At 59.7% G+C, this 54,782-nt stretch carries 55 protein-coding genes and 2 tRNA genes (2 of these 57 only partly in view); 33 read left to right on the top strand and 24 right to left on the bottom strand.

Going from position 1 to position 54,782, the window contains the following annotated elements:
- Nucleotides 1-687, top strand: partial view of an ABC transporter ATP-binding protein gene (locus ACX3YD_RS23270; protein WP_047526470.1) — the 3' portion only. The gene continues 15 nt to the left of window position 1, outside the view; the window shows 687 of its 702 coding nt (coding positions 16-702); its start codon lies off the left edge, out of view; its stop codon occupies nucleotides 685-687.
- A gap of 187 nt (nucleotides 688-874) precedes the next feature.
- On the opposite strand, the gene ACX3YD_RS23265 is transcribed toward ACX3YD_RS23270, so the two are convergent.
- Nucleotides 875-1,783 carry a LysR family transcriptional regulator gene (locus ACX3YD_RS23265; protein WP_458961142.1) on the bottom strand — a complete coding sequence of 303 codons (909 nt, stop codon included), beginning with the start codon at nucleotides 1,781-1,783 and terminating at the stop codon, nucleotides 875-877.
- A 105-nt stretch (nucleotides 1,784-1,888) separates the two neighbouring features.
- On the opposite strand from ACX3YD_RS23265, the gene ACX3YD_RS23260 reads away from it, so the two are divergent.
- The 3 genes from ACX3YD_RS23260 (at nucleotide 1,889) to ACX3YD_RS23250 (ending at nucleotide 4,922) form a co-directional block, all read left to right on the top strand.
- Nucleotides 1,889-2,488, top strand: a complete 600-nt coding sequence (locus ACX3YD_RS23260; RefSeq protein WP_047526466.1) for a short chain dehydrogenase — start codon at nucleotides 1,889-1,891, stop codon at nucleotides 2,486-2,488.
- A 59-nt stretch (nucleotides 2,489-2,547) separates the two neighbouring features.
- Nucleotides 2,548-3,213, top strand: coding sequence for a COG3650 family protein (locus ACX3YD_RS23255; protein WP_458961141.1), 666 nt, complete (start codon nucleotides 2,548-2,550; stop codon nucleotides 3,211-3,213).
- A gap of 95 nt (nucleotides 3,214-3,308) precedes the next feature.
- Nucleotides 3,309-4,922 (top strand): NAD(P)/FAD-dependent oxidoreductase, encoded by a 1,614-nt coding sequence (locus ACX3YD_RS23250; RefSeq protein WP_458961140.1) that lies wholly within the window; start codon nucleotides 3,309-3,311, stop codon nucleotides 4,920-4,922.
- Between the two features lie 55 nt (nucleotides 4,923-4,977).
- Here ACX3YD_RS23250 and ACX3YD_RS23245 read toward each other — a convergent pair whose 3' ends face one another.
- A complete protein-coding gene (locus tag ACX3YD_RS23245) occupies nucleotides 4,978-6,072 on the bottom strand; it encodes a PLP-dependent cysteine synthase family protein (protein WP_047526461.1) in 1,095 nt (364 codons plus the stop codon).
- 250 nt (nucleotides 6,073-6,322) lie between these two features.
- Between ACX3YD_RS23245 and nhaA the strand changes: the two genes are divergently transcribed.
- A complete protein-coding gene (nhaA, locus tag ACX3YD_RS23240; RefSeq protein ID WP_458961139.1) occupies nucleotides 6,323-7,510 on the top strand; it encodes a Na+/H+ antiporter NhaA in 1,188 nt (395 codons plus the stop codon).
- 144 nt (nucleotides 7,511-7,654) lie between these two features.
- On the opposite strand, the gene ACX3YD_RS23235 is transcribed toward nhaA, so the two are convergent.
- Nucleotides 7,655-8,119 carry an outer membrane lipoprotein gene (locus tag ACX3YD_RS23235; RefSeq protein WP_047526458.1) on the bottom strand — a complete coding sequence of 155 codons (465 nt, stop codon included), beginning with the start codon at nucleotides 8,117-8,119 and terminating at the stop codon, nucleotides 7,655-7,657.
- 167 nt (nucleotides 8,120-8,286) lie between these two features.
- Here ACX3YD_RS23235 and ACX3YD_RS23230 point away from each other — a divergent pair, with 167 nt between their 5' ends.
- On the top strand, nucleotides 8,287-8,523 hold the full coding sequence (locus ACX3YD_RS23230) for a hypothetical protein (protein ID WP_047526457.1): 237 nt from the start codon (nucleotides 8,287-8,289) through the stop codon (nucleotides 8,521-8,523).
- A gap of 4 nt (nucleotides 8,524-8,527) precedes the next feature.
- Here ACX3YD_RS23230 and pdxH read toward each other — a convergent pair whose 3' ends face one another.
- From pdxH to dinG, 5 genes are all read right to left on the bottom strand, one after another.
- The gene (pdxH, locus tag ACX3YD_RS23225; protein ID WP_047526456.1) at nucleotides 8,528-9,175 is read right to left on the bottom strand and encodes a pyridoxamine 5'-phosphate oxidase; all 648 of its coding nucleotides are present in this window, start codon (nucleotides 9,173-9,175) and stop codon (nucleotides 8,528-8,530) included.
- A 24-nt stretch (nucleotides 9,176-9,199) separates the two neighbouring features.
- Nucleotides 9,200-10,291, bottom strand: a complete 1,092-nt coding sequence (locus ACX3YD_RS23220; protein WP_458961138.1) for an OmpA family protein — start codon at nucleotides 10,289-10,291, stop codon at nucleotides 9,200-9,202.
- 113 nt (nucleotides 10,292-10,404) lie between these two features.
- Nucleotides 10,405-11,550: a serine hydrolase domain-containing protein gene (locus ACX3YD_RS23215; protein WP_458961137.1), complete on the bottom strand. Its 1,146-nt coding sequence runs from the start codon at nucleotides 11,548-11,550 to the stop codon at nucleotides 10,405-10,407.
- Nucleotides 11,551-11,732: 182 nt separating this feature from the next.
- Nucleotides 11,733-14,246 (bottom strand): beta-galactosidase, encoded by a 2,514-nt coding sequence (locus ACX3YD_RS23210; RefSeq protein ID WP_458961136.1) that lies wholly within the window; start codon nucleotides 14,244-14,246, stop codon nucleotides 11,733-11,735.
- A gap of 95 nt (nucleotides 14,247-14,341) precedes the next feature.
- Nucleotides 14,342-16,486: an ATP-dependent DNA helicase DinG gene (dinG, locus tag ACX3YD_RS23205; RefSeq protein ID WP_047526450.1), complete on the bottom strand. Its 2,145-nt coding sequence runs from the start codon at nucleotides 16,484-16,486 to the stop codon at nucleotides 14,342-14,344.
- A gap of 99 nt (nucleotides 16,487-16,585) precedes the next feature.
- Here dinG and ACX3YD_RS23200 point away from each other — a divergent pair, with 99 nt between their 5' ends.
- The gene (locus tag ACX3YD_RS23200; RefSeq protein ID WP_103403561.1) at nucleotides 16,586-17,050 is read left to right on the top strand and encodes a CopD family protein; all 465 of its coding nucleotides are present in this window, start codon (nucleotides 16,586-16,588) and stop codon (nucleotides 17,048-17,050) included.
- A gap of 103 nt (nucleotides 17,051-17,153) precedes the next feature.
- On the opposite strand, the gene ACX3YD_RS23195 is transcribed toward ACX3YD_RS23200, so the two are convergent.
- From ACX3YD_RS23195 to ACX3YD_RS23180, 4 genes are all read right to left on the bottom strand, one after another.
- Nucleotides 17,154-17,912: a collagen-like triple helix repeat-containing protein gene (locus ACX3YD_RS23195; RefSeq protein ID WP_047526448.1), complete on the bottom strand. Its 759-nt coding sequence runs from the start codon at nucleotides 17,910-17,912 to the stop codon at nucleotides 17,154-17,156.
- Nucleotides 17,905-18,183 (bottom strand): DUF1145 domain-containing protein, encoded by a 279-nt coding sequence (locus ACX3YD_RS23190; protein ID WP_458961135.1) that lies wholly within the window; start codon nucleotides 18,181-18,183, stop codon nucleotides 17,905-17,907. Before ACX3YD_RS23190 ends, ACX3YD_RS23195 begins: the two co-directional genes overlap by 8 nt.
- A 148-nt stretch (nucleotides 18,184-18,331) precedes the next feature.
- Nucleotides 18,332-19,051, bottom strand: coding sequence for an OmpA family protein (locus ACX3YD_RS23185; RefSeq protein WP_458961134.1), 720 nt, complete (start codon nucleotides 19,049-19,051; stop codon nucleotides 18,332-18,334).
- A gap of 90 nt (nucleotides 19,052-19,141) precedes the next feature.
- Nucleotides 19,142-19,837, bottom strand: a complete 696-nt coding sequence (locus ACX3YD_RS23180; protein WP_103403564.1) for an OmpA family protein — start codon at nucleotides 19,835-19,837, stop codon at nucleotides 19,142-19,144.
- Between the two features lie 190 nt (nucleotides 19,838-20,027).
- Between ACX3YD_RS23180 and ACX3YD_RS23175 the strand changes: the two genes are divergently transcribed.
- From ACX3YD_RS23175 to ACX3YD_RS23160, 4 genes are read left to right on the top strand one after another with little or no spacing between them, the layout of a single operon-like run.
- Complete coding sequence (locus ACX3YD_RS23175; RefSeq protein WP_090467494.1) at nucleotides 20,028-20,525, top strand: DUF6231 family protein; 498 nt, start codon at nucleotides 20,028-20,030, stop codon at nucleotides 20,523-20,525.
- A 4-nt stretch (nucleotides 20,526-20,529) separates the two neighbouring features.
- Nucleotides 20,530-21,006, top strand: a complete 477-nt coding sequence (locus tag ACX3YD_RS23170; protein ID WP_458961133.1) for a YchJ family protein — start codon at nucleotides 20,530-20,532, stop codon at nucleotides 21,004-21,006.
- A 43-nt stretch (nucleotides 21,007-21,049) separates the two neighbouring features.
- The gene (locus ACX3YD_RS23165; protein WP_103403566.1) at nucleotides 21,050-21,535 is read left to right on the top strand and encodes an LEA/WHy family protein; all 486 of its coding nucleotides are present in this window, start codon (nucleotides 21,050-21,052) and stop codon (nucleotides 21,533-21,535) included.
- Nucleotides 21,536-21,540: 5 nt separating this feature from the next.
- Nucleotides 21,541-21,741, top strand: coding sequence for an SEC-C metal-binding domain-containing protein (locus ACX3YD_RS23160; RefSeq protein WP_034146774.1), 201 nt, complete (start codon nucleotides 21,541-21,543; stop codon nucleotides 21,739-21,741).
- Nucleotides 21,742-21,843: 102 nt separating this feature from the next.
- On the opposite strand, the gene ACX3YD_RS23155 is transcribed toward ACX3YD_RS23160, so the two are convergent.
- The gene (locus ACX3YD_RS23155) at nucleotides 21,844-22,401 is read right to left on the bottom strand and encodes a cysteine hydrolase family protein (RefSeq protein ID WP_103403567.1); all 558 of its coding nucleotides are present in this window, start codon (nucleotides 22,399-22,401) and stop codon (nucleotides 21,844-21,846) included.
- A 21-nt stretch (nucleotides 22,402-22,422) separates the two neighbouring features.
- Nucleotides 22,423-22,593: a hypothetical protein gene (locus ACX3YD_RS23150; protein WP_161793915.1), complete on the bottom strand. Its 171-nt coding sequence runs from the start codon at nucleotides 22,591-22,593 to the stop codon at nucleotides 22,423-22,425.
- Here ACX3YD_RS23150 and ACX3YD_RS23145 point away from each other — a divergent pair.
- From ACX3YD_RS23145 to ACX3YD_RS23120, 6 genes are all read left to right on the top strand, one after another.
- Nucleotides 22,592-25,042 (top strand): penicillin acylase family protein, encoded by a 2,451-nt coding sequence (locus ACX3YD_RS23145; protein WP_458961132.1) that lies wholly within the window; start codon nucleotides 22,592-22,594, stop codon nucleotides 25,040-25,042. The genes ACX3YD_RS23150 and ACX3YD_RS23145 overlap by 2 nt on opposite strands.
- A 351-nt stretch (nucleotides 25,043-25,393) precedes the next feature.
- Nucleotides 25,394-26,176, top strand: a complete 783-nt coding sequence (locus ACX3YD_RS23140; protein ID WP_047526433.1) for a transporter substrate-binding domain-containing protein — start codon at nucleotides 25,394-25,396, stop codon at nucleotides 26,174-26,176.
- Nucleotides 26,177-26,232: 56 nt separating this feature from the next.
- On the top strand, nucleotides 26,233-26,961 hold the full coding sequence (locus ACX3YD_RS23135; protein WP_090467485.1) for an ABC transporter permease: 729 nt from the start codon (nucleotides 26,233-26,235) through the stop codon (nucleotides 26,959-26,961).
- Nucleotides 26,958-27,668 carry an ABC transporter permease gene (locus ACX3YD_RS23130; protein ID WP_047526431.1) on the top strand — a complete coding sequence of 237 codons (711 nt, stop codon included), beginning with the start codon at nucleotides 26,958-26,960 and terminating at the stop codon, nucleotides 27,666-27,668. Before ACX3YD_RS23135 ends, ACX3YD_RS23130 begins: the two co-directional genes overlap by 4 nt.
- A 12-nt stretch (nucleotides 27,669-27,680) precedes the next feature.
- Nucleotides 27,681-28,799 (top strand): succinylglutamate desuccinylase/aspartoacylase family protein, encoded by a 1,119-nt coding sequence (locus tag ACX3YD_RS23125; RefSeq protein ID WP_090467483.1) that lies wholly within the window; start codon nucleotides 27,681-27,683, stop codon nucleotides 28,797-28,799.
- A gap of 13 nt (nucleotides 28,800-28,812) precedes the next feature.
- Nucleotides 28,813-29,577 carry an ABC transporter ATP-binding protein gene (locus ACX3YD_RS23120; RefSeq protein ID WP_047526429.1) on the top strand — a complete coding sequence of 255 codons (765 nt, stop codon included), beginning with the start codon at nucleotides 28,813-28,815 and terminating at the stop codon, nucleotides 29,575-29,577.
- Between the two features lie 51 nt (nucleotides 29,578-29,628).
- On the opposite strand, the gene ACX3YD_RS23115 is transcribed toward ACX3YD_RS23120, so the two are convergent.
- From ACX3YD_RS23115 to dcd, 3 genes are all read right to left on the bottom strand, one after another.
- The gene (locus tag ACX3YD_RS23115) at nucleotides 29,629-30,009 is read right to left on the bottom strand and encodes a hypothetical protein (protein WP_103403570.1); all 381 of its coding nucleotides are present in this window, start codon (nucleotides 30,007-30,009) and stop codon (nucleotides 29,629-29,631) included.
- Nucleotides 30,010-30,346: 337 nt separating this feature from the next.
- Nucleotides 30,347-30,556, bottom strand: coding sequence for a hypothetical protein (locus ACX3YD_RS23110; RefSeq protein WP_017336784.1), 210 nt, complete (start codon nucleotides 30,554-30,556; stop codon nucleotides 30,347-30,349).
- Between the two features lie 107 nt (nucleotides 30,557-30,663).
- The gene (dcd, locus tag ACX3YD_RS23105) at nucleotides 30,664-31,230 is read right to left on the bottom strand and encodes a dCTP deaminase (protein ID WP_007904652.1); all 567 of its coding nucleotides are present in this window, start codon (nucleotides 31,228-31,230) and stop codon (nucleotides 30,664-30,666) included.
- A gap of 354 nt (nucleotides 31,231-31,584) precedes the next feature.
- Between dcd and ACX3YD_RS23100 the strand changes: the two genes are divergently transcribed.
- The gene (locus tag ACX3YD_RS23100; RefSeq protein ID WP_002554837.1) at nucleotides 31,585-31,794 is read left to right on the top strand and encodes a cold-shock protein; all 210 of its coding nucleotides are present in this window, start codon (nucleotides 31,585-31,587) and stop codon (nucleotides 31,792-31,794) included.
- A gap of 108 nt (nucleotides 31,795-31,902) precedes the next feature.
- Here the strand turns inward: ACX3YD_RS23100 and ACX3YD_RS23095 are convergent, their stop codons facing one another.
- Nucleotides 31,903-32,910, bottom strand: a complete 1,008-nt coding sequence (locus ACX3YD_RS23095) for a DUF481 domain-containing protein (RefSeq protein WP_458961131.1) — start codon at nucleotides 32,908-32,910, stop codon at nucleotides 31,903-31,905.
- Between the two features lie 163 nt (nucleotides 32,911-33,073).
- On the opposite strand from ACX3YD_RS23095, the gene ACX3YD_RS23090 reads away from it, so the two are divergent.
- The 4 genes from ACX3YD_RS23090 to ACX3YD_RS23075 all read left to right on the top strand — a co-directional run bounded on the left by ACX3YD_RS23090 (nucleotide 33,074) and on the right by ACX3YD_RS23075 (nucleotide 37,859).
- On the top strand, nucleotides 33,074-33,427 hold the full coding sequence (locus ACX3YD_RS23090) for an MGMT family protein (RefSeq protein ID WP_458961130.1): 354 nt from the start codon (nucleotides 33,074-33,076) through the stop codon (nucleotides 33,425-33,427).
- A 44-nt stretch (nucleotides 33,428-33,471) separates the two neighbouring features.
- Complete coding sequence (locus ACX3YD_RS23085; RefSeq protein ID WP_458961129.1) at nucleotides 33,472-35,031, top strand: AmpG family muropeptide MFS transporter; 1,560 nt, start codon at nucleotides 33,472-33,474, stop codon at nucleotides 35,029-35,031.
- 141 nt (nucleotides 35,032-35,172) lie between these two features.
- Nucleotides 35,173-36,888, top strand: coding sequence for a proline--tRNA ligase (locus tag ACX3YD_RS23080; RefSeq protein WP_103403574.1), 1,716 nt, complete (start codon nucleotides 35,173-35,175; stop codon nucleotides 36,886-36,888).
- Between the two features lie 17 nt (nucleotides 36,889-36,905).
- The gene (locus ACX3YD_RS23075; protein ID WP_090467476.1) at nucleotides 36,906-37,859 is read left to right on the top strand and encodes a hypothetical protein; all 954 of its coding nucleotides are present in this window, start codon (nucleotides 36,906-36,908) and stop codon (nucleotides 37,857-37,859) included.
- A 62-nt stretch (nucleotides 37,860-37,921) separates the two neighbouring features.
- Here ACX3YD_RS23075 and dinB read toward each other — a convergent pair whose 3' ends face one another.
- A complete protein-coding gene (gene dinB, locus ACX3YD_RS23070; RefSeq protein ID WP_090467474.1) occupies nucleotides 37,922-38,983 on the bottom strand; it encodes a DNA polymerase IV in 1,062 nt (353 codons plus the stop codon).
- Nucleotides 38,984-39,284: 301 nt separating this feature from the next.
- Between dinB and ACX3YD_RS23065 the strand changes: the two genes are divergently transcribed.
- From ACX3YD_RS23065 to ACX3YD_RS23050, 4 genes are all read left to right on the top strand, one after another.
- Nucleotides 39,285-39,361, top strand: a tRNA-Met gene (locus ACX3YD_RS23065).
- Between the two features lie 229 nt (nucleotides 39,362-39,590).
- Nucleotides 39,591-39,667 (top strand) — tRNA-Met (locus tag ACX3YD_RS23060).
- A gap of 278 nt (nucleotides 39,668-39,945) precedes the next feature.
- Nucleotides 39,946-42,588, top strand: coding sequence for a bifunctional lysylphosphatidylglycerol flippase/synthetase MprF (gene mprF / locus ACX3YD_RS23055; RefSeq protein ID WP_458961128.1), 2,643 nt, complete (start codon nucleotides 39,946-39,948; stop codon nucleotides 42,586-42,588).
- Nucleotides 42,588-43,886 (top strand): virulence factor family protein, encoded by a 1,299-nt coding sequence (locus ACX3YD_RS23050; protein ID WP_103403576.1) that lies wholly within the window; start codon nucleotides 42,588-42,590, stop codon nucleotides 43,884-43,886. The genes mprF and ACX3YD_RS23050 overlap by 1 nt, the downstream gene beginning before the upstream one ends.
- A 176-nt stretch (nucleotides 43,887-44,062) precedes the next feature.
- Here the strand turns inward: ACX3YD_RS23050 and ACX3YD_RS23045 are convergent, their stop codons facing one another.
- Nucleotides 44,063-45,964, bottom strand: coding sequence for a potassium transporter Kup (locus tag ACX3YD_RS23045; RefSeq protein ID WP_458961127.1), 1,902 nt, complete (start codon nucleotides 45,962-45,964; stop codon nucleotides 44,063-44,065).
- A 291-nt stretch (nucleotides 45,965-46,255) separates the two neighbouring features.
- Here ACX3YD_RS23045 and rimO point away from each other — a divergent pair, with 291 nt between their 5' ends.
- The 6 genes from rimO (at nucleotide 46,256) to tsaA (ending at nucleotide 51,373) form a co-directional block, all read left to right on the top strand.
- Nucleotides 46,256-47,593 carry a 30S ribosomal protein S12 methylthiotransferase RimO gene (gene rimO / locus ACX3YD_RS23040; protein ID WP_247254860.1) on the top strand — a complete coding sequence of 446 codons (1,338 nt, stop codon included), beginning with the start codon at nucleotides 46,256-46,258 and terminating at the stop codon, nucleotides 47,591-47,593.
- A 124-nt stretch (nucleotides 47,594-47,717) separates the two neighbouring features.
- The gene (locus tag ACX3YD_RS23035; protein ID WP_458961126.1) at nucleotides 47,718-48,191 is read left to right on the top strand and encodes a GNAT family N-acetyltransferase; all 474 of its coding nucleotides are present in this window, start codon (nucleotides 47,718-47,720) and stop codon (nucleotides 48,189-48,191) included.
- 115 nt (nucleotides 48,192-48,306) lie between these two features.
- Nucleotides 48,307-49,017: an rRNA pseudouridine synthase gene (locus tag ACX3YD_RS23030; protein ID WP_090467468.1), complete on the top strand. Its 711-nt coding sequence runs from the start codon at nucleotides 48,307-48,309 to the stop codon at nucleotides 49,015-49,017.
- Nucleotides 49,018-49,092: 75 nt separating this feature from the next.
- Nucleotides 49,093-49,560: a YehS family protein gene (locus tag ACX3YD_RS23025; RefSeq protein ID WP_047526374.1), complete on the top strand. Its 468-nt coding sequence runs from the start codon at nucleotides 49,093-49,095 to the stop codon at nucleotides 49,558-49,560.
- 157 nt (nucleotides 49,561-49,717) lie between these two features.
- Nucleotides 49,718-50,488 (top strand): SDR family oxidoreductase, encoded by a 771-nt coding sequence (locus ACX3YD_RS23020; protein ID WP_103403580.1) that lies wholly within the window; start codon nucleotides 49,718-49,720, stop codon nucleotides 50,486-50,488.
- Between the two features lie 186 nt (nucleotides 50,489-50,674).
- Nucleotides 50,675-51,373 (top strand): tRNA (N6-threonylcarbamoyladenosine(37)-N6)-methyltransferase TrmO, encoded by a 699-nt coding sequence (gene tsaA / locus ACX3YD_RS23015; protein ID WP_458961125.1) that lies wholly within the window; start codon nucleotides 50,675-50,677, stop codon nucleotides 51,371-51,373.
- A 101-nt stretch (nucleotides 51,374-51,474) separates the two neighbouring features.
- Here tsaA and fpr read toward each other — a convergent pair whose 3' ends face one another.
- Nucleotides 51,475-52,254 (bottom strand): ferredoxin-NADP reductase, encoded by a 780-nt coding sequence (gene fpr / locus ACX3YD_RS23010; protein ID WP_458961124.1) that lies wholly within the window; start codon nucleotides 52,252-52,254, stop codon nucleotides 51,475-51,477.
- Nucleotides 52,255-52,393: 139 nt separating this feature from the next.
- Between fpr and ACX3YD_RS23005 the strand changes: the two genes are divergently transcribed.
- The gene (locus ACX3YD_RS23005; protein WP_033047456.1) at nucleotides 52,394-53,320 is read left to right on the top strand and encodes a LysR family transcriptional regulator; all 927 of its coding nucleotides are present in this window, start codon (nucleotides 52,394-52,396) and stop codon (nucleotides 53,318-53,320) included.
- On the opposite strand, the gene ACX3YD_RS23000 is transcribed toward ACX3YD_RS23005, so the two are convergent.
- The 3 genes from ACX3YD_RS23000 to ACX3YD_RS22990 all read right to left on the bottom strand — a co-directional run.
- Nucleotides 53,317-53,679, bottom strand: a complete 363-nt coding sequence (locus ACX3YD_RS23000; RefSeq protein WP_008153979.1) for a diacylglycerol kinase — start codon at nucleotides 53,677-53,679, stop codon at nucleotides 53,317-53,319. The two genes, ACX3YD_RS23005 and ACX3YD_RS23000, sit on opposite strands and share 4 nt — an antisense overlap.
- A 76-nt stretch (nucleotides 53,680-53,755) precedes the next feature.
- Nucleotides 53,756-54,406, bottom strand: coding sequence for a response regulator transcription factor ErdR (gene erdR / locus ACX3YD_RS22995; RefSeq protein WP_103403582.1), 651 nt, complete (start codon nucleotides 54,404-54,406; stop codon nucleotides 53,756-53,758).
- A 207-nt stretch (nucleotides 54,407-54,613) separates the two neighbouring features.
- Nucleotides 54,614-54,782 carry the 3' end of a tRNA-uridine aminocarboxypropyltransferase gene (locus ACX3YD_RS22990; RefSeq protein WP_047526364.1) on the bottom strand. 575 nt of this gene lie beyond the right edge of the window, so only the last 169 of its 744 coding nucleotides appear in the window; its start codon lies beyond the right edge, outside the window; its stop codon occupies nucleotides 54,614-54,616.

Below are 54,782 nucleotides of genomic sequence, written 5' to 3'. Positions count from 1 at the left end.
AACGTTTCCACCTTCTATGGCAAGATCCAGGCCCTGCACAGCGTCAACGTGGAAATCCGTCAGGGCGAAATCGTCACGCTGATCGGCGCCAACGGCGCAGGCAAATCCACCCTGCTGATGACCCTCTGCGGCTCGCCGCAAGCCCACAGCGGCAGCATCCGTTACTTGGGTGAAGAGCTCGTGGGGCAAACCTCGGCGCAGATCATGCGCAAGAGCATCGCCGTGGTGCCGGAAGGTCGCCGGGTGTTCTCGCGCCTGACCGTGGAAGAGAACCTCTCCATGGGTGGTTTCTTTACCGCGAAGGGCGATTACCAGGAACAAATGGACAAGGTCCTCGGACTTTTCCCACGCCTGAAAGAGCGCTTTAGCCAACGCGGCGGCACCATGTCCGGCGGCGAACAGCAAATGCTTGCCATCGGCCGTGCGCTGATGAGCAAACCCAAGCTGCTGCTGCTCGACGAGCCATCGTTGGGCCTGGCACCGATCATCATCCAGCAGATCTTCGACATCATCGAACAGTTGCGCAAGGACGGTGTGACGGTGTTCCTGGTAGAGCAAAACGCCAACCAGGCGCTGAAAATCGCTGACCGTGCCTACGTGCTGGAAAACGGCCGGGTCGTGATGCAAGGCACCGGTGAAGCCTTGCTGACCGACCCGAAAGTGCGCGAAGCGTACCTCGGCGGCTAAGCGATTGCGGTAACCAGAAAACGGCCTTTGCGGGCCGTTTTTTTATGCCTGCCAACCTCTAAAACCATGAAGATCCACTGTAGGAGCGAGCTTGCTCGCGAAGAACCTGAGAGCGCAGCGCTCATCGAAACATTCCTTGTCATGGTTGACGACCATCGTCGGAATACCGCCCGAAACAAGCTCGCGCCTACAGTCGATCCAACGCCTCCCCACTGCGTTTGAACCAGCCAATCAGATAATCAGACAACACTTGCGTACGCTTGGGCAGCCCACCCTGATACGGATGCACCAGGTACATCGGCATGCTCCGGGTCTGGTAATCGCGCAGGAGCCAGCGCAAACGTCCGTCAGCCAATTCCGCCGGCAGCAAGTAGGACGGCAAACGCGCGATACCCGCCCCGGCCAGGGCGGCCTTCTTCAACAAGTTGTAATGGTTGCTGGCAAACGGCCCGGACACACGTACCCGCAACAATTCGTGTTGCTGGTGATACAGCCATTCTTCGCGACCGCTGTAGTGGCTGTTGAGCAGGCAACGATGATCGGCCAATGCCTGAGGCGCCAGCGGCTCGCCATATTGTTCGAGATACGCAGGGCTGGCGCAGGTCATCTCGTGCCACGCCAACAGCGGGCGTGCCACCAGACGCTGATCGTTAGCCACCTCCGAGCGAACCGCGAGGTCATAGCCATCACGAGATAAATCGCGATAGTTATTGCTCAGGTCCAACTCGATCTGCACTTCTGGGTACTGGCTGGAGAACTCCAGCAACAGGCCATCGAAGAAGGTTTCCCCGAGGGAAACCGGAACCGTCATCCGCACCGGCCCGGCCATGTCGTCCTTCAGTCGCGCCAATGCCTGACGCGCCCGCTCGACCTGCACCACCAGCGCCTGCGCCTGCGGCAGCAAGGCAGCGCCCGCAGCCGTCAGGCTCAAACGCCGAGTGGTGCGCTGCAGCAAGACCACGGAAAACTGCGCTTCCAGCTGACTGATACGCTTGGACAATTGCCCCTTGCTGCAACCCAATTGTTGCGCCGCCAAGGTAAAGCTCCCCGCCTCGACCAGTACCGCGAACGCCGCGAGATCATCCATTTCACTCATGGATTGTTTCCATTTGAAAACCAAAGGTTGCCTATTAGCGCGCTTATCAACGTAAAAAACCACTCTAAACTGAGGTCTCATACAACCCAATCGAGGATCAGCACCATGAAAATTCTTTTGATCGGCGCAGGCGGCACCATCGGTTCAGCAGTCGACAAGGAACTGTCTCAACGCCATGAGATCGTTCGTATCGGCCGCAAGAGCGGTGATTTTCAGGTGGACATCAGCGACAGCGCGTCGATTCGCAAACTGTTCGAGCAGACCGGAAAATTCGACGCGCTGATCTGCGCCGCCGGTAACGTGACCTTCGCACCACTGGCCGATATGACGGAAGAGAGTTTCGCCCTCGGCCTCAAAGACAAACTGATGGGTCAGGTCAATCTGCTGTTGATCGGTCGCGAGTACGCCAATGACGGCGCCTCATTCACCTTCACCACTGGCGTGCTCAGCCACGACCCGATACGTAGCGGCGCGTCGGCAGCGCTGGTCAACGGTGCACTGGACAGTTTCGTCCGCGCCGCCGCCATCGAACTGCCACGCGGCCTGCGAGTGAATTCGATCAGCCCGAACGTGCTCGTCGAAGCCATGGGCAAATACGCGCCGTACTTCCGTGGCTTCAAACCGGTTCCTGCGGCGGATGTCGCACTGGCCTACGCGAAAAGCGTGGAAGGCCTGCAGACAGGCCAGACCATTCACGTGGGCTAAAGCCTTGTGATGAACGGTCAGGCTGAGTAACGTGGCGGCACTTGTCAGGAGACCCCAAGATGCGTGTTGCCCGTTCCCTCGTCCTCGTTGCCTTGCTTCCGCTGTTCGCCGCGTGTCAGTTACTCGATGGCTCGCGTGAAAGCGCCTCCCATGTCGGCCAGACCCGCCTGCAGGGCCAGTTGAGCGCAGCTGATGGCAAGCTGTTGTTCCAGCCTTGCGGCGAGCAGCGTCGTTATTTGGTCAACGACACGGGCGGCACCAGTGTCCTGCAACAGGCTGCCAGCCTGGCCGACGCCCAGGGCAAGCTGTTTGCCGATGTGCGCGGGCGAATCGTTCCCGGCAGCGGCGACGGTCAGTTCGACCTGGAAACGCTGTACCGCGTCGAGCGTTCGGGCAACGCCTGTGACGACCCCAACTTCAAACGGCTGATCCTGCGCGCGGCCGGCCATTCTCCGGAGTGGAGCGTCAACGTCAGCGGCAAGGGCATGGTCATCGGCCGTGCAGGCCAGCCTCCCCTCGCCGTCCCCTACGTAGAAGAACAACTGGGCGATGGCCGCTTCAACCTCAGCACCGAAGCCAACAATCAGCACATCGAACTGTGGGTCGCGCCACAACGCTGCGTCGACGCCAGCACCGGCAGTATTCAGCACATGAGTGCCGAGTTGCGCATCGACGGGCAGGTTCAGCGTGGTTGCGGGTATTTCGGCGGATCGCGCAACGACTGATCGTTTTTGCCTCACGGGACCGGGCGTTTGAGGCTTATAATCGCCCGCTTCAAACGCCCTGGCGCAGTTGTGCGCCCCGCGAACCGGATCCCGTCATGTTACGAATCACCGAACTCAAGTTGCCGATCGACCATCCCGATGAAGACCTGCGCCCTGCCATTGTGCAGCGCCTGGGCATCGCCAGCGATGACCTGCTCGACTTCACCTTGTTCAAGCGCAGCTACGATGCGCGCAAGAAATCTTCCGAGCTGTGCTTCATCTACACCATCGACCTCACATTGCGCGATGAGGCCTCGGTTCTGCACAAGTTCGCCGATGACCGTAACGTCAACGTGGCACCGGATGTCAGTTACAAAATGGTCGGCCAGGCGCCGACTGATCTGAGCGCACGCCCGATCGTCGTCGGCTTCGGCCCCTGCGGGATTTTTGCCGGGCTGCTGCTGGCACAGATGGGTTTCAAGCCGATCATCCTCGAACGCGGTACCGAAGTGCGCCAGCGCACCAAGGACACCTGGGGCCTGTGGCGTAAAAACGTGCTCAACCCCGAATCCAACGTGCAGTTCGGTGAAGGCGGTGCGGGAACGTTCTCCGACGGCAAGCTCTACAGCCAGATCAAGGACCCGAAATTCCTCGGTCGCAAGGTCCTGCACGAGTTCGTCAAGGCCGGTGCGCCGGAAGAAATCCTCTACGTCAGCAAACCGCACATCGGTACGTTCCGTCTGACAGGCGTCGTGGAAAACATGCGTGAGCAGATTCGCGCCCTGGGTGGCGAAGTACGCTTCCAGCAACGGGTTACCGATGTGCTGATCGACGACGGCCAGCTGGTCGGCGTCGAACTCAATGGTGGCGAGCAGATTCATTCGAAACACGTGATCCTGGCCCTCGGCCACAGTGCCCGCGACACGTTCCGCATGCTGCATGGCCGCGGCGTGTTCATGGAAGCCAAACCGTTCTCGGTGGGCTTCCGTATCGAGCACCCGCAATCGCTGATCGATCGCGCACGCCTTGGCAAGTACGCCGGCCACCCGAAACTCGGCGCCGCCGATTACAAACTGGTGCACCACGCCAAGAACGGCCGCTCGGTCTACAGCTTCTGCATGTGCCCAGGCGGAACGGTAGTGGCGGCGACTTCCGAGCCGAATCGCGTCGTCACCAACGGCATGAGCCAATACTCGCGCAACGAGCGCAACGCCAACTCCGGGATCGTCGTTGGCATCACCCCGGAAGTCGATTATCCGGGCGGCCCGCTGGCGGGTATCGAGTTGCAGGAACGCCTGGAGTCCCACGCTTTTGTGCTGGGCGGCAGCAACTATGAGGCCCCGGCGCAACTGGTCGGCGACTTCATTGCCGGCAAGCCGTCCACCGAGCTGGGCACTGTCGAGCCGTCCTACAAGCCGGGCGTTGCCTTGGGCGACCTGGCCCTGGCCCTGCCGGAATTCGCCATCGAAGCGATTCGCGAAGCCTTGCCGGCGTTCGAGAAGCAGATCCGTGGTTACTCGCTGCATGACGCGGTGTTGACCGGGATCGAAACCCGTACTTCGTCGCCGCTACGCATTACCCGTAATGAGTCGATGCAGAGCCTGAACGTGAAGGGCTTGTTCCCGGCCGGTGAAGGTGCAGGGTATGCGGGGGGGATTCTGTCGGCGGGTGTCGATGGTATTCGCATCGCCGAAGCCGTGGCGCGGGATATTCTCGGCCTGCAAGCCTAGAACAACACCCTGTGGGAGCTCGCTCCCACAGGGTGCTTGGGATATTTGAAAGACCTCAGATATTGGCGCGCAGAATGCTGGCCGGCAACGGCTCACCCCGCTCGACCGTCGCCGCAACCGCCGCGATCAAACCGGTCAGCTCATACCCCTGGGCCTTGAGCCAGGCTTGATTGTAGTAAGTCGTGGCGTAGCGTTCGCCGCCATCACACAATATCGCCACGATTGACCCCGCCTCCCCCGCCACCGTCATCTGCTGCGCTGCCATCAAGGCGCCGATCAGGTTGGTTCCGCTCGATCCGCCCACATGACGCCCCAAACGCTCGGCCAGGTAATGCATGGCGGCCAGCGACAGCGCATCCGGAACCTTGACCATCGCATCGATCACCTTGGGCAGGAACGATGCCTCCACCCGTGGCCGGCCAATTCCTTCTATCCGCGAGCCATGGTCAAGACTCAGGCTGGCATCGCCGCTCTGGTAGTAATCGAAAAACACCGAGCGCTCGGCATCGGCACACAGCACGCGGGTGCAATGCTGGCGATAACGCACGTAACGCCCCAGGGTCGCCGTGGTGCCACCGGTGCCGGGGCTGGAAATCAGCCAGCTCGGCTCCGGGTGCTGCTCGAAACGCATCTGCTGGAAAATCGACTCGGCGATGTTGTTGTTCGCCCGCCAGTCGGTGGCGCGCTCGGCGTAAGTGAACTGATCGATGAAGTGCCCATCGTGCTCACGGGCCAGGCGTTCGGACTCGGCATAGATCTGCGTCGGATCATCCACCAGATGGCTCTGGCCACCGTAGAACGCGATCTGTGCGATTTTTTCCCTGGAGGTGGTCGCCGGCATCACCGCAATGAACGGCAAACCCAGCATGCGGGCGAAGTATGCCTCGGAAATCGCCGTCGAGCCGCTGGACGCCTCGATCACCGGCGCGCCGGGCTTGAGCCAGCCATTACACAACGCATAGAGGAACAGAGAACGAGCCAAGCGGTGTTTGAGGCTGCCAGTGGGATGACTGGATTCGTCCTTGAAGTACAACTCGATGCCCGGAAAACCCGGCAGCGGCAAAGGGATCAGGTGGGTGTCGGCGCTACGCTGGAAGTCGGCTTCAATGATCCGGATGGCTTCGCGGGCCCACTGTCGGTTGTCGCTCATGGTGGTTTTCTCGTGGAATCGGGCAGGAGTCGGCCATGTCACAAGCCTCAGCCATCAAGCTTAGGAAAAATCCTACATCACGCACAGGTACAGCTGAGCTTCAATACGCCCGGCAACTGCTAGGCTCAAGTTCTTGCGGGACAATCGCGTTGTAACGACATATAACAAAAAAGAATATAACTTTTGTTTTAACAACTAACCGTACGGGTTAGGGTGTCCCACCTTTTGAATTCACCGATGGAGAGCGACCTTGCCTCTGCGTAGCACTTTCACGCGTTTCTTTCAGTTGGAAGCTGCCAGCGGTCTGTTACTGATCGCTGCAGCTGTCCTCGCTTTAGTCATCAACAACTCCCCGCTGTCGTGGCTGTACAACGGCCTGCTGGACACCCCCGTGGTTGCCCAGGTCGGCGCCTTGAAAATCGCCAAGCCGCTGCTGCTTTGGATCAATGACGGCCTGATGGCGCTGTTCTTCCTGCTGATCGGTCTGGAAGTTAAGCGCGAAGTACTCGACGGGCAATTGTCGAAACCCTCACAGATCGTCCTGCCCGGCGCGGCCGCCATTGGCGGCATGGTGGTGCCGGCGCTGATCTACTGGTTCCTCAACCGTGACAATCCACCGGCCTTGAACGGCTGGGCGATCCCGACCGCCACCGATATCGCCTTCGCGCTGGGCGTACTGGCACTGCTGGGCAAACGCGTCCCGGTCTCGTTGAAACTGTTCCTCATGACCCTGGCGATCATCGACGACCTCGGCGCGATCATCATCATTGCCATTTTCTACTCCGGTGCGCTGTCGACCCTGTCCCTGGCACTGGCCGCCGCCTGTATTGCGGCGTTGATCGCGATGAACCGACTCGGCGTGGTCAAGCTCGGGCCGTACATGATCATCGGCCTGATCCTTTGGGTCTGTGTGCTCAAGAGCGGCGTGCACGCCACGCTGGCCGGCGTGACTCTGGCGTTCTGCATCCCACTGCGCACGAAAAATGCCGAACCCTCGCCGCTGCTGACCCTGGAGCACGCGCTGCATCCATGGGTAGCGTACGGCATCCTGCCGCTGTTCGCCTTTGCCAACGCCGGCCTGTCCCTGAGCGGCGTCACCGTCGACAGCTTCACCCACGACGTGCCGATGGGCATTGCGGTCGGCCTGCTGCTCGGCAAAACCCTCGGTGTGTTCGGCTTAACCTGGCTGGCGGTGAAAACAGGCATCGCCGCCCTGCCCCAAGGCGCCAATTGGGGTCAGGTGCTGGGTGTGGCGATTCTCTGTGGCATCGGTTTCACCATGAGCCTGTTCGTCGGCTCCCTGGCCTTCGAACCGGGCGCCAGCGACTATGCGGGCATGGATCGAATGGGGATTTTGACCGGTTCGATATTGGCGGCGTTGATCGGTTATGCGGTGACGGCCATGGCGAGTCGCAAGCACGCTACGTTGCCTTACTGAACATCAGAGGCTACTTTCCAGGCCGTCAAAGTGTCGCTCTGAAGCCACAACCTGTCCCGGCCAAGTGTCATCAGTAATGGCTGGCGCAACAAAAAACCCCGACCAGCTCACCTGATCGGGGTTTTCTTTTAACCTTATTCCGGCTTAGTGCGAAACGCGGCTGGTCCCGCCAACGGTGGAAATGCGAACACGCTCACCCACACGGAACACTTCGTTTGGCTGAACTTCCTGAACGTAGGCGCGCATGCTGCCGTCGTCTTCGCGTACGGTGATCTCGACACCCTGGGTACGCGTCAGGCCTTCTTCGGCTGCCGAACCCACCAGGCCGCCGGCGACTGCGCCGATGACTGCCGCGACGATGCTGCCCTTGCCGCCACCGATGGCGCTGCCGCCAACGCCGCCGACAGCTGCACCGGCGAGGCCGCCGATCGGGGTCTTGGTGCCTTCGATTTTCACCGGACGCAGGGATTCGATGGTGCCCATTCGGACGGTCTGCACGCGACGTGCTTCGTCACGGGAGTAGGAGTCACCGGTCAGGCTCGATTGGCAGCCGGTGAGCAACATCGCCATCGTGGAAAAGGAAGCAACCAGCAGAACAGACTTACGCATAGCATTAACTCCAAAGGACGGGTAATCATTTAACTCCGCAGCTTGACGCCTGTCACGGCATCGCCCGGATAAAAATGTTCTGATTCAGGCCTTGTACAGGCATTCTCACGAATTAATCACACGGTAGTGGCAAATTTCTCGATCTGCGCGACTGAACCAGGATTTTCATGGATTACTTTATCATTGTCGTCACTACGGTTGCCGGTCTGTATTTCCACTGGTGGCTGTACGTAAGGATCAAACGCTGGATGGACCGCGATCTGGCGCTGGCACTGGCTGGGAAGGACGAACGGAAAAAGGCGTTCATGCTCCAGCAACTGGCGAGCGCTCACGCGCAAAAGATCAAACGCCGAGACCTGCCGCAATGGCTGGAGGCCGCTGCGGCAGGCTATCCCGACCAGTAGGCGCTTAAGGTGCCAGACGCTCAAGAAGCCAGTCGGCACCCTGCAGGCGATAGTTGAGGCGGTCGTGCAGGCGGCTTGGGCGGCCTTGCCAGAACTCGATGCGCTGCGGCACCAGACGGTAACCGCCCCAATGTTCCGGGCAATGCGGCTGGGTGTCGCTGAATCGTTGCTCGGTATCTTTGAGCAGCGCTTCCAGCTCCGCGCGATCGGCAATCACCCGGCTTTGGGGCGACGCCCAGGCACCGAGGCGGCTGCCCAATGGGCGAACCTGATAGTAAGCGTCGGACTCTTCAGGCGTGACCTTCTCAACCCGCCCCTCGATGCGCACCTGACGCTCCAGGGTTGGCCAGAAAAAAGTCATGGCCGCGAACGGGTTCTCGGCCAGGTGCTGACCCTTTGCACTGTCGTAATTGGTGAAGAAGGTGAAGCCCTGGGCGTCCAGGCCCTTGAGCAACAGGATACGGCAATGCGGTCGACCGTCCTGATCGACAGTGGCCAAGGTCATGGCGTTTGCCTCCACCGGTGCCTGTTCGGTTTTCACCGCATCAGCGAACCACTGGTGGAACAGCGCAAACGGCTCGGCCGGCGCTTGCGCCTCGGTCAGGCCATCACGGGTGTAGTCGCGACGCATATCAGCCAGAGCCTTGGTCATGGCGTTTTCCTTTTGGTTAACGAATCACTTCTTTGTGGTATCGGCGTCAGCGACTTTTTTCGTGTCGGCAGCGGCTTTGGCCGGTGCAGTCTTTTTCGCTGGAGCCGCTGTCTTAGCCGGTGTCTTCTTGGCGGTGGCTTTCTTGGCCGGCGCTTTTTTCGTCGCTGGAACCGCAGCTTTCTTGGCCGCAGGTGCCGGGGTCACTGGCTTGGCAGCTGGCTTGACGTCTTGCGCGGCAACCATTGTCACTGGCGCAGGGGCCGGCATGTTGTACTTGCTCAGCAATGCAACCATGGTGTTCTGCGGAGTGACCAGCAGCTCTACACGACGGTTCAAGGCGCGACCTTCAACGCTGTCATTGGCAGCACGCGGGGCTTCACCACCCATGCCACGCAGCATCAGGCGATCACGCTGCAGACCACTGAGACGGAAGATCGCAGCCACAGCCTGTGCACGCTCCTGACTCAACTTCACGTTGGCCGGTGCGGCACCCGAGGTGTCACTGTGGCCTAGCACCAGTACGGCAGTCTTCGAATCGACTTCAAGGATTTTCGCCACGCGGGTGAAAGGACCAAGGGTCACTGGCAGCAGCATCGCCGGACGATCCGGGTTGAACGAGCCTTCGACCGGCGCCGTCACCACCAGCACGTTTTCACGACGTTCGAGTTGCAGGTTACTGCCCTTGATCGCTTCGCGCAGGCGCGGTTCGTAGTCATCGAGCCAGGCCTGGGTCACTTTCGGGTCCGGCATCGGCACGACTTTGGCGGTGCTCTGGTCCTTGCCACCGAACGGCCACCACCACTTGCCACCGGAATCGGCGTCAACCTTGGCCACAGCGACAGGCTTGGCTTCAGGTTTTACTTCCGGTTTGGCTGCAGATTTGTCACTGCTGTCATCGGAACCAAACGGCCAGTACCAATGGCTGCTGCTTTCAGTCTTGGCCATCGGAGCGCTGACGGCAGGCTTGAGGGGCGCCGGAGCAGGCTCTTTGGCTGCGACTTTGTCGGAGGAACCGAACGGCCACCAGCTACCGCCGTCTGCATCATTTTTAGGAGTCTGTGCACAACCGGTTATAGCGAAGCACAGTGCCAAAGCGAGCGTTGGTTTGGATGACATTGGATATCCACAAAAATGAAGTCATAAAAATCAGGCCGGGTTGGCCCGCATAAACAGATGATTCGAAACTGAAAAGGCTTTCGGGTTCCAACTCCGGAACCCTTGGGCGTGATTTACAGACAAGTGGCCAGTACCCGCACAAGCTTTTGTGCGCGCGGATCCATCAAGACGTACGGCCCCAGTGTATTTGTCACAAAACCGAAGGCGACATCGTGCTCCGGGTCAGCAAAACCGATGGAACCGCCCGCGCCCGGATGACCGAACGCTCGCGGGCCGAGGCCGAACGTCGCGTTGGGCACGTCCGGCTGATCGAGCATGCACCCCAGACCGAAACGGGTCCGGGTCAGTAATGTCTTGTCCTCGCCGAGGCTGTGCTCGCGGGTCAGTTCGTCGAGCATTTCGCCTTCCAGCAAACTGCCATCGAGCAGGCCGGCATAGAACCCGGCCAGGCTACGGGCATTGCCGTGACCATTGGCGGCGGGTTGTTGCATGCGCCGCCATTCCGGCTTGTTGGTGCTGGTCATGATCGAAGGCGGGTTGGTAAACGCCCGGGTGGTCATGGCCGTGGGTTCGCGCATGGTCACTTGCAGAAGGCGCTGGGCAGCGGCATCGCCGACATTGCCCTTGCCACGGGCGATATGCGCCACGCGATGAAACTCTTCGTCGGCCAGACCGACGTGGAAATCCAGCCCCAAAGGCTTGGCTACCCGCGCCACGATGGACTCACCCGGCCCGCGCCCATCGGCACGGCGCAACAATTCACCGACCAGCCAGCCATAAGTGATCGCCGCATACCCATGCCCCTGTCCCGGCGTCCACCACGGTGTTTCAGCAGCCAGGGCGTCGACCATGGTTTGCCAGTCGTAAAGGGCTTCGGGTGCCAGCAATTCCCGTAGCGCCGGCAGACCGGCCTGGTGGCAGAGCAATTGGCGCAACGTCACGGACGCTTTGCCGGCGGCGGCAAACTCGGGCCAATAATGCGCAACCGGCGCATCCAGTTGCAGCTTGCCTTCGGCAACCAGTTGCAGGGCAGTGACGGCAGTAAAGGTTTTAGTGCAGGAAAACAGGTTGGCGATGGTGTCGCTGTGCCAGGCTTGCGCGCCGTCCTTGTCGCTGGTGCCGGCCCAGAGGTCGACAACGGTTTCGCCGCCGATCTGGATGCACAGCGCTGCGCCACGCTCCTGCGGATCGTCGAACAATGCCGCGAAGGCCTCGCGTACCGCTTCGAACTTGAGCTCGTAATAACCCTGAATCTGCACCCGCAACTCCCCCGGACAAGCGTTCTACAAAGTGGCCCGCATTGTTCCAGCCCTTGAGGGATTTGGGAACAGGGTCGGGCCGGGCGGTCAATCGCCCCTGGAAGTGATCAGATTTTTCCGGCGTCCTTACAGACGCCATCGCGAGCAGGCTCGCGATGAACGCTGACGCGGTGTGTCAGGACTCAGTGCCCCTTTCCGGAATGCCCGCCGGCAGCCTTGCCCGGCCCTTTGCCGGCCTCGGCCTTGCGTCCGCCTTCGGCGTCGTGTTTCTGTCTATCGGCCTCGGCGCCGGCCTTTTCAGCCTCTTTGCCTAATTGATCGACGGCCGCCAGGTTGCTCTTGCGCACACTGTCGACAAAGCCCTGAAATGGCAGATCGGTAATCCCCACCAGACCGAAATGACCGTTTTCGCCATCCAACAGACGCCCGGTCACGGGTTGGTCGAGGTATTGGAACCAGTGCACGCCGACGATCGACGGCTCGCTCAGCGCCTGCTTGAGGAAGTTGGCGTAGGCCGGACCACGGTCCTCTTCCTTCGCCAGTTGCGTTACGCCGCCCCAGAACGGGCCACGGTCCGTCGAACCGAAGTTGAATTCGGTAATCAGTACTGGCTTGTCGAGGCTGTTCAGTTGCGCGAAGTCATAACCGTCCTGGGGTTTCAGGGTGTACATGTTGAAGCTCAGCACATCGCAGTATTGAGCGCAGGACTCCACAGCTTCTGGTGTGCTGATTGCAAAGCGGCCACCGAGCAACATCTGGTTCGGCGCGTGCCATTTGAGCGAATCAGAGATCGTCTTGAAGTAGGTGTCGGCGAAGACCTTCTGGAAGTATTTGAAGTCGGCCTCGATTTCCGGATGGTCGGCGCTTGGCAGCGGCGGCTCAAAACCGGGGTCTTCCATCAGTTCCCATGCCGGCAAATCAATGCCCCAGGCTTTCGACAGGCCTTCCTGGTTGCGGTATTTATCGCGCAACTGCTTGAGAAACGCGCGTTTGGCCGGCACGTCGGTGGTCATTTTCAACGTACCGTAGGCCAGGGCGTAGCGGGCCTTCGGATCGTCGCCGGGGCCAGCCCAGGCCAGTTCATTGTCGGCATAGAAGCCGATCAACCAAGGATCGTCGCGGTGATCGCGAGCGGCAATGGCCACGGCGCGCTCGGTGGCCATGGCGAAACGCGGGTCGAACGGATCGGGCATACCGCCCCACCAGTCCGTTCCCGTGCTGATGCTCGCATAATCGCCAACAATCGATAGCGGCAAGGTGTATGGCACACGATCGGCGTTGCCCAGTGCCGGCGCACTCCAGTTGCCAATGGTGTTGAAGCCCCAGGCTTGCAGACGGTCGAGGGTATGACCGGCCCAGCGCTTTTCATCGAAGGTCGCTTTGCAGGGCTCGGCAGTTTTTTGCTCGGCCGCGTTCGCGACTGTCGCGTCTGCGGCGTCGGTCTTGGCCGCTCCGGCAATCCCGGATTCGGCCGTCGAAGGAACAACCGGTGGCTCGGCGGCCTTCTCCGCCGTGGCCTCTGCCGCATCAGCCTTGGCCGCTGCGGCGACACCGGCCTTGGTATCGCTGCCCAGAGCACAAGGGTCGCCATACAGGCGCTGTAAATTGGCACCATAAAAGTCGTACCAGCGCCCGACGTTGAAGCCCCGGCCCTGATCAACGCCGTTGCCGCCACGGGTGTCACCTTCACCGAAGTGACTGGCCAGGGGCTCACCGGCCTTGGGCAGGGACTGGAACATCCATTCACGACCGGCGATATAAGTCTGATTGACGTCCGGGGTAACCGTGTTGACCCCCAGCGAATAGAACGGATGCCCTTCCGGGGTCACCAGGTACCAGCGACCGTCGCGTTTCTCCGTGCGGAAGAAACCGCTGGCCTTAAAGGCCGGACCGTTGGTCCAACCTCCGAATTTGTCCAGGGACGACTTTTCGCGCTCGGCCAGCCAGGTTTTCAGCTGTTGCTGTTCCTTGGCCGCGGCGCCTTTGAGTTGCTCATCGCTGCTGACCTTTTCCGGCCATTTGGCCCGGGTCGATTGACCGTAGGCATCCACCAAGGCGCCATACACGGTCTCAGTCACGGCCTCGGCGTCCTGAACGCCGAAGCGCTCAAGCAAAATGCTCTGGGCCACTTTCGGCTGATCCATCGACACGCTCACTGCCACCACCTGGCCGCGATCCAGCTCACCAGCGCTGCTGGCCAGCAGGATGCGCTGACCGTCGACCGTCATCGGCATGGGCGGCCCGGCCTTCATGCCCAGGCTCAACGGCGATGTCGGCTGCAACGGCACCAACAAGGTCTGCGCCGGGCCGGCCGGCAGATCGACACGGCTGACCAGCGTCTTGCCATCGTTGCTCTGGATGGTCACGTACAGGGTCAGTGCCCAATTCATGGCGTTCTGCACCCGCAGGCTCATGAAACCCGACTGCGACCAGTCCCAGGCCCCTGTCTGCGGGGTCAACCGCAGGGTCGGACGAGCGACCGGGTTGAACGTCACCCGCCGCAGCACTTCACCTTCGGCGGTTTGCTCGGCGTTGGATTGCGGCAGGTTGGCGTCCTGAGTGGTCACCTGGACCACATCGGCGGGGCGCACAAAGTTGAACAGCGTCTGCTGGGTGGCGGGTGCCGCCAGCAAGGGCGATGCGAACAACAGGGCAAAAACGGCAGGTAACGATTGGCGCAGCGAACGGCGAATCATGAGAACGGAATTCTCCCTAACGACCCGGATGGGCCAGTGGAAAAGCAATGGCAGAGAGATAGACAACACGATGGGCAGATTTGCCCACCGATGTATCAGGAAATTTCACGACGGAATGGCGGCAACGCATTGAGGATCGCCTTGCCATAGCGCTGGGTGACCAGACGCCGGTCAAGCAGGGTGATGGTGCCGCGATCTTCCTCGGTGCGCAGCAGGCGACCGCAGGCCTGGACCAGTTTCAGCGAGGCGTCCGGTACGGAGATTTCCATGAACGGATTGCCGCCACGGGCTTCGATCCATTCGGCCAACGCCGCCTCGACCGGGTCATCCGGCACCGAGAACGGAATTTTGGCGATCACCACGTGCTCGCAATAGGCGCCGGGCAGGTCGACCCCCTCGGCAAAACTCGCCAGGCCGAACAACACGCTGGAGTCCCCGCCATCCACCCGCGCCTTGTGCTTGTTCAGGGTTTCCTGCTTCGACAGGTTGCCTTGAATGAACACTTGCTTGCGCCAGTCGCGGTCCAGGCCATCGAACACGTCCTGCATCTGCTTGCGAGAGGAAAACAGCACCAGGGTGCCGCGGGAACCTTCGACCAGATCAGGCAAATCGCGAATGATCGCGGCGGTGTGCGCCGCCGCATCACGGGGGTCGGCATTCAGATTCGGCACCCGCAGCACGCCGGCATCGGCGTGATGAAACGGGCTGGGCACCACGGCAGTCACGGCTTTCTTCGGCAGGCCGGCGCGCATGCGAAAGCGATCGAAGGTGCCGAGGGCGGTCAAGGTGGCCGAGGTCACGAGCGCACCGTAGGCCACGTTCCACAGGTTGCGTCGCAGCATTTCTGCCGCGAGGATCGGGCTGGCGTTGACTTCGATGTCGAACAGCGAGCCGCTTTCGGCCAAGGTCAGCCAGCGGGCCATCGGTGGGTTGTCTTCCGGGTCTTCAACGGTGAAGGCGGTCCACAACTCCCAATTGCCCGAAGAACGGGACAACAGGCTGCCGAACAGTGGATACCACTCTTCAGCCTGGTTGCTGGCGATACCGATGTTGACTTCGCCGTCCATGCCCTCCTTGAGCAAATCGGTCAGGCGGGTGAACAGGTCGGTCAGGCGGGCGAAGCCTTTTTTCAGCTCGATGCCCATTTCGCGCATGTGTTCGGGAATCACCCCGCCGACGAAACGGTGACGCGGTCGTTCGCGACCTTCAACGTCTTCGCCGGGTTTGAAATCGGCGACTTGCTCGCAGGCGGTGAACATGAACTGCTGCTGGGTCTTGATCTCCCGCGCCAGCTCCGGCACCTGTTCGATCAGCTTGCCCAGATCACCGGGCAACGGGTGTTGGGCCAGCAACTTGGTGAGGTTCTTGGCGGTGGTTTCCAGCCAGTCGGCGGTCGAGCGCAGGCGCGTGTAGTGGGCGAAGTGGCCGATGGCCTTGTCCGGCAGGTGATGGCCTTCGTCGAATACGTAAATGGTGTCTCGCGGATCGGGCAGCACCGCGCCACCGCCCAGGGCCAGGTCGGCCAGGACCATGTCGTGGTTGGTGACAATCACATCGACCTTGCCCATGCCTTCGCGGGCCTTATAGAAGGCGCACTGGCCGAAGTTCGGGCAATGACGGTTGGTGCACTGGCTGTGGTCGGTGGTCAGGCGCGCCCAGTCGGCGTCTTCCAGTGCGGTGGACCAGCTGTCGCGATCGCCGTCCCATTTATTGCCGGCGAGTTTTTCGATCATGCTGGTAAACAGCTTCTGACTGGCCTCATCGACCTCGATCTTGAAGCCTTCTTCTTCGAACAATTGCGCCGTGGCGGTTTGCGCATGGCCTTCCTGGAGCAACATGTCGAGCTTGGACAGGCACATATAGCGCCCACGCCCCTTGGCCAGCGCGAAACTGAAATTCAGCCCGCTGTTGCGCATCAGGTCAGGCAAGTCCTTGTAGACGATCTGCTCTTGCAGGGCGACGGTGGCCGTGGCGATCACCAGGCGCTTGCCGGCCGCTTTCGCCGTCGGGATGGCGGCCAGGCTGTAAGCGACGGTCTTGCCGGTACCGGTGCCGGCTTCCACCGCGACAATCGCGGGCTCGCCGCTGCGCCGGCCTTCGTCGTCGGTGTCGATATCCCCGAGGACCTTGGCCACTTCGGCAATCATCAGGCGTTGGCCATAGCGCGGCTTGAGGCTCTTGGCTTCGAGAAAACGCGAATAGGCGCCCTGGATCGTGGTTTTGAGTTCAGTGCTGATCATGGATTGTCGGGCGCAAAAAACGCTGGATAAATTTTCAGTGGTTCGGAACGACGGCTATCATACCCCGCTAATTAATCCCGCGCAGAACGGAGTACCCCAATGACCGCTTTTAGCCTTGTTTATAGCCTGCATGTCCTCGCCGCACTGGTGTGGGTCGGCGGCATGTTTTTCGCCTGGATGGTCTTGCGCCCTGCGGCTGTGAAGGCACTGGAGGGCCCTGCCCGACTGAAATTGTGGGTAGAAGTGTTTCAAGGTTTTTTCCGCTGGGTCTGGGTGGCGGTCGTGCTGCTGCCCGTCAGCGGTGTGGGCATGCTGCATATGCACTTCAACGGATTTGAAACCGCTCCGCGCTATGTGCAGGTGATGATGGGCTTGTATGTGGTGATGACGGCGCTGTTCATCCGGATTCAGGCGCTGATGCTGCCTGAGTTGCGCACGGCGGTCATTGCACAGGATTGGCCGGCGGGGGCTGCGGTGCTCGGGAAGATTCGGCGCCTGGTGGGGATCAATCTGATTGTCGGGTTGGTGCTGGTGGCGATTGCTGCGGCGCGGCCGATGTTCTAAAAGCATCGCGAGCAAGCTCGCTCCCACAGGTTCGGAGCAATCCCGTGGGAGCGAGCTTGCTCGCGAAGACCATCGATCAGACGACACACACTTCAGAAATTGCTTACAACCGCTGAACCGTCACCGAGCCCGCCGCACCCGCGGGCCCCGGCTGGCCATCGGCGCCAGGTTTGCCGCTTTTGCCGCCATCGGCCTTGTAGATGAAGCAACCCTTGGCCTTACCGCCCGCTCCCGGCTTGCCGCCGGGACCGGCCAAGCCACCGGCTCCGCCAGCGACCTGAACCTTGATTTGTTCGGCGGGATATTCGCGCGGCACTGCCAGCTTGACCAACGCCCCCGGCGCTCCGGGCTGGCCATTACTGCCATCGCTGCCATCGGCACCGCGCCCCGCCTGCCCCCAGGTGCAGCCTGGAGGCTGGCCGTTGGCCCCGTCGAGGCCGACGAATCCCGGCGCTCCCGCACCACCGCGAGCATCCACCAACAATTGCGGCGCCTTCAGTGCCTTGATCTGCAAATTCAGATTACGCCCGGAGCGGGCCGCCTTCTGGTAAGTGCCGGGGGCGCCGCGAGCGGTGATCTGGCTGCCCTCGGCCAACTCGGCACGACTGACTTTCAGCTCCAGCGCCTGTTCGCTGGGCACGATAGCGATCCGCGCATCACGGCCCAGGTGCAATTCGCCGACGGTGACCTCGGTTACATTCGACGGGATGAGCAATGTGCCGTAATCAGCCACTTCCAGGCGATCCAGCTGCAAGGTGCTTGCGGTGTTGGGCAGGCGCATCAGCGAGTTGGTTTCAACACTCACCACCTGTGCGCAGGCCAGTGGACTGATGAGTACGGCGAGCAGACAGAGTTTACGCATGGGAAGCCTTCGGTGCAGTCGGAGCGGGAATGGTTTGCAGGTGGAAAACGCCGAAAAAGAGAATGTTCAAGCGATCACGCCAGGGATGGGCGCGCGCCCTGAGGCTGCGGAAGCAGAAGACAATCTCCAGCAGGTGGAGCCCTGCCAGCAGGCTGCCGGCCAGGTTGACCAGCAGGTGCAGCGGATGGATGAACGGCACGAGCAGATTGACCAGCACCACCGACCAGAACAGCAGGGTCAGCAGCTTCCCCAGCCCCCAGAACACCTTCATACGCTCCCCCGAACAGAATTATTATTTGCACGCACAGTAACGGCTTCCACGCGGGATAAGCCAGAGGGCAACCAAAAATTCTTCATGAAGATCGCTGACTGGCTGTCGGGACGACCTGAAAAGTCACCCGACAGCTCTATTTCGAGGTTCAGCGATTGATGTGCAGCTCCACGCGACGGTTTTTCGCGCGGCCTTCATCTGTTTCGTTATCGGCCACAGGCTGGCTTTCGCCTTTGCCTTCGCTGGTGATTTTGTTCGGCGCCACGCCCTGGCTCAGCAGGTATTCGGCGACACTGCTGGCGCGCCGCTGCGAGAGTGCCTGGTTATAGGCATCCGATCCGACGCTGTCGGTGAAGCCAACCACCTTGATGCTGACCACATCGGCGTCTTCCAGCTTGCCCATGATCGAGTCCAGTTGACTCTTCGCGGTGGGTGTCAGCTCGGACTGGTTAAAAGCAAACAGCACATCACCGGCATCACTCAGGGTAATGACCTCCGATTGCGCCGGTTCGGCAGGCTTCACACTGGCCGGGTACTGGGGCAGCGGGCAACCTCGATGATCGACAGGGGTGTTGGCCGGTGTATCAGGGCAGCGATCACGGCGGTCGAAAACGCCATCGCCGTCTTCGTCGCCATCCTGGGCATAGCAAATCAAACCACCGGTCAAAATACCGAGCGCCGCTCCACCGGCCGCCCATCCGCCACTTTCGACAGCGCCAAGTCCTCCGCCGACCAGTCCGCCAATGACGCTGCAGATCGGCCAGGTACGTTGATTGAGGGGAGCAGTGCCATCACTGTGAGTGGCGCAACCGGTCAGCAGGCTGCCAAGTAGCAGAACCGGCAAGACGGTCCGTGTGAATTGGGTCATTTTGAGAAGCTCCTGTGTCACCGGTCAATGCCGGTTACACAGGAGTAAAGACGGGCATCCGCAACTGCACAAGCCGCGGATGCGAGGGACTTAGCGCTGGATTTTGATTTCCGTGCGACGGTTCTGTGCACGGCCGTCGGCGGTTTTGTTATCGGCAACCGGCTGGCTTTCACCGGCACCGGAAACCGACACGAAGTTGCTCCGCGGCACGCCTTGCTGGATGAGGTACTCAACCACCGAGTGGGCGCGTTTGTCCGACAGTTTCTGGTTGTAGCTATCGCTGCCCACGCTGTCAGTATGACCGGTAACGGTCATCCGTGCGGTTGGGGCTTCCGCTTTCAAGCGAGTGGCGATCTTGTCGAGCACCTGCTTGTCAGACGCAGTAAGTGTTGCTTTGTCGAACTGGAAGTGAACATCGCGGATGACAATCGTTTCTTCCTTGACCACCACGGCCTCTTCGACCACTGGTGCAGGTGCTGGTGGTGGGCAACCATCGGCATCGACCTTCACGCCATGAGGCGTGCCCGGGCACTTGTCGCGGCTATCCGGCACACCATCGCCGTCTTCGTCGCCATCCCCGTGAACCCAGCAATAGGCCGCTGCCGTACCACCGACAATCAGCGCGCCATAACCGGCCCAGGAGGAGCTCTCGGTTGCACCGAGACCCGCGCCCACGACACCACCGACGGCCGCACAGGTCGGCCAGTCGGTTTTCTGCAAACCTGCGCAACCAGTCAACACACTGGTTAGCAGAACCAGGGGTAATGCTGTCCGAACTATGCTCATCTAGTTTTCTCCTGAAGGATCGGCTTAGAACCGATTCAGGGAGTAAAGACCGGAGTTTTAATCTCCGCCAGCAATAGGCCATTGCTGTTTTTTCCACTGTTCAGCACTGATCGCCGGTTTTGCGTCAAAGCCGCTCTAGGCTCGGACTCACAGGCAAGCTAGTCTTGGCAGATCTGATTGAGGATCTTTGATGATTGCAGGTAACTCTTCGCGCACGCCGCAGCAGGCGCTGGCCGCTTTGCTCGATCTTTACGCCCCTTCGCGCCTGTTGCTGATCGGCGCCAGCGAATTCCCCGCGCTTGAAGCGTTCAAACTCGCACACCCCGACAGCTGCGTGGCGCACGCGGCACCCGGGCCGTTACCTGCCGAGCTGGCGGCGCGCCGGTTTGACCTGGCGCTGGTGGTTGATTGCCTTGAGCACCTGCCCAAGCGTGACGGCCTGAAGTTGCTCGGTGGTATCCGCAACCTCAATGCCAGTCGCATTGCGGTGCTGGCGGACCTGCCCGCCAGTGGCTGGCAAGAAACGGATTTTTTCTCCCTGGCGCTGCAGGCCAGCGAACGCTTCCAGCGTGACGATCAAGTGCTGACGCTGTTCACCTATGATCTGCTTGACTACAAACAAGTCCCCGACTGGCTCAACTCGCGGTTCTGGGCCAATCCGGAAAACTTCGGGAAATATTGGTGGTAATGCAATGAGTACATCCATTTGCCCTTGCGGCAGCGGCACCCTGCTCGATGCCTGCTGCGGTCATTACCATGCCGGCCACCCGGCTCCTTGCGCCGAAGCCCTGATGCGCTCGCGCTACAGTGCCTACGTGCTTGGCCTGATCGATTATCTGGTGGCCACCACCCTGCCCGCGCAGCAAGCCGGCCTTGATCGGCAATCGATCAGCGACTGGAGCGCACAAAGCACCTGGCTGGGTCTCGAGGTGGAAAGCTCGGAAGTCCTTGGCGGTCAGCCCGAACACGCTTTCGTGACCTTCACCGCGCGCTGGCACGACGGCAGCGGCGAACACAGTCATCGTGAGCGTTCGTCGTTCGTTCAGAACGCCGAACGCTGGTATTTCATCGATCCGACCGTGCCCCTCGACATCGGCCGTAACGACGCCTGCCCCTGCGCCAGCGGTCAGAAGTTCAAGAAGTGCTGTTCGGGTTATTTCGGCCGTTGATGTGAATCCAGGGAGCTAGACTGGGCATCAAAGGAGTCCCACCATGCTCAGTCGACGACGCACACTTCAAACACTCATCCTGCTGTTGTTTCTGGGGCTCGGCGGCTGTGCGTCGTGGTTCAGCGACGACGAGCCGGACCCCGAGGTGCATCTGGTCAGGGTTGAAGTCGTGCGAGCCAAACTGTTGGAGCAGCGCTTTGTGCTGCATTTCCGTATCGATAACCCCAACGACAGCGACCTGACGGTGCGAGGCCTGGAATACCGCATTCATCTTGGCGACATTCTGCTGGCCGAGGGCGAGCATGAACACTGGATCACCGTCGGCCCCAAACGCAGCGGTTTTTACAAGGTGCCGATCCGCACCAACCTGTGGCCGAAAGTGAGGGATCTGGTCAAGCAACTGAAAAGTCCCAAGCAACCCGTCCCCTATCGACTGGAAGGCGAAATGGAAACCGGTTTATTCATCGCCCACTACGTGCACCTGGCGCGTAATGGCGTGATAATCCCCGCCGATCTAATTCCGGAGTAACCCCGATGACCCAGCAACCCCATGTACATGGCCCAGACTGCAACCACGATCACGACCACCATGATCACGACCATGGCCATGTCCACGGCCCGAACTGCGGCCACGCCCACCAGGAACCGGTGCGCAACGCCCTGAAAGACGTCGGCCGCAATGACCCTTGCCCGTGTGGCAATGGCAAGAAGTTCAAGAAGTGCCACGGCGCTTGATGGGTTAGACCCATTTCCCTTGAGGAGTCGGCTTGCTGGCGATCAATGCGACGCGTTTTGTCATACGCACCGCTTCGCTGGCAAGCCAGCTCCCACAGGTTTTCAATCGGCCATCAATATCTGCGCCGAATTGACCACCGTCGCATACTCGCCATGCAAATTCCCCAGCGACATCCCGTGTACCTCTTCAGCTGAACGGGCATGCCCGAAAAAGTCGACCTTGTCGAAGGTAAAGCACGCGTCCTCCGCCACCCACGTATCGAACCCCAGATTGCCTGCGGTACGCGCCGTGGACTCCACGGAGTTGTGGGTCGCCACGCCGACGATGATCAATTGTTCGACTCCCGTCTCTCGCAAACACGCCTCCAGCCCCGTCGAGCAAAACGCATCCGGCACCTGTTTTTGAATCAGTCGCTCGCTTGGCAATGGCTGAAACCGCTCCTGAAATTCGACGCCTGATTGTTGTGGCCAGAACACCGAGTCCTCCGAGCGGGACAGGTGTTGCACATGAATGATCGGCCGCCCGCTGCGACGCCAGTGGCCCAAGAGCGCCAGCATGCGATCTTCGGCCCGGGGATTGTTGCGCCGGCCGAGTCTGGGGTGAAGGATGCCTTTTTGCTGATCGATGATGATCAGTGTCGCGTTTTTCTCTAGCTCCATGCTCGCTCTTCTCACGCCAGGTCAGTTGATTTCCTGCACTTCAACATCGGCCCCGGCCAGTGGCAAGCCATCGAATGCAAACGGGATCTCGGACAAAACCTGAAATAACCTTGCCGCCCGCTTGCGCGGCCACCTCCTGCTCACTAACGTAGCGCCTTTACTGACGTTACCGCCCCGCAGGAGCTTTGCCATGGCCTCGCCAGCCCTTACACATTTTCTACCCCGGTTCGGCGTTGCCGCAGCAGTTGCAGGTGTTTTGAGCCTGACCGGCTGTCAGAGCTTCAACGCACAGGACTCCGTCCCGCCGACTTCCGGCGTACAGCCGCTTAAAGGCCTGGCGCAGAACGTTTCGGTACGCCGCAATGCCATGGGCATGCCGCTGATCGAAAGCAGCAGCTTCCACGACGCACTGTTCACCCTCGGCTATGTGCACGCCAGCGACCGCATCACGCAAATGGTCACCTTGCGTTTGCTGGCCCAGGGTCGTCTGGCCGAGATGCACGGTTCGGACCTGCTGGACGCCGACCGCTACATGCGCGCGGTCAATCTGAAGAAAAGCGCCGGCGAGCTCTATAAGGCATCGTCGCCACGCCTCAAGCGCTTCTTCGAAGTCTATGCCCGCGGGGTCAACGCTTACCTGTTCCGCTACCGCGACAAGCTGCCGGCGGACCTCGCTTCCAGCGGCTACAAGCCTGAATACTGGCAACCGGAAGACTCGGCGCTGATTTTCTGCCTGCTCAACTTCAGCCAGTCAGCCAACCTGCCCGAAGAGATCTCCACGCTGGTACTGGCCCAAACGGTATCCACCGACAAACTGCCATGGCTGACCCCATCCGCCCCTGATGAACAATTGCCAGTGGCCGAAAGCGAAAAGCTGCAAGGCATCAAACTCAACGGGCAAGTACCGGGACTGGCTGAAATCAGCAAAGCCACGAGCCAGCTCGCCGAGCTGAATCTGCTCGGCGCCACTTCATCGAACAACTGGGCCATTGCCCCACAACGCAGCCGCAGCGGCAAGAGCCTGCTGGCCAGCGACAGCCATGGGCCGATGGGCGTGCCGTCGTTGTTCAGCTACGTGCAGATTCGCGCACCGAAATACCAAGCATCCGGCGTGACCATCGCCGGGTTGCCGATGGTGCTCGGCGGCTTCAACGGCAAGGTCGCGTGGAGCACGACCAGCGTCATGGGTGACAACCAGGACCTGTTCCTCGAAAAAATCAAACGCCAGGGCAATGGCCTGGCCTACGAAAACGGCGGCAAATGGCAGCCGGCCGTGGTGCGCAACGAAACCTATTTCGTCAAAGGCCAGCGGCCGATTCGCGAAGCGGTGTACGAAACCCGCCACGGCCCCCTGCTCAACAGCGCTCAGGGGTTTGCCCAGGGAAGCGGATTCGGCCTGGCCTTGCAGACGCCGAGCTTCACCGATGACAAAACCCTGGACGCGTTTTTTGACCTGTCCCGCGCGCAGAATGTCGAGAAGGCGTCGGACGCCAGCCGAGAGATCCGCGCCATTGCGCTGAACCTGGTGTTTGCCGATGCCAGCAACATTGGCTGGCAAGTCACCGGTCGCTACCCGAACCGTCGCGAAGGCGAAGGCCTGTTGCCCTCACCAGGCTGGGAAGGTCGCTACGATTGGGATGGCTACGCCGACCCGATGCTGCACCCCTACGATCAAGACCCGGCCCAGGGCTGGCTCGGCACCGCGAACCAACGGGTCATCCCCCATGGCTACGGCATGCAATTGTCTAACTCCTGGTCGGCACCGGAACGCGGCGAACGTCTGGCTGAGCTGGCCGGGGTGGGCAAGCATGACACCCGCAGCCTGATCGCGATGCAGTACGACCAGACCACCACCTTCGCCGCCAAATTAAAGAAAATGTTCGCAGCGCCGGGCATGTCCCAACCGCTCAAACAAGCCATCGCGGCGTTGCCCGCAGCGGATGGAGCCAAGGCACGCGAAGCGTTCACCCGTTTGATGACGTTCGATGGCAAACTCAGCCCGACCTCCGCCGATGCGGCGATCTACGAGCTGTTCCTGCAGGAAAGCGCCAAGCAGATTTTCCTTGATGAACTGGGGCCAGAAAGCAGCCCGGCATGGAAGGCCTTTATCGCCAACGGCAAGTTGTCCTATGCCGCGCAGGCCGATCACCTGCTGGGCCGCGAAGACAGCCCGTTTTGGGATGACGTGCGCACCGCGCAGAAAGAAGACAAGCCAACGATTCTCGCGCGCAGCCTGGCAGCCGCGATCAGCGCCGGGGACAGTCAATTGGGCGGCGACCACAAAACCTGGCAGTGGGGCAAACTGCACCGCTACGAATGGAAGAATGCCACTGGCCAGACCGTGCGCGGTCCGTTGCCGGCCGGCGGCGATCACACCACGCTCAACACGGCTGCGTTCGCCTGGGGCCAGGACTTCAACACCACGCTCGCTCCTGCCATGCGCTTTATCGTCGACTTCGGCCAGGCCGAACCGCTGATGGGCCAGAATGCCACCGGCCAGTCCGGTAACCCGGCCAGCCCGAATTACCTGAACGGCATCGAGCCGTGGCTGAAAGGTCAGTATCAGAGCTTGCCGATGCAGCCGCAAAACTTTGACAAGGTGTACGGGACCAAACGATTGACCCTGACACCTGGCAAGTAAACCCATTCCCTGTGGCGAGGGAGCTTGCTCCCGCCGGGCTGCGAAACGGCCCTTGAATCTGTCCACGCGGCACATCCGTCAAACGTCACTGTCGCGTTTACGGCTGCTGCGCGGTCGAGCGACAGCAAGCGCTCTCGCCACAGGGCTTCGCCACATTCGACCTAAAAAAGTGCAGGCTTCCCACGTCGCCCAATTTCGTGCACTAATCCCTTCCGGCAATTTCCTGAACACCTTTTAAAACGCTTGTTCGGCACTCTGGTTCGGAAATTGCTACTTTCATTAAGTCTTACGCTCACCAGTAACAATAATTCTGCGCCACAAGCGCTCATATTGGTTCTTAGGGATTGAATAATGAAAAAAGCATTGCTGACCCTTTCTGCACTGGCATTGTGCGTTGCCGCTGGCTCCGCGCTGGCAAAGGAATACAAGGAATTGCGTTTTGGCGTTGACCCTTCCTATGCACCGTTCGAGTCGAAAGCGGCCGACGGCAGCCTGGTCGGTTTCGACATCGATCTGGGGAACGCAATCTGCGCCGAGCTGAAGGTCAAGTGCAAATGGGTCGAGAGCGATTTCGACGGCATGATTCCTGGCCTGAAGGCCAATAAATTCGACGGCGTGATCTCTTCGATGACCGTCACTCCGGCCCGCGAAAAAGTCATCGACTTCTCCAGCGAGCTGTTCTCCGGCCCAACCGCTTACGTGTCCAAGAAAGGTTCTGGCATCACGGCAGACGTCGCGTCGCTCAAAGGCAAAACCGTCGGCTACGAGCAAGGCACCATTCAGGAAGCCTATGCCAAAGCCGTTCTGGACAAGGCTGGCGTGAAAACCCAGGCCTATCAGAACCAGGACCAGGTGTATTCCGACCTGACTTCCGGTCGTCTCGACGCCGGGATCCAGGACATGCTGCAAGCCGAACTGGGCTTCCTGAAGTCGCCAAACGGCGCCGATTACGAAATCAGCAAGCCGGTCGACAGCGAACTGCTGCCAGCCAAGACAGCGGTCGGTATTAAGAAAGGTAACACCGAGCTGAAAGCCCTTTTGGATAAAGGTATCAAAGCGTTACACGATGATGGCACCTACGCCACCATTCAGAAGAAACACTTTGGCGATCTGAATCTGTACAGCGGCAAATAATGCCCGGCGCCCATTTCGCGATGGGCGCTTTTTTCTTCCGATCAGGTTGCTGATTTATGTTTGAAAACCTCCTACAAAATCTGGGGCTCTCAGCCTTCAGCCTCAAGGGCTTCGGTCCGTTGCTGATGGAAGGCACCTGGATGACCATCAAATTATCGGCGATGTCGCTGCTGGTGGCCGTATTGCTCGGCCTGCTCGGCGCCAGTGCCAAACTGTCAAAAGTCAAACTGCTGCGCTTGCCCGCCCAGTGCTACACCACGCTGATTCGCGGGGTGCCGGATCTGGTGCTGATGCTCCTGATTTTCTACAGCCTGCAAACCTGGCTGACATCGTTCACCGACTACATGGAATGGGAATACATCGAGATCAACCCGTTCAGCGCCGGTGTTTTGACCCTGGGCTTCATATACGGCGCGTACTTCACCGAAACGTTCCGCGGCGCGATCCTCGCCGTGCCTCGCGGCCAGGTTGAAGCCGCCACCGCCTACGGTCTCAAACGCGGCCAGCGTTTCCGCATCGTGGTGTTCCCGCAGATGATGCGCTACGCCCTGCCGGGTATCGGCAACAACTGGATGGTCATGCTCAAGGCCACCGCGCTGGTATCGATCATTGGCCTGGCTGACCTGGTCAAGGCCGCGCAGGACGCCGGTAAAAGCAGCTACCAGCTGTTCTATTTCCTGGTACTCGCCGCCCTGATCTACCTGGCGATCACCAGTGCCTCCAACTTCATTCTGCGCTGGCTGGAACGCCGCTATGCCGCCGGGACACGGGAGGCCGTGCGATGATCGAACTCCTTCAGGAATACTGGAAAGCCTTTCTCTACACCGACGGCCAGAACATCACCGGCCTGGCCATGACCCTGTGGCTGCTCAGCGCATCGATCTTCTTCGGTTTCATCGTATCGATTCCATTGTCCATCGCCCGGGTCTCGCCGCACTCCTACATTCGCTGGCCGGTGCAGTTCTACACCTACCTGTTCCGGGGCACACCACTCTATATCCAGCTGCTGATCTGCTACACCGGTATCTACAGCCTGGCCGCCGTGCGTGCGCAACCGCTGCTGGACAGTTTTTTCCGCGACGCAATGAACTGCACGATCCTGGCGTTCGCCCTGAATACTTGCGCCTATACCACGGAGATTTTCGCCGGGGCGATTCGCAGCATGAACCACGGTGAAGTCGAAGCGGCCAAGGCTTACGGCCTGACAGGCTGGAAGCTGTATGCCTACGTGATCATGCCTTCGGCCCTGCGTCGCTCGTTGCCCTACTACAGCAACGAAGTGATTCTGATGCTGCACTCGACCACCGTGGCGTTCACCGCGACCATCCCGGACATCCTGAAAGTCGCTCGGGACGCCAACTCGGCGACCTTCCTGACCTTCCAGTCGTTCGGCATCGCCGCACTGATCTACCTGACCGTCACCTTTGCGCTGGTCGGCCTGTTCCGTCTCGCCGAACGCCGATGGCTGGCCTTCCTCGGGCCGACCCACTAGGACTTCTCGCACATGCGCCACCAGATACATGACTTGCTGTCCCCGCTGCCGGGGACCGCACGACAGATCCACAGTTTTCACTTCGGGCCGCAACCGGCCAACGGCAAGATCTACATCCAGTCCTCCCTTCACGCCGATGAAATGCCCGGCATGCTGGTGGCCTGGCACCTCAAGCAACGCCTGGCGGAGCTGGAAGCCGCCGGCCGCCTGCGCAGCGAAATCGTTCTGGTTCCGGTGGCCAATCCGGTCGGCCTGGAGCAAGTGCTGATGGATGTACCGCTGGGCCGCTACGAGCTGGAAAGCGGTCAGAATTTCAACCGCTGGTTCGTCGATCTGAGCGAAGAGGTCGGCAACGAGATCGAGGGCCGACTGGGCGATGACCCGCAGCACAACCTCGAACTGATTCGTGACAGTTTGCGTAATGCACTTGCCCGGCAGACGGCCAGCACCCAGTTGCAATGCCAGCGCCTGACCCTGCAGCGGCTGGCCTGCGATGCCGACATGGTGCTGGACCTGCATTGCGATTTCGAAGCCGTCGCGCACCTGTACACCACACCGGATGCATGGCCCCAGGTCGAGCCTCTGGCCCGCTACATCGGTGCCGAGGCCAGCCTGTTGGCCACTGACTCCGGCGGGCAGTCGTTCGACGAATGCTTCACCTTGCTCTGGTGGCAGTTGAAAGAGCGCTTCGGCGAACATTTCGACATTCCGGCGGGCAGCTTTTCGGTGACCGTCGAACTGCGCGGCCAGGGTGACGTCAACCACCCGCTGGCCAGCCTGGACAGTCAGGCGCTGATCGATTACCTGATTCATTTCGGCGCGATCACCGGTGAGCCGGCGCCCATGCCCGAGCTGCCCTACCCGGCCACACCGCTGGCGGCTGTCGAACCCGTGGCCACGCCCGTCGGCGGCTTGCTGGTGTTCACTGCGCTGCCAGGGGAATACCTGGAAGCCGGGCAATTGATCGCTGAAATCATTGACCCGATCGCGGATCGCGTTACCCCCGTTCATTGCACCGCCGCCGGGTTGATGTACGCCCGCTCGCTGCGCCGCATGGCCACTGCCGGCATGGTAATCGCCCATGTCGCGGGCACCGAAGCCTATCGCAGCGGCTACCTACTTTCGCCTTGAGGATGCCCGTTCCATGTACAAACTGACCATCGAAGGCCTGCATAAAAGCTACGGCGATCATCAGGTGCTCAAAGGCGTTTCGCTCAAGGCCAACACCGGCGACGTCATCAGCCTGATCGGCGCCAGCGGCTCGGGTAAAAGTACCTTTCTGCGCTGCATCAACTTTCTCGAACAACCCAACGACGGCGCCATGAGCCTCGACGGCCAGGCGATCCGCATGATCAAGGATCGACACGGCATGCATGTCGCCGATCCCGATGAGCTGCAACGGATCCGTACCCGCCTGGCCATGGTGTTCCAGCACTTCAACTTGTGGAGCCACATGACCGTGCTGGAAAACATCACCATGGCCCCGCGCCGGGTGCTGGGGTGCAGCAAGCAGGAAGCCGAAGACCGCGCACGACGCTATCTGGACAAGGTTGGCCTGGCAGCGCGGGTGGCGGACCAATATCCGGCATTCCTCTCCGGCGGCCAGCAACAGCGGGTGGCCATTGCCAGGGCGCTGGCCATGGAGCCGGAGGTCATGCTGTTCGATGAGCCGACTTCGGCGCTCGACCCGGAGCTGGTGGGTGAGGTGCTACGCGTAATCCAGGGCCTGGCCGAAGAAGGCCGGACCATGATCATGGTGACCCACGAAATGAGCTTCGCCCGCAAGGTCTCGAGCCAGGTGCTGTTCCTGCATCAGGGCCTGGTGGAAGAGGAAGGCGCGCCGGAAGACGTGCTGGGCAATCCGAAGAGTGAGCGATTGAAGCAATTCCTCAGCGGTAACCTGAAATAAACGCCGAACGAAAAAAGGGGAGCCGCATTCCCGGCTCCCCTCACTCAAACATCAAGCACTCGCATCGTGCTCAAGCCTGAAACGGCCATTGGTCACTTCCAGACCGTCTGCATCTATCCCACTGAAGCTTCCGGCAAACTGCGCATCTCCACCCACGGTCAAATCAAGTGCGCCTCGATACAACTCGGCTTCGGAGTTGCCCGTCACATGGATAACCATGGGGGACCGCTCACTAAGCCCCAGACTGAAGCTGCCACTCTGGATTCCAACCGGCAGATAGACATAAAACGCTGTCCCCTTCCCGTTATCAGCCTCGATACAGTGGATGCCTGGCCGATCATGGAAGTAGAGTCCGTGCGTCACGCGAAACGGTAGGGGATCGCCTGCCGTGCTCACATCGGCACTTAAATGCCCCGATCGATTTGTACTCATCTGAATGTCCTTTTCATAGGCGGAATAACTGCCCGCCGCCGACCTTTTCCAAAAAGTCGCAGAACGAGCAACGCCGGAATAAAAACACGGCCGGATCGGAAATAGGTTTCGACGACGTTTACAGTTATTGCCGGATATGAGTCGATCAACACTGGAGCGATCTTCGCCCGCGCCGACGCACAAGCAGCAGCGCTTTCGATGCGTTTGCTGGTGACCATGAAGTCCGCCGGGACAACAACTGTAGGATCTTTGTTATCGGCGACAACGAAATATGGTCAGTCAGCTGAAGTCTTCACAGACCTCAGCTGACTGACCATTCATTTTTCTGCGCAGGCGGTCAGGCCACAGGGGCGGGAGGCGGCTCATCCGGCAAGGTGGGCTCACCGGGCTCGGTGGGCTGTTCGTTGGGGGTATCGGGATCAGGCTGGCCGGGGATGCCTCCGGCCATGCTGATCGGAGGGTGTGCCAACAAGGACCAGGCCAGGACGCCAACCTGATTGGGCTCAAGCCTTGCCAGTTCGGCACTTATTCGCGGGTCGATCTTCATAAAGCACTCCTGAGCGATGGTCCGGTCCGCGTTGCGCGAATCAGAGCAGTACACTCCATAGAGTGTACGCTCGCCCAGGAATTCCCACGGTTCGTCAGACGGCTGACTCAGGTCCGCGGCAGGGTCACGCCACGCTGGCCCTGATACTTGCCGCCACGGTCCTTGTAAGACACTTCACACTCTTCGTCAGACTCAAGGAACAGCATCTGTGCCACGCCTTCATTGGCGTAGATTTTCGCCGGCAGGTTGGTGGTGTTGGAAAATTCCAGGGTCACGTGACCTTCCCACTCAGGCTCGAGCGGCGTGACGTTGACGATGATGCCGCAACGCGCGTAGGTGCTTTTACCCAGGCAAATGGTCAGCACATTACGTGGAATGCGGAAGTATTCGACGGTGCTGGCCAGGGCGAAGGAGTTCGGTGGAATGATGCATACGTCGCTGTGGATGTCGACGAAGCTGCCAGCATCGAAGTTTTTCGGGTCGACGATAGCCGAATTGATGTTGGTGAACACCTTGAAATGATTGGTGCAACGCACATCGTAGCCGTAGCTGGACACACCATAGGAGATCACACGGCTATCGTCGCTGCCGCGCACCTGACGCTCCACGAAGGGCTCGATCATGCCGTGCTCTTGCGCCATGCGGCGAATCCACTTGTCCGATTTGATGCTCATGGCGGGTGTCCTGAATAGCGAGGTGGAAAAAATCTGTCCGGCATCTTACCGGGGCACGCCCTTGGGTTCAAAGACCGGGTCACAATTCTCGACAATCATCCGAAATCACTGGCCCCTTGAAACAATCGGATGCACCGTCGATCACGAAAACCAAGAAACCTTCGCAAGAAACATTGGCACGTTCCGGAAAAAGGGTTAAGGTGGCGTCACTGTGCTGCTTGTGTCACTGAGAATCTCTACACGATATGTTGAATTTCGATCCAACCATCTACAAGAATTTTTCCTGCTCTTTGCACTCAGTCTCGGCCAGGGTTCTTCCTGAGTCGCAGTTATCTTTGTTCAAGGAGTTACACCATGTCTAATCGCCAAACCGGTACCGTTAAGTGGTTCAACGATGAAAAAGGCTTCGGCTTCATCACTCCACAATCCGGTGACGACCTGTTCGTTCACTTCAAAGCTATCCAATCCGACGGCTTCAAAAGCCTGAAAGAAGGCCAACAGGTTTCTTTCATCGCTACCCGCGGTCAGAAAGGCATGCAAGCTGAAGAAGTTCAAGTTATCTAACTTGTACTTGCTTTAGTAAAAAGCCCCGCCCTCAACAGCGGGGCTTTTTTGTGCCTGCGTGTTTTTCCAGGCATAGAAAAACGCAGCCGAAGCTGCGTATTTCAGCACTTACCAAGTCACACCAAACCCTGCGGTGTAACGGGTCTTACTCAAGTCAGCCTCATCGGAACCACTGACAATATCCCTCTCGGCCTTGAGGTTCAGCGACGCCCAGTCGGTCACTTTATAGCGCAGCCCCATCTCGGCATCGAGCGCGTAGTCGGCCACGCCCGACAACGGCTTGGCCACCTCACCACTGGTGAAAAACGCCACCTTCTTGCCAATCAGGTAACGGTTGTAATCCCATTTCATGGCCAGGGAATAGAAATTCTCCTTGCTGCCGTCGCGGTACTCATAATCGGTGCGATTGACCAGCGACCCCAGGGAAAATGCACCTAATTCGTCATCCCAGAACTGATAGCCAGGACCGGTACCCACGGTACGCTGACGAGACAGGTCTTCTACCTTGTCGCGTTTGTAAACCAGACGACCTTCCCAGAACCATTTGTCGGTGATGAAGCGGTCGAGGGAGTATTCAGCTCGCCAGTTGTCCGTAGTGACAACGTCATCCTGGAACTCGCGATTGTATTCGCCTTCCGCGATGTGCCGCCAACGACCATGGCGGGCAGTAGTCTTGAAGTCGATGTCGTAATCATCGGTATCTTTGTCCGCACGCTGGTAATCCAGGGCCGCGTCGATATTGCCCTTCCATACCAAGTCTTCGACCACCGGCTTGGGTTTGAGGATTTGTTGGACACTGGCCAGCTCGACTGTCTTGGGAGCCTCGCCATTGGCCAAAATGACCTTGCCATCCTCCGCAGCATGCAACGACTTGGCCTTCTCGCCGGTGTAGGCGTCCTGCTTGACCAACAGTTCCTGATCACTTTCCAGTGTTTTGACCTGCTTCCAGTCAATGGGGACCGCGCCGGCGTATTCGGTCTGGATCAACAGCTTGCCACCATCGAACAGAATGATCTTGCCACTCAACTTGTCACCGTTCTTCAACCACACGGTATCCGCGAGCAAGGGGGTAGAAGCACTGACGATGGCGAGACACAACACGGTTCTGGAGAACATAAGCAAATACAGGCTCAGGTACGCAAAAAGAATTGGCCCTATTCGCAGGAATAAGGCCCTGGCTAGGACTGACCCCGCCCCTATCTATTGAGTTCATTTCTCAATGGACGATCAAGGATTTACTCTACAGACGGTACTGCGAACTTTTTCAGGAACCCCGGATGTGATCGAACCAACCAATGGCAACGAGAGTGCGGCACAAATCCGACGCACGGCGCTCTACCTGACACTCGCACAAGTGCCGGAGGGCAAAGTGGTGAGTTATGGCCAATTGGCCGAACTGGCCGGACTGGGGCGCGCCGCCCGCTGGGTCGGTCGGACACTGAGCCAGTTGCCCGGCGACAGCAAATTACCCTGGCACCGCGTACTCGCCGCCGGCGGGCGCATCAGCCTGCCCGCGGGCAGTCCATCCGGGGACGAACAACGCGCCCGATTGCGCATGGAGGGCATCAGTATCCTGAACAATCGTGTTGATATTCAGCGTCATGGCTGGCGCCCGGTAGAGCACAGCGGTTAGAGTGCGCGCTTTGTTTCCGTATTTCTTGAGGCAGACTCCAGCCCATGCCCCGTAAAACCTGGCGCGCCGCGCTCGCCGCATATGCCAGCCCCTCGACGCTTGTACTGTTACTGCTGGGTTTCGCCGCCGGCCTGCCGTACATGCTGGTGTTCTCGACTCTTTCGGTCTGGCTGCGCGAAGCCGGTGTGGCTCGCGAAACCATCGGCTATGCAAGCCTGATCGGTCTGGCCTATGCCTTCAAATGGGTCTGGTCGCCTCTGCTCGACCAATGGCGCCTGCCCCTGCTGGGCAAGCTCGGTCGACGACGCTCCTGGCTTGTTTTGTCGCAATCACTGGTGATCCTCGGCCTGATCGGGATGGGCTTTTGCGACCCGCAAAAACACCTTTCCTGGCTGATCGCCATCGCGGTCATTGTCGCATTCGCCTCGGCAACGCAAGACATCGCCGTGGACGCCTACCGCCTGGAGATCGCCGAAGACAGTCGCCAGGCCGCCCTCGCCGCCAGTTACATGTCCGGCTATCGGATTGCCGCTTTGCTGGCGACGGCAGGCGCCCTGTTCTTCGCCGAAGGCTTCGGCTCCACCGGTTTCAACTATCAGCACTCCGCCTGGACCGGCACCTACGTGCTGTTCGGCGCCCTGATGATACCGGCGCTGCTGACTTCCCTCTTCATGCGCGAACCACCGGTCCCGCTGCGCACCCAGCTGCAGGCCGGGCGTTATAGCTTCGCGCATCAACTGGCTTCAGTGTTCGTACTGATCGTACTGCTGGTGTCCGTCCCGGCGATGTTTACCCAGCTCTACAACACCGACTTTGCCAGCGTGCTCTTCCATGGCGTGAGCCTGCTCGATCTGCTGCTCGAAGACCGCGCGTTCCTTCGGGCAATTCTCTATACCACGCTGACTGCGCTGTGCCTGTCGACCATGGGCCGCCGTGGCCTCGCGCCAGTGCTGACGCCGGTCAACGACTTCATTCTGCGTTACCGCTGGCAAGCCCTGCTGCTGCTTGGGCTGATCGCCACCTATCGGATGTCCGATACGGTCATGGGTGTGATGGCCAACGTCTTCTACATCGACCAGGGCTTCACCAAAGATCAGATTGCCAGCGTCAGCAAAATATTCGGCCTGATCATGACGCTGGTGGGCGCCGGCATGGGCGGCCTGCTGATCGTGCGTTTTGGCATCTTGCCGATCCTGTTCATCGGTGGCGCCGCATCGGCGGCAACCAACCTGTTGTTCCTGATGCTCGCGGACATGGGCCCCAACCTGAACATGCTGATCGTCACCATTTCACTGGATAACTTCAGCTCCGGCATGGCGACTTCAGCCTTCGTCGCCTACCTGTCGAGCCTGACCAACCTGAAGTTCTCAGCCACCCAATATGCCCTGCTCAGCTCGATCATGCTCTTGCTGCCACGCCTGATCGGCGGCTACTCAGGCGTCATGGTGGAGAAATTCGGCTACCACAACTTCTTCCTGATCACCGCCGTGCTGGGCGTTCCGACCCTGGTATTGATCGCCTTGCACTGGTTCCAGGAGAGCCGCCGCGCAGGACCGACACCGACGCCGGAACCGGTTCCGACCCAGGTCGCGGAGGAATCGTAAGAAATACGCAGGAAACCTTGCAGAGGGCGCAGAGATTCCCGCCCTCCTGCCACACCGCCGGCCGCACTTCTGTACGACAGCGGATCTCGCCCGTACAATGCTCCGTCATTTCTCGTCATCAGCAACCGACAACGGCCAACCATGCGCACCAGTCAATTTTTGCTCGCCACACAGAAAGAAACGCCTTCCGATGCGGTCGTGATCAGCCACCAGCTGATGCTGCGCGCCGGCATGATCCGCAAACTCGCCTCGGGCCTGTATACATGGCTGCCGATGGGCTTGCGAGTAATGCGCAAGGTCGAAGCCGTCGTTCGTGAAGAAATGAACGCTGCCGGCTCGCTTGAAGTGTTGATGCCGAGCACTCAACCGGCAGAGCTGTGGCAGGAATCCGGTCGCTGGGAAGAGTACGGCCCTGAATTGCTGCGCTTCAAGGATCGTCATGGTCGCGATTTCTGCGCCGGCCCGACCCACGAAGAAGTCATCACCGATCTGATGCGCAACGAGTTGAGCAGCTACAAGCAGCTGCCGATCAACCTCTACCAGATCCAGACCAAGTTTCGTGACGAAATCCGCCCACGCTTTGGTTTGATGCGCGGCCGCGAATTCATCATGAAGGACGCCTATTCGTTCCACGCTGACCAGCCATCGCTGCAGGTCACCTACGACCGCATGCATCAGGCGTACTGCAACGTGTTCACCCGCCTGGGCCTGAAATTCCGCCCGGTTGAAGCCGATAACGGCTCCATTGGCGGTGCCGGCTCCCACGAATTCCACGTACTGGCCGAGTCCGGCGAAGACGATATCGTCTTCAGCAACGGTTCCGACTACGCCGCGAACATCGAGAAGGCTGAAGCCGTACCGCGCGAAACCTCCCGCGCAGCACCGACTGAAGAACTGCGCCTGGTCGACACGCCGAACGCCAAGACCATCGCGCAACTGGTCGAAGGCTTCAACCTGCCGATCGAGAAGACCATCAAGACCCTGGTGGTTCACGCTGAAGAGAAAGGCAAGCTGATTGCCCTGATCATCCGTGGCGACCACGAACTGAACGAAATCAAGGCTGCTAACCAACCGGGCGTTGCCAGCCCGCTGGTCATGGCTTCCGAAACCGAACTGCGCGACGCCATCGGCGCCGGCGCCGGCTCCCTCGGCCCGCTGAACCTGCCACTGCCTATCATCATCGACCGCTCGGTCGAGCTGATGAGCGACTTCGGCATCGGTGCGAACATCGACGACAAGCACTATTTCGGCGTGAACTGGGAACGCGACCTGCCGGTTCCGACCGTTGCCGACCTGCGTAACGTCGTCAGCGGCGACCCAAGCCCGGATGGCAAAGGTACCCTGGAGATCAAGCGCGGCATCGAAGTCGGGCATATCTTCCAGCTGGGCAACAAGTACAGCAAAGCGATGAAGTGCGAAGTGCTGGGCGAGAACGGCAAGCCGATCACCCTGGAAATGGGCTGCTACGGCATTGGTGTTTCCCGCGTGGTTGCCGCTGCCATCGAGCAGAACAACGACGAAAAAGGGATCATCTGGAGCGACGCGCTCGCACCGTTCCAGGTCGCCCTGGTACCACTGCGCTACGAAACCGAGCTGGTTCGCGAAGCCACCGACAAGCTGTATGCAGAACTGACTGCAGCCGGCTTCGAAGTGCTGCTGGACGACCGCGACAAGAAAACCAGCCCGGGCATCAAGTTCGCGGACATGGAGCTGATCGGCATTCCTCACCGGATCGTGGTCAGTGACCGCGGCCTCGCCGAAGGCAACCTGGAATACAAGAGCCGTACCGAGGCCGAGCCGCAAGCGCTGCCGGTCGCTGACGTACTGTCTTTCCTGCAGGCCCGTATCCGCCGCTGAAACCAGATAGAGACGTCATGTTCAAGCGAAACACCTTAGGCCTCGGTGGTGCCGCCCTGTGCGGCACCCTGCTGGTCAGCGGCTGTGCCAATCACATGTCACAACGCAGCGAGCACGAGGAACGTGTCGAGCGCAAATTGCTCGATCACAGCCTGCAGATCGATGTCGGTGAGCCCAAGGTGCTTGAGCTCCCGCAACGCCGGGTAAAGATCCACGAGCAGAAGACCTTCGAAGTCACCGAGTTCGAAGTCACCCGTCATTACGATCGCTATACGCCTTATCAACCCTGGCGGGAGATCTACGAGATCCCGCTGGGTGCAGTGGCGGTGGTGGGCGGCGTAGGCGCGAACGTGGTTAACGTGTTTGCCCTGGGCAATCTTCCCGACAGCATGACCAAGGACTGGCTCAGCTACGGTTTCGCCGGACTCAACCCGTTCATGAACGTCCAATCCAACGGTCGTGCGCAACAGAACCTGGCCGGTATCGATGAAGTCCAGCGCGACAAGCGTAAGGAATACTCAAGCCTGCCTTGGAGCGAACGGCCGGTCGAGGTCAAGGCCGGCAAGGAAACCTTCGAACTGACCACCGACAAAAATGGCGTCTTGCGCCTGAATCTGCTGGACAGCCCGTTCGCCGAATATGACCTCAATCATCTGGGTAAGCTGCAGATCAGCGTCGATGACTCAAAGGGCGATGTGCATAGCGATTCGTCCCTGGCGCTCAGCAGCACGCTGCGCGGCAAATTGCTCGAAGCTCATGGCCTGATTTACGACGACCTCGAAGACGACGAAGTGAGCCAATGGGTACACCGGGTCAAACGCCTGTCGGAACTGGGGCTGGAGGAAGAAGCCAGTGAACTGGAACAAAGCCTGATCGAACTGACCCGTAACGATCCCGAACTGCAGACCGAATTCCTCAAGGCACTGACCAAGGATGCCGGACGACTGGTAGCAGATCCGGGGCCGAACTAAACGCTCAGAGCATCGCGGGCAAATCGAATCGCCCGCGAAGGGGCCTGGCAGGCACCCTGGAACTACCGCTCAAACAACTCCATCTGCTCGAACCCGCCGCGCAAATCCTCCAGCCTCACTCCCACACCCAACAATCGCACCGGCTTACCGCCGCGATTGAACGCCTGGGTCAGCATCAACTGATAACTGCCCAAATCCCGCCCTGCCCCGGCCTGCTCCAGTGTGGTTTGGGTAAAGTCATGAAACTTCACTTTGACGAACGGCTTGCCTGGTCGATAGCTGCTGTCGATTCGCTCCATGCGGGTTTTCAGGGTTTCCAGCAGTTCTGGCAACTTATCCAGGCAACTCCGCAAATCGGGCAGATCGACATCGTAGGTATTTTCGACACTGATCGACTGTCGGCGACTGTCGTTATGCACCAGGCGTTCGTCAATCCCACGGGCCAGACTCCAGAGTCGCTCACCAAAACTGCCGAATTCGCGCACCAGCGCCAACTTTTCCCACTCGCGCAATTGCAGACAATCGGCAATTCCGAGTTTGGCCAACTTATCCGCAGTGACCTTGCCGACCCCGTGCAACTTGTTCACCGGCAAGCCGCTGACAAAGTCTTCGACCTGATCCGGCGTGATCACAAACAAACCGTTGGGCTTTTTCCAGTCGCTGGCGATTTTGGCCAAAAATTTGTTCGGCGCCACGCCTGCTGAAACGGTGATATGCAACTGATTGGACACTCGTCGGCGAATATCCTGGGCAATTCGCGTGGCACTGCCGCCGAAATGCGCGCTGTCCGACACATCGAGATAGGCCTCATCCAGTGAAAGCGGCTCGATGATGTCGGTGTAATCGCGAAAAATCGTGTGAATTTCCTTGGACGCCTCTCTGTAGGCATCCATTCGCGGCCTGACGATGGTCAGGTCCGGACACAGCTTCAACGCATGCCCGGAGGACATCGCCGAGCGCACACCGTAAGCCCGCGCTTCGTAATTACAGGTCGCGATCACTCCACGCCGATCCGCCGACCCACCTACCGCCAGGGGTTTACCGGCCAGGCGCGGGTCGTCACGCATCTCGATGGCGGCGTAGAAACAGTCACAATCAACGTGGATGATTTTTCGCTGGGTCATATCAACGCGGTGTTCAGGGTGGAGAAACGGCGTCATGCCGTGTCAGACGGCCAGTATCTCACTGACACCTGTATATAGCACCAGTAGTCGGAATGTTCTTTTCCAATCGTAGGAAAGCCGCCGACAAATTTATTTTTTCAATCGAATTACTTACGCCAATAGAGCTGAAAGCCTTGCCACGCCTGCCTTCCAGCCCTGCCACATACCGTCAAAAGCAAGCTAAGCGATTGAACAGAAACAGGTTTTATCGAAATTTATGATTGACACGCTAACGTATCTCTATAGAATGCCGATCCACAGACGCGGGATGGAGCAGTCTGGTAGCTCGTCGGGCTCATAACCCGAAGGTCGTCGGTTCAAATCCGGCTCCCGCAACCAAACATCAAAAAAGGCTACTCGAAAGAGTGGCCTTTTTTGTGCCTGCCTGTTTTGTGCAGACGGCGCACCATAAGGGCACGCCTCAGCGCCACGGCAAACCAGAAATCGTTCTGATTCCGAAACTTAAGCCTCACCTGCGACCGTTCGCCGCGTTTTTGCGTTTATTTGACCTGGTTCAGGATTAACGGTTGACACCCCGGCGTATCTCTATAGAATGCCGCCACACAGACGCGGGATGGAGCAGTCTGGTAGCTCGTCGGGCTCATAACCCGAAGGTCGTCGGTTCAAATCCGGCTCCCGCAACCAAACATCAAAAAAGGCTACTCGAAAGAGTGGCCTTTTTTGTATCTGTTGAAAAAACCCTTTCGCAACAATGATCTGTCACTGTGTAGTGAGCCGTCCGGGGCCACCGATGCGCTGAGTTCCGACTATGCTCAATCGCAGACTTGGCCCTCTACGACTGATGACGTGCCGTCGCCGAGAGCCGGTGATAGGCGTTAATATTTGTGATTATTTTTTTCTACAGGGATTGGTAACTTGGCTGGATACCCCCATCCTGTCGCGCACAATCCAAGAGGTGATTGATGCGCGCCAACTCGTCTGATTCACAAGACACCGTCACAGCGACACAACCGATCAAGGCGGAGCGCCTGCGCCTGCTCGATCTGGTCAGCAAATACCGTCAACCCATCGGCTTGGCGGTGACCCTGCTGCTGTTCGCGATCGCGCTGATTGCCTGCCGTCATTTGTTGAGCGAGCTCGATCTGGACGCTCTGCACGACTCGATCCTCGACGTTCCCAAACCCGCATTGCTGGGTGCTCTGGGCGCTACCGTGGTGGGTTTCATCATTTTGCTGGGTTACGAATGGTCGGCCAGTCGCTACGCCGGCGCGAACCTGACGCCGCGAACCTTGGCACTGGGAGGCTTCACCGCATTCGCCATTGGTAATGCCATCGGCCTTTCGATGCTGTCAGGCGGTTCGGTTCGCTACCGCTTATATGCGCGTCACGGTCTGGGGGCCGCCGAGGTCGCCCACATGACCTTGTTCGCCAGCCTCTCGCTTGGGTGCGCCCTGCCACCGCTCGCCGCGCTGGCGACGCTCAGCGACCTGCCAGCGGCCTCCGCTGCACTGGGTCTATCCGAACTCTTGCTGGGTGCCGTCGCCACTGCCGTATTACTACTGTTTTCGGTACTGGCCATCGGCATCTACCGTCGTCGCTTGCCGGAACAACCTTACGCGGACAACCTGATGGTTAAGGTCGGGCGTCGCACCTTGCGCCTGCCGGGGCGTCGCCTGACCTTCCTGCAATTGATCATCACAGCCCTGGACGTTGCCGCCGCCGCCACCGTGCTTTACTTGCTGCTGCCGGAAGCACCGCCCTTCGGCGCCTTTCTGCTGGTCTACCTGCTGGCCCTGGCCGCTGGCGTACTCAGCCACGTACCGGGTGGTGTCGGTGTATTCGAGGCGATTTTGCTGGCCGCGTTTTCCGACAAACTCGGTGCCGCGCCACTGGCCGCCGCCCTGCTGCTGTATCGCCTGATCTACGTCGTACTGCCGATGCTGGTGGCCTGCCTGTTGTTGCTGATCAACGAAGGTCAGCGCGTATTCCAGACGCGCCAGTCCCTGCGGGCGGCATCGGGCCTGGCTGCGCCGATTCTGGCGGTGCTGGTGTTCCTGTCCGGCGTGGTGCTGTTGTTTTCAGGCGCCACGCCGGAAATCGACACCCGACTGGAACACATCGGTTTTCTGATTCCCCATCGGCTGGTCGATGCCTCGCACTTTGGCGCCAGCCTGATCGGCGTGCTGTGCCTGTTGCTGGCCCAAGGCCTGCGTCGTCGACTGTCGGCCGCGTGGATGCTGACCACCATTCTGTTGCTGGTGGGCGCCCTGCTTTCGCTGCTCAAGGGCTTCGACTGGGAAGAAGCCTGCCTGATGACCCTGACCGCAGCTTTGCTGGGGGTTTTCCGGCGTTCGTTCTATCGCCCCAGCCGCCTGACGGAAGTGCCGTTCTCACCACTCTATCTGGTGGCCAGCCTGTGTGTGCTGGGCGCCTCGATGTGGCTGCTGCTGTTTGCCTATCAGGACGTTCCGTACAGCCATCAGCTCTGGTGGCAGTTCACCCTCGACGCCGACGCACCCCGCGGCTTGCGTTCGTTGCTCGGTGCCGCCGTACTGCTGGTTGTGGTGTCCCTGACCTGGCTGCTGCGCACTGCGCGCCCGGTCATCCACCTGCCGACCCCCGATGAACTGGAGCGCGCCAGCAGGATTCTGATGGCCTCGGCGCAACCCGATGGCGGCCTGGCCCTGACCGGCGACAAGGCACTGCTGTTTCACCCCAACGACGAGGCGTTCCTGATGTACGCCCGCCGTGGCCGCAGCCTGGTGGCGCTGTATGACCCGATTGGTCCGGGCCAGCAACGGGCGGAGATGATCTGGCAGTTCCGTGACCTGTGCGACATCCACCACGCCCGCCCCGTGTTCTATCAAGTGCGCGCGGAAAACCTGCCGTACTACATGGACATCGGCCTGACGGCGATCAAACTCGGCGAGGAAGCCCGGGTGGATCTGCATCGCTTCGATCTCGAAGCCAAGGGCAAAGAGATGAAGGACCTGCGCTACACTTGGAACCGTGGCACACGCGACGGTCTGTCGCTGGAGATCTTCGAGCCGGGCCAGGCGCCGATGGATGAGCTGAAGGTGATATCCGATGCCTGGCTGACCGGCAAGAACGTACGCGAGAAAGGCTTCTCCCTTGGCCGCTTCAGCGATGACTACCTCAAGCATTTCCGCATTGCGGTGATTCGTTTCGAAGGACGTCCGGTGGCATTCGCCAACCTGCTCGAGACCTATAGCCATGACCTGACCAGCCTCGACCTGATGCGCGCGCACCCGGACGCACCCAAACTGACCATGGAATTCATGATGGTCGGCCTGATTCAGCATTATAAAAATCACGGATATGCACGCTTCAGCCTGGGCATGGTGCCATTGTCGGGGTTACAACCCCGTCGCGGCGCCCCCTTGACCCAGCGCCTGGGCTCGATGGTTTTCCGCCGTGGTGAGCAGCTCTACAACTTCCAAGGCTTGCGCCGCTTCAAAGACAAGTTCCAGCCAGACTGGGAACCCCGTTATATGGCCGTGCCCGCCGGACTCGATCCGCTGGTTGCCCTGGCCGATACTGCTGCCCTGATCGCGGGCGGCTTGACTGGATTGGTGAAACGCTGATGATTCAACGCTCCTTGCGGTACGTCCTGGGCACACTGGTGGTGCTGGCCCTGATTCTCGGTGGTGGCTACTGGTACCTGAAACGCCCGGCACCGGAACCGACCCTCGAACTGTTGACCCCGGCCGACGGCGCGGCGATGACCCGCGTCATCCCCGGGACCACGCCACACGCCCAGGTGCTGGTGGCGGTCACCGAGGAACAGAAACTCAGCGACAAACAATTGATGACCCTGAGCCGCAGCGGCTCAGCGCAGATTGTTCAAGTGATCCTGCCCAAGGACTGCCTGCTGCAAAGCCGTGCCCTGCAGTCGGGCCTGAGAGAACTCAAAGGCCCGGCAACCCTGGTCAGCGGCATAGGCCCCGGCGCAGTACTCGCCTGGCGCTGGTTGTCCGAACAGAAAAACGACAAGGCCCAGGCTGTCTCGGTCGACCTGGCCCTGGAAAAGGGTGGCTGCACGCACCTGTTGCCAAAAAGCGCCTCCCACGGCCACTGGCTGGTGGCGTGGAACGACAACCCGGATGACACCAGTGCCGGCTTCGTGCGCGACCAGCCCAACGCCGAAACCAGCATCAGCGACTACGACATCAACTTGCCGCAAGTGCTGAACAACGAACTGCGCAAGATTCTGGTCGGTGGCGACAAGGCCTCGGGCGGCCTGCAGATTCCTGTGGTTGAAGTGCCGGCCGGCCAGGCCAAGGACACCGTGACCCTGTTCCTGTCCGGAGATGGTGGCTGGCGTGACCTCGACCGCGACGTGGCGGGCGAAATGGCGAAGATCGGCTACCCCGTGGTCGGCATCGATACCCTGCGCTACTACTGGCAGCACAAAAGCCCTGAGCAAAGCGCCCTGGACCTTGCCGAGCTGATGCAGCACTACCGGCAGAAATGGGGCACCAAGCGTTTCATCCTCACCGGCTACTCGTTTGGTGCCGATGTGTTGCCAGCGATCTACAACCGCCTGGCGGAGTCCGAGCAGCAGCGCGTCGACGCGATCATCCTGCTGGCCTTCGCCCGCACCGGCAGCTTCGAGATCGAGGTCGAAGGCTGGCTTGGCAACGCCGGCAAGGAAGCCGCCACCGGCCCGGAAATGGCCAAGCTGCCTGCCGCCAAAGTGGTGTGCATCTACGGTGAAGAAGAAGTCGACGAAAGCGGCTGCACCGACAAGACTGCCGTGGGCGAAGCCATTAAACTGCCTGGCGGTCACCACTTCGACGAGAACTACCCGGCCCTGGCCAAGCGCCTGGTGGACATCATCATAAAACGCCAGGCCAAGGAAGAGACGACGGCGCAGGAGTGATGTAAACCGAGCAAGCAAAAAAGCCCCTACCGCTACATAAGCGTGGGGGCTTTTTCATTTCAGCAGGTACTACTTATCCTGCTCGCTCCCACAGGGTATCCGCGCAAGGTTCATTCAATTGCCAGACAACAAAAAGCCCCCGATACCGAAAGGCACCGGGGGCTTTTGATTCAGGTTTACATCTCGACCTGAGTACCCAGCTCGATCACTCGGTTCAGCGGCAGATTGAAGAAGCGCAGGTTGCCGTTGGCGTTTTTCAACATAAAGGCAAACAGCGCCTCACGCCAGCGGGCCATGCCTTCGATTTTAGAGGCGATGACCGTCTCACGACTGAGGAAGTAGGTCGTGCGCATCGGACTGAAGTCCAGCTCATCCAGATGGCACAGCTTCAACGCTTGCGGTACGTCCGGCTCGTCAGTGAAACCGAAGTGCAGGATCACGCGGAAGAAACCCTCACCATAGGCGTCGACCTCGAACCGTCGAGATGACGGCACACGCGGGATATCCTCATACACCACCGTCAGCAGCACCACTTGCTCGTGCAGCACCTGGTTATGCAACAGATTGTGCAACAACGCGTGAGGCACGGCGTCCGGCCGAGCCGTGAGGAATACAGCGGTGCCCTGAACACGATGCGGTGGTTGTACGGCGATGCTGCTGATGAAAATCGGCAGCGGCAGGCCGCCCTCGTCCAGACGATCCACCAGCAACTCTTTGCCGCGCTTCCAGGTGGTCATCAGGATAAACAACACGATCCCCGCCAGAACCGGGAAGGCACCACCCTGAATGATTTTTGGCACGTTGGCGGCAAAAAACAGCCCGTCCACCAGCAGAAAGCCCACCAGGATTGGCACCGCCAGCACGGGTGGCCATTTCCACAACAACAGCATCACAGCGGAGACCAGAATACTGGTGATCAGCATGGTTCCGGTTACCGCCACACCATAGGCCGAGGCCAACGCGCCGGAGGATTCAAAGCCTAGCACCAGCAGGATCACGCCAACCATCAGCGCCCAGTTCACCGCACCAATGTAGATCTGCCCCTGCTCGGCACTGGATGTGTGCTGAATGTGCATGCGCGGGATATACCCCAGTTGAATCGCCTGACGAGTCAACGAGAACGCGCCAGAGATCACTGCTTGCGAAGCAATCACCGTGGCCAGGGTCGCCAGCACCACCAGCGGGATCAACGCCCAGCTCGGCGCCAACAGGTAGAACGGGTTGCGCGCCGCGTCCGGGTTTTCCAGCAGCAAGGCGCCCTGGCCAAAGTAGTTGAGCACCAGCGCCGGCAGCACCAGGGCGAACCAGGCACGGGCGATCGGCTTGCGGCCGAAGTGGCCCATATCAGCGTATAACGCTTCGGCCCCGGTCAAGGCCAGCACCACAGCGCCCAGGATGGCAACACCCATGCCCGGATGCACCATGAAGAACCGCACACCCCACATCGGGTTCAGCGCGCTAAGGACTTCCGGGTGCTGCACAATACCGTTGGCGCCAAGCACACCCAGCACCACGAACCACAGCACCATGACTGGGCCGAACAGCTTGCCGATTCGGTCTGTACCGTGCTTCTGGATCAGAAACAACGCCACCAGCACGAGCAGTGCCAAGGGCACCACCCAGCGTTCCAGCCCCTCGAACGCCAGCTCCAGCCCCTCCACCGCCGACAGCACGGAAATCGCCGGGGTGATCATACTGTCGCCATAAAACAGCGCCGCGCCGATCAGTCCCAGAATCACCAGCACTGATCGCAGCTTCGGATAGGGCGATGAGGCGCGACGAGCAAGTGCCGTCAGCGCCATGATCCCGCCTTCGCCCTGGTTGTCTGCCCGCAGAATGAACAGCACGTACTTGATCGAAACAACCCAGACCAGCGACCAAAAAATCAGCGCCAGAATCCCAAATACGCCGTCATGATTGACCGGAACGCCATAGTGGCCTGTAAACACCTCTTTGAGGGTGTACAGCGGGCTCGTGCCGATATCGCCATATACCACCCCAACCGCCGCGACCAGCATGCCGATCGGCTTTGCCGCCGAATGCCCGGCGCCCGCAGCCTGACTACTTGCCTGACCCATCCACCACTCCTACTACCCAGACCCGGGCTTCTTTTGAAGAAGCACTATGCTTTGTCGTGCAGCATGCGCTGTTTTACTTCGCGTTACAGACGTTTTGATGACTGTAAAAATTCGGTAAAGCCTAACGGCGCGAAGCATAGCGCAGCACTCGTCGTATTTCCCTGCATAAAGCTGGTCAAGTGCGCTTGCCATCGCTAGAATTGCGCACTTTTTGATCAGAGGCGCGATAAAGCGTCCATCTGTCGCCTTGCCGATCACGGCTGGAGGCGTCACAAAATACCGAGGTTAGACATGTCCACCACTCCTGCGCCGGCCAATCCCAAGGTTGGCTTCGTATCCCTGGGTTGCCCGAAAGCACTGGTCGACTCCGAGCGCATCCTTACCCAGCTGCGCATGGAAGGCTATGACGTCGTGTCCACTTATCAGGATGCGGACGTAGTGGTCGTCAATACCTGCGGCTTCATCGATTCGGCCAAGGCGGAATCCCTGGAAGTGATCGGCGAAGCCATCAAGGAAAACGGCAAGGTCATCGTGACCGGTTGCATGGGCGTCGAAGAAGGCAATATCCGCAACGTGCACCCGAGTGTACTGGCCGTCACCGGCCCTCAGCAGTACGAACAAGTGGTCAACGCGGTGCACGAAGTCGTGCCCCCGCGCCAGGATCACAACCCGCTGATCGACCTGGTGCCGCCTCAAGGGATCAAACTGACCCCGCGCCACTACGCCTACCTGAAGATTTCCGAAGGCTGCAACCACAGCTGCAGCTTCTGCATCATCCCGTCGATGCGCGGCAAACTGGTCAGCCGTCCAGTGGGTGATGTGCTCGACGAAGCCCAGCGCCTGGTCAAATCCGGCGTCAAGGAGCTGCTGGTCATCTCCCAGGACACCAGCGCCTACGGCGTCGATGTGAAATATCGCACCGGCTTCTGGAACGGCGCGCCGGTGAAAACCCGTATGACCGAACTCTGCGAAGCCCTCAGCACCCTGGGCGTCTGGGTTCGCCTGCACTACGTTTACCCGTACCCGCACGTTGACGAGTTGATCCCGCTGATGGCGGCCGGCAAGATCCTGCCGTACCTGGACATCCCGTTCCAGCACGCCAGCCCGAAAGTCCTCAAGGCAATGAAACGCCCGGCGTTCGAAGACAAAACCCTGGCGCGTATCAAGAACTGGCGCGAGATCTGCCCGGACCTGATCATCCGTTCGACCTTCATCGTCGGCTTCCCCGGCGAAACCGAAGAAGACTTCCAATACCTGCTGAACTGGCTGACCGAAGCGCAACTCGACCGCGTCGGCTGCTTCCAGTACTCGCCGGTCGAAGGCGCTCCAGCCAACGATCTGGATCTGGAAGTCGTCCCGGACGAGGTCAAACAGGATCGCTGGGAGCGCTTCATGGCGCACCAGCAGGCGATCAGCTCGGCGCGCCTGCAACTGCGCATCGGCCGTGAAATCGAAGTGCTGGTCGATGAGGTCGACGAGCAAGGCGCAGTCGGCCGTTGCTTCTTCGATGCCCCGGAAATTGATGGCAACGTGTTCATCGACAACGGCAGCAACCTGAAGCCGGGCGACAAGGTCTGGTGCAAAGTGACCGACGCCGACGAATATGACCTGTGGGCTGAACAGATCTAAGCACCAAAAATACGAAAAGCCCCGCTCTCTTGACGAGATGCGGGGCTTTTTTACGGCTATCGTTTTATGAAGAACGGATTTCTCTTCCCTCACAACCGGTTGAAAAAAGAAGGAGCAGTCGGGCATGCGCCAACATTCGGTCATCCATACGCCGAAACTGAGCGACTACGAAGAACTGACACGGGTTTGGGAGGCTTCGGTACGGGCCACCCATGACTTTCTGCCAGACAGCTACATCGAATTGCTGAAAAACCTGGTGCTGACCCGCTACCTCGATGCGGTCATGCTGATCTGCACCAAAGACCCACGCCAGCGCATTACCGGATTCGCCGGGGTCGCGGCAGGCAAGATCGAAATGCTTTTCATCGACCCCGCACACCGCGGCCAGGGCTTGGGCAAGCAGTTGCTGCGCTACGCCATGGAGCACCTGAATGCCGATGAACTGGACGTCAACGAACAGAACCCGCAAGCCCTCGGTTTTTACTTTAAACAGGGCTTCGAAGTCATTGGACGTTCTGAAGTCGACGGCATGGGGCAGCCGTATCCGCTGTTGCATATGCGGATGCGCCAAAACCAGCAGCGCTCACGACTTGGCTGACACCACACGGAACGACAAGCCAGCACCTACAAAAAGCCCCTGCGGCAAAATGGTTCCGGGATTAACCGGCGCCAGGCAGGTACAATGCCCACCCCTTTTTTGTTACGGCCTTGTCATGACTGACCCGATTCGACTCTCCAAACGCCTCATCGAACTCGTCGGCTGCTCCCGTCGGGAGGCTGAGCTGTTCATCGAGGGCGGCTGGGTCACCGTCGACGGCGAAGTCATCGATGAACCGCAATTCAAGGTTGGCGACCAGAAAGTCGAACTCGACAAGGATGCCAAGGCTAGCGCGCCGGAGCCGGTGACCCTTCTGCTCAACGTGCCTGCCGGCATGGATGCGCAAACCGCCATGGCGACCATTAGCGCCGAAACCCTGAGCGAGGAGCACCGCTACGGCAAACGCCCGCTCAAGGGTCACTTCCTGCGCCTGACCGCCAGCACCGACCTGCAAGCCAATGCCAGCGGCTTGCTGGTGTTCACCCAGGACTGGAAGATCCTGCGCAAACTCACCGCCGACGCGAGCAAGATCGAGCAGGAATACGTGGTCGAGGTCGAGGGCGACATGGTTGAGCACGGCCTCAATCGCTTGCAGCACGGCCTGACCTACAAGGGCAAGGAGCTGCCACCGGTGAAGGCCAGTTGGCAGAACGAAAACCGCCTGCGGTTCGCCATGAAGAACCCGCAACCGGGCGTGATCGCCCTGTTCTGCCAGGCTGTCGGCCTGAAGGTCGTGGCCATCCGCCGCATCCGTATCGGCGGCGTTTCCATCGGCAAAGTGCCCCTGGGGCAATGGCGCTATCTGACCGGCAAAGAGAAGTTCTAAGACGCTCGCGCCGCCACACATTTCGGCGTTGCTGTTTTCTGCGACGCCCATAGCTGAATTATCAGGATTGCTCACATGATTCATAACGACGTATTGCGCAGCGTGCGCTACATGCTCGACATCAGCGACAAGAAAGTCATCGAGATCATCAAGCTCGGCGGCATGGACGTGGCCCTCGCCGACCTGGTGAGCTACCTCGACAAGAAAGAGGAAGACGAAGAAGGCTTCGTACGCTGCCCGGACGAAGTCATGGCGCATTTCCTCGACGGCCTGGTGATCTTCAAGCGCGGCAAGGACGAAAGCCGACCACCGCAGCCAATCGAAGTGCCAGTGACCAACAACATCATCCTGAAAAAGCTGCGCGTGGCCTTCGAACTGAAAGAAGACGACATGCACGCGATTCTCAAGGCTGCCGAGTTCCCGGTGTCCAAACCTGAGTTGAGCGCCCTGTTCCGCAAGTTCGGCCACACCAACTATCGCCCGTGCGGCGACCAGTTGCTGCGCAATTTCCTTAAGGGGCTCACTCTTCGAGTGAGAGCCTGAAGCAGCTGCAAGCTACAAGCCGCAAGCGGACAGGGCCCGGCTTGTAGCGTGTAGCGTGTAGCCGGGCCGTATACCCCCCATTCCGCACAAAAATAGTGGCTCCGCTTCCAGCGGCTGACGACTAGGGTGTTAAGACCTTCAGTTCTCAGGAATCGCCATGCACCCCTACTTTTCCCTGCAAGGCCGCACCGCACTGGTGACCGGCGGCACTCGCGGTATCGGCAAAATGATCGCCAAGGCCTATGTCGAGGCGGGCGCTACCGTTTACGTCTGCGCCCGAGATGCCGAAGCCTGCCTGCAAACGGCTGATGAGCTCGGCGCACTTGGCCGCTGTCACGCCGTCGCCGCCAACCTGGCCACGGAAGAAGGCGTGCAGCAACTGGCCGCACGCTTGAGGGAGCAGATCGGCCACCTCGATATCCTGGTGAACAACGCAGGTACGACCTGGGGGGCGCCACTGGAAAGTTACCCGGTCAAGGGCTGGGAAAAGGTCATGCAGCTCAATGTGACGTCGGTGTTCAATTGCATCCAGCAATTTCTGCCACTGTTGCGCAAGGCCGGCTCACCGGCGAATCCGGCCCGGATCATCAACATCGGTTCGGTTGCAGGAATTTCGTCCTTCGGTGAACAAGCCTATGCCTACGGACCGAGCAAGGCGGCCCTGCATCAACTGTCACGCATTCTGGCGCGGGAGCTGGTGAGCCAGCACATCAACGTCAACGTGATCGCACCGGGACGTTTTCCGAGCAAGATGACCCGACACATCGGCAACGATGAGCAGGCATTGGCCGAAGATACCGCGTTGATTCCAATGAAGCGCTGGGGCCGGGAGGAAGAGATGGCGGCGCTGGCGATCAGTCTGGCGAGTACGGCGGGGGCTTACATGACCGGCAATATCATTCCGCTGGATGGGGGGTTCAGTCTCTGAAATTTGCGGTGTGACCATCGCGGGCAAACCACGCTCCCACAGGGTTCTCGAGCGAACACACAATACGCGCCCACTCCAAAAACAGGGAGAGCGTGGCTTGCCCGCGATAGCAGACTCACAGTCTGCACCGATGCACGGGTTGATCGGGTTATCATTCCCGCCCCCATTCCGCTTCGATCCCACACCATGACCTACAGCGTTTCTCCCATCGGCTTCGTGCGTTCCTGCTTCAAGGAGAAGTTCGCCATCCCGCGCCAGCCGCAACTGGCCCCGGCCGCACGCGGCGTGCTGGAACTGGTGGCGCCATTCGATCAGGGCGATGCGGTGCAGGGTTTGGAGCAGGTCAGCCACGTCTGGCTGCTGTTCCTGTTTCATCAAGCCCTGGAAGATAAACCACGGCTGAAGGTCCGCCCGCCACGCCTCGGCGGCAACAAATCCATGGGCGTGTTCGCCACCCGCGCGACCCACCGACCCAACGGCATTGGCCAGTCCGTGGTCAAACTGGACAAGGTCGAAGCCAATCGCTTGTGGATATCCGGCATAGACCTGCTGGATGGCACGCCGATTCTCGACATCAAGCCCTACGTGCCTTATGCCGACGTTATCGAGAGCGCCACCAACACCATCGCCAGCGCCGCGCCACAGCTGATTCCTGTGCAATGGACGGACTCCGCCCTGCAACAGGCCCACGGGCACGCTCAGCGCCTTCAGGAGCCCCTGGTCGAGCTGATCGAACAGTGCCTGGCGCAAGACCCTCGCCCGGCCTATCAGACGCCGGTACCGGAACGGGAGTACGGCGCGCAGTTCTGGGACCTGGACGTGCGTTGGCATTACCCGACACCGGAGCTGATCCGCGTGCTGGAAGTCGTTCCTGCAAAGGGCTGAATGCCGGAAACGAAAAAGCCCGCATGACCTTACCAGGTCATGCGGGCTTTTCAGATACGCTGCAAAACTACTGTAGGCGCGAGCCTACAGGTGACCTACGGTCACTTCTCGACGAACGCACGCTCGATCAGGTAGTCACCCGGTTCGCGCATCCGCGGCGACACTTTCAGGCCGAAGCTGTTCAGCACTTCACTGGTCTCGTCGAGCATGCTCGGGCTGCCGCACAGCATGGCGCGGTCGTCCTGCGGGTTGATTGGCGGCAGACCGATGTCGCGGAACAGCTTGCCACTGCGCATCAGGTCGGTCAGGCGGCCTTCGTTCTCGAACGGCTCGCGGGTCACGGTCGGGTAGTAGATCAACCTCTCACGCAGCGCTTCACCGAAGAACTCGTTCTGCGGCAAGTGCTCGGTGATGAATTCGCGGTAGGCGACTTCGTTGACGTAACGTACGCCGTGGCACAGGATCACTTTTTCGAAACGCTCGTAGGTTTCCGGATCCTGGATGACGCTCATGAACGGCGCCAGACCGGTACCGGTGCTGAGCAGGTACAGGTGTTTGCCAGGCTTCAAGTCATCCAGTACCAGCGTGCCGGTAGGCTTCTTGCTGATGATGATCTCGTCGCCTTCCTTCAGATGCTGCAACTGAGAAGTCAGCGGACCATCAGGTACCTTGATGCTGAAGAACTCGAGATGCTCTTCCCAGTTCGGGCTGGCAATCGAGTATGCGCGCATAAGCGGGCGGCCATTGGGCTGTTGCAGGCCGATCATCACGAACTGACCGTTCTCGAAGCGCAGGCCCGGGTCGCGGGTGCACTTGAAGCTGAACAGAGTGTCGTTCCAGTGGTGAACACTGAGGACACGCTCGTGGTTCATGTTGCTCATGTACGTGGGACTCCTGGAGATTTGTCTGCGCCCTGCCCTGCGAAAAAGAGTTGGCTTCGCGCAATTGCATCGCATTCTAAAGGCAGCGACAATATCTGTTAAATGGATTATTAAGATAAGGGTTATCGGTTATATCGATATGCGATTTACTCTCCGTCAACTTCAAGTATTTGTCGCCGTCGCCCAACAGGAAAGCGTGTCCCGCGCTGCGGGCCTGCTCAATCTCTCGCAATCGGCGGCGAGCACCTCGATCACCGAGCTTGAGCGCCAATGCAGCTGCCAGCTGTTCGACCGCGCCGGCAAACGGCTGAGCCTCAATGCCCTTGGCAAGCAGCTGCTGCCGCAAGCCGTCGCCCTGCTGGATCAGGCCAAGGAAATCGAAGACCTGCTCAACGGCAAGTCCGGCTTCGGCTCTCTGGCGGTGGGCGCGACCCTCACCATCGGCAATTACCTGGCCACTTTGCTGATCGGCAGCTTCATGCAACGCCACCCGGAAAGCCAGGTAAAGCTGCACGTACAGAACACTGCCAATATTGTGCAACAAGTGGCCCACTACGAAATTGACCTGGGTCTAATCGAAGGCGACTGCAGCCATCCGGACATCGAAGTGCAGAGCTGGGTCGAGGATGAGCTGGTGGTGTTTTGCGCACCGCAGCATCCCTTGGCCAAACGCGGCACGGCGACCATGGATGAGTTGAGTCACGAAGCCTGGATTCTGCGCGAACAAGGCTCGGGCACGCGATTAACCTTCGATCAGGCGATGCGTCATCACCGAAGTTCGCTCAACATCCGTCTTGAGCTGGAACACACCGAAGCGATAAAACGCGCAGTGGAGTCTGGCCTGGGGATTGGTTGCATCTCGCGACTGGCGCTACGGGACGCATTCCGGCGCGGCAGCCTGGTGCCGGTGGAGACACCGGATCTGGACCTGGCGAGGCAGTTTTATTTCATCTGGCACAAACAGAAATACCAGACGTCGGCGATGCGTGAGTTTCTCGATCTCTGCCGCGCCTTCACCGCCGGGGTTCAGCGCAGCGACGAGATCGTGCTGCCGACAATCGCTTAAAGCAGAATCACGGCCCACACCAGCGCGATCATGCTCAACGCCACCAATTGCGCGGCACTGCCCATGTCTTTGGCGTTTTTCGACAACGGGTGCAATTCAAGGGAAATGCGGTCGATAGCTGCTTCCACTGCCGAATTGAGCAACTCGACTATCAAGGCCAGCAGGCAGACCGCAATCAGCAATGCCTGCTCGACACGGCTGACATTCAGGAAGAACGACAGCGGAATCAGGATGACGTTAAGCAACACCAACTGGCGAAAAGCGGCTTCGCCGGTGAAAGCTGCGCGCAGGCCGTCAAGGGAATAGCCGGAGGCGTTGAGGATGCGTTTCAGGCCGGTCTGGCCTTTGAAAGGTGACATAGAGTATGCAACTGACCAAAAAAGAGGTGGGAAAGCTAGATGAGCCAAAGTCAAAAAAGCGTGAAGACGCTGTTTCTTAATGGCTCGGAATTGACTCAAGTTGTTGCAGAAGCAACGCGGCCTGGGTTCGGGTCCGGACATTCAGTTTACGGAAAATCGCGGTCACGTGGGCTTTGATGGTCGCCTCGGAAACGCTCAGTTCGTAAGCGATCTGCTTGTTCAGCAGTCCTTCACAGACCATGGTCAACACGCGAAACTGCTGCGGCGTCAGGCTCGCAAGGCCTTCACTGGCCGCTTTAGCCTCTTCGGAAACACTGACGGCTTCGAACGCTTGCGGTGGCCAGTAAACATCGCCATCGAGGACCGCCCGTACGGCTTTCTGGATCACGCCCAGGTCGCTGGACTTGGGAATGAAGCCACTGGCGCCAAATTCACGGGACTTGACCATGATCGTAGCCTCTTCCTGGGCCGAGACCATGACCACAGGAATCTGCGGATACTGACCGCGCAACAGCACCAACCCTGAAAAACCGTATGCCCCCGGCATATTCAGATCCAGCAGTACAAGATCCCAATCGGCCTTTTCGGTCAGACGGGTTTCCAGCTCCGCAATGCTCGCTACTTCGACAAGACGGACATCCGGGCCAAGACCCAGAGTCAACGCTTGGTGCAAGGCGGAACGAAAAAGCGGGTGGTCATCGGCTATCAGGATTTCGTAAGTGGCCATTTTTCAAATCATCCTGTTCTTCAAACAGCTCAAGGTGCAGCCACGGAGCTGCACCAAAGGGCACGCTAAACGCCAGTCACGTGGATCTCACGTGAAAAAATGGCGTATCAAACCTTGGCCGCGCCCCAATCGGCGCCAAGCATGCCCAGCGTAGCCGGGGTGGTCAAGGTGCATGGGCCGGACAGTTCTTTGCAGTATGGGCGACAATTAGCTCATTGAGGCGGCGTTACCCTGCACGAATGGCATCAACTCAGCGTGCGCCGCTGTTTCAACGTTCATTTCAAGCTGCCGCTTGGCATCGAGGTAATGCTGGCTGAAGACGTCGAAATAAGCGTCCAGCGCCGACGCCGCCTGCGCGTCGCCGGCAAGATCGAGG

The organism is Pseudomonas fluorescens group sp. PF-1 (assembly GCF_054481335.1).
Note: the sequence above shows the minus strand (reverse complement) of the source record. Positions and strands in the feature narration are given on the sequence as shown.

Excerpts from the sequence above, each read along its gene's own strand:
- ACX3YD_RS23265 (WP_458961142.1), bottom strand. The coding sequence starts at position 1,783 with ATGAGTGAAATGGATGATCTCGCGGCGTTCGCGGTACTGGTCGAGGCG.
- ACX3YD_RS23260 (WP_047526466.1), top strand. The coding sequence starts at position 1,889 with ATGAAAATTCTTTTGATCGGCGCAGGCGGCACCATCGGTTCAGCAGTC.
- ACX3YD_RS23255 (WP_458961141.1), top strand. The coding sequence starts at position 2,548 with ATGCGTGTTGCCCGTTCCCTCGTCCTCGTTGCCTTGCTTCCGCTGTTC.
- ACX3YD_RS23250 (WP_458961140.1), top strand. The coding sequence starts at position 3,309 with ATGTTACGAATCACCGAACTCAAGTTGCCGATCGACCATCCCGATGAA.
- ACX3YD_RS23245 (WP_047526461.1), bottom strand. The coding sequence starts at position 6,072 with ATGAGCGACAACCGACAGTGGGCCCGCGAAGCCATCCGGATCATTGAA.
- ACX3YD_RS23235 (WP_047526458.1), bottom strand. The coding sequence starts at position 8,119 with ATGCGTAAGTCTGTTCTGCTGGTTGCTTCCTTTTCCACGATGGCGATG.
- ACX3YD_RS23230 (WP_047526457.1), top strand. The coding sequence starts at position 8,287 with ATGGATTACTTTATCATTGTCGTCACTACGGTTGCCGGTCTGTATTTC.
- pdxH (WP_047526456.1), bottom strand. The coding sequence starts at position 9,175 with ATGACCAAGGCTCTGGCTGATATGCGTCGCGACTACACCCGTGATGGC.
- ACX3YD_RS23220 (WP_458961138.1), bottom strand. The coding sequence starts at position 10,291 with ATGTCATCCAAACCAACGCTCGCTTTGGCACTGTGCTTCGCTATAACC.
- ACX3YD_RS23210 (WP_458961136.1), bottom strand. The coding sequence starts at position 14,246 with ATGATTCGCCGTTCGCTGCGCCAATCGTTACCTGCCGTTTTTGCCCTG.
- dinG (WP_047526450.1), bottom strand. The coding sequence starts at position 16,486 with ATGATCAGCACTGAACTCAAAACCACGATCCAGGGCGCCTATTCGCGT.
- ACX3YD_RS23200 (WP_103403561.1), top strand. The coding sequence starts at position 16,586 with ATGACCGCTTTTAGCCTTGTTTATAGCCTGCATGTCCTCGCCGCACTG.
- ACX3YD_RS23195 (WP_047526448.1), bottom strand. The coding sequence starts at position 17,912 with ATGCGTAAACTCTGTCTGCTCGCCGTACTCATCAGTCCACTGGCCTGC.
- ACX3YD_RS23190 (WP_458961135.1), bottom strand. The coding sequence starts at position 18,183 with ATGAAGGTGTTCTGGGGGCTGGGGAAGCTGCTGACCCTGCTGTTCTGG.
- ACX3YD_RS23185 (WP_458961134.1), bottom strand. The coding sequence starts at position 19,051 with ATGACCCAATTCACACGGACCGTCTTGCCGGTTCTGCTACTTGGCAGC.
- ACX3YD_RS23180 (WP_103403564.1), bottom strand. The coding sequence starts at position 19,837 with ATGAGCATAGTTCGGACAGCATTACCCCTGGTTCTGCTAACCAGTGTG.
- ACX3YD_RS23175 (WP_090467494.1), top strand. The coding sequence starts at position 20,028 with ATGATTGCAGGTAACTCTTCGCGCACGCCGCAGCAGGCGCTGGCCGCT.
- ACX3YD_RS23170 (WP_458961133.1), top strand. The coding sequence starts at position 20,530 with ATGAGTACATCCATTTGCCCTTGCGGCAGCGGCACCCTGCTCGATGCC.
- ACX3YD_RS23165 (WP_103403566.1), top strand. The coding sequence starts at position 21,050 with ATGCTCAGTCGACGACGCACACTTCAAACACTCATCCTGCTGTTGTTT.
- ACX3YD_RS23160 (WP_034146774.1), top strand. The coding sequence starts at position 21,541 with ATGACCCAGCAACCCCATGTACATGGCCCAGACTGCAACCACGATCAC.
- ACX3YD_RS23155 (WP_103403567.1), bottom strand. The coding sequence starts at position 22,401 with ATGGAGCTAGAGAAAAACGCGACACTGATCATCATCGATCAGCAAAAA.
- ACX3YD_RS23145 (WP_458961132.1), top strand. The coding sequence starts at position 22,592 with ATGGCCTCGCCAGCCCTTACACATTTTCTACCCCGGTTCGGCGTTGCC.
- ACX3YD_RS23150 (WP_161793915.1), bottom strand. The coding sequence starts at position 22,593 with ATGGCAAAGCTCCTGCGGGGCGGTAACGTCAGTAAAGGCGCTACGTTA.
- ACX3YD_RS23140 (WP_047526433.1), top strand. The coding sequence starts at position 25,394 with ATGAAAAAAGCATTGCTGACCCTTTCTGCACTGGCATTGTGCGTTGCC.
- ACX3YD_RS23135 (WP_090467485.1), top strand. The coding sequence starts at position 26,233 with ATGTTTGAAAACCTCCTACAAAATCTGGGGCTCTCAGCCTTCAGCCTC.
- ACX3YD_RS23130 (WP_047526431.1), top strand. The coding sequence starts at position 26,958 with ATGATCGAACTCCTTCAGGAATACTGGAAAGCCTTTCTCTACACCGAC.
- ACX3YD_RS23125 (WP_090467483.1), top strand. The coding sequence starts at position 27,681 with ATGCGCCACCAGATACATGACTTGCTGTCCCCGCTGCCGGGGACCGCA.
- ACX3YD_RS23120 (WP_047526429.1), top strand. The coding sequence starts at position 28,813 with ATGTACAAACTGACCATCGAAGGCCTGCATAAAAGCTACGGCGATCAT.
- ACX3YD_RS23115 (WP_103403570.1), bottom strand. The coding sequence starts at position 30,009 with ATGAGTACAAATCGATCGGGGCATTTAAGTGCCGATGTGAGCACGGCA.
- ACX3YD_RS23110 (WP_017336784.1), bottom strand. The coding sequence starts at position 30,556 with ATGAAGATCGACCCGCGAATAAGTGCCGAACTGGCAAGGCTTGAGCCC.
- dcd (WP_007904652.1), bottom strand. The coding sequence starts at position 31,230 with ATGAGCATCAAATCGGACAAGTGGATTCGCCGCATGGCGCAAGAGCAC.
- ACX3YD_RS23100 (WP_002554837.1), top strand. The coding sequence starts at position 31,585 with ATGTCTAATCGCCAAACCGGTACCGTTAAGTGGTTCAACGATGAAAAA.
- ACX3YD_RS23095 (WP_458961131.1), bottom strand. The coding sequence starts at position 32,910 with ATGTTCTCCAGAACCGTGTTGTGTCTCGCCATCGTCAGTGCTTCTACC.
- ACX3YD_RS23085 (WP_458961129.1), top strand. The coding sequence starts at position 33,472 with ATGCCCCGTAAAACCTGGCGCGCCGCGCTCGCCGCATATGCCAGCCCC.
- ACX3YD_RS23080 (WP_103403574.1), top strand. The coding sequence starts at position 35,173 with ATGCGCACCAGTCAATTTTTGCTCGCCACACAGAAAGAAACGCCTTCC.
- ACX3YD_RS23075 (WP_090467476.1), top strand. The coding sequence starts at position 36,906 with ATGTTCAAGCGAAACACCTTAGGCCTCGGTGGTGCCGCCCTGTGCGGC.
- dinB (WP_090467474.1), bottom strand. The coding sequence starts at position 38,983 with ATGACCCAGCGAAAAATCATCCACGTTGATTGTGACTGTTTCTACGCC.
- mprF (WP_458961128.1), top strand. The coding sequence starts at position 39,946 with ATGCGCGCCAACTCGTCTGATTCACAAGACACCGTCACAGCGACACAA.
- ACX3YD_RS23050 (WP_103403576.1), top strand. The coding sequence starts at position 42,588 with ATGATTCAACGCTCCTTGCGGTACGTCCTGGGCACACTGGTGGTGCTG.
- ACX3YD_RS23045 (WP_458961127.1), bottom strand. The coding sequence starts at position 45,964 with ATGGGTCAGGCAAGTAGTCAGGCTGCGGGCGCCGGGCATTCGGCGGCA.
- rimO (WP_247254860.1), top strand. The coding sequence starts at position 46,256 with ATGTCCACCACTCCTGCGCCGGCCAATCCCAAGGTTGGCTTCGTATCC.
- ACX3YD_RS23035 (WP_458961126.1), top strand. The coding sequence starts at position 47,718 with ATGCGCCAACATTCGGTCATCCATACGCCGAAACTGAGCGACTACGAA.
- ACX3YD_RS23030 (WP_090467468.1), top strand. The coding sequence starts at position 48,307 with ATGACTGACCCGATTCGACTCTCCAAACGCCTCATCGAACTCGTCGGC.
- ACX3YD_RS23025 (WP_047526374.1), top strand. The coding sequence starts at position 49,093 with ATGATTCATAACGACGTATTGCGCAGCGTGCGCTACATGCTCGACATC.
- ACX3YD_RS23020 (WP_103403580.1), top strand. The coding sequence starts at position 49,718 with ATGCACCCCTACTTTTCCCTGCAAGGCCGCACCGCACTGGTGACCGGC.
- tsaA (WP_458961125.1), top strand. The coding sequence starts at position 50,675 with ATGACCTACAGCGTTTCTCCCATCGGCTTCGTGCGTTCCTGCTTCAAG.
- fpr (WP_458961124.1), bottom strand. The coding sequence starts at position 52,254 with ATGAGCAACATGAACCACGAGCGTGTCCTCAGTGTTCACCACTGGAAC.
- ACX3YD_RS23005 (WP_033047456.1), top strand. The coding sequence starts at position 52,394 with ATGCGATTTACTCTCCGTCAACTTCAAGTATTTGTCGCCGTCGCCCAA.
- ACX3YD_RS23000 (WP_008153979.1), bottom strand. The coding sequence starts at position 53,679 with ATGTCACCTTTCAAAGGCCAGACCGGCCTGAAACGCATCCTCAACGCC.
- erdR (WP_103403582.1), bottom strand. The coding sequence starts at position 54,406 with ATGGCCACTTACGAAATCCTGATAGCCGATGACCACCCGCTTTTTCGT.